This window comes from Streptomyces sp. NPDC002276, from assembly GCF_053891435.1.
The window spans coordinates 1-48886 of sequence record NZ_JBSFCQ010000036.1; the positions used below are offsets into that span (position 1 = coordinate 1).

General features: G+C 67.8%; 62 protein-coding genes. 46 read left to right on the forward strand and 16 right to left on the reverse strand.

Annotated features, from left to right (window positions below; all coding sequences use genetic code 11):
- Positions 1–241: 241 nt before the first annotated feature.
- From ACWIHT_RS45415 to ACWIHT_RS45430, 4 genes are all read left to right on the forward strand, one after another.
- Entirely contained in the window at positions 242–1111 is an 870-nt protein-coding gene (locus ACWIHT_RS45415) for a helix-turn-helix domain-containing protein (RefSeq protein ID WP_456174537.1), read from the forward strand.
- Positions 1108–1305 (forward strand): DUF397 domain-containing protein, encoded by a 198-nt coding sequence (locus tag ACWIHT_RS45420; RefSeq protein WP_456174538.1) that lies wholly within the window; start codon positions 1108–1110, stop codon positions 1303–1305. The genes ACWIHT_RS45415 and ACWIHT_RS45420 overlap by 4 nt, the downstream gene beginning before the upstream one ends.
- An 82-nt stretch (positions 1306–1387) precedes the next feature.
- Positions 1388–1591: a DUF397 domain-containing protein gene (locus tag ACWIHT_RS45425; protein ID WP_456174539.1), complete on the forward strand. Its 204-nt coding sequence runs from the start codon at positions 1388–1390 to the stop codon at positions 1589–1591.
- Between the two features lie 43 nt (positions 1592–1634).
- Positions 1635–2111, forward strand: coding sequence for a hypothetical protein (locus tag ACWIHT_RS45430; protein WP_456174540.1), 477 nt, complete (start codon positions 1635–1637; stop codon positions 2109–2111).
- Positions 2112–2179: 68 nt separating this feature from the next.
- On the opposite strand, the gene ACWIHT_RS45435 is transcribed toward ACWIHT_RS45430, so the two are convergent.
- Positions 2180–3334: a right-handed parallel beta-helix repeat-containing protein gene (locus tag ACWIHT_RS45435; protein WP_456174541.1), complete on the reverse strand. Its 1155-nt coding sequence runs from the start codon at positions 3332–3334 to the stop codon at positions 2180–2182.
- A 625-nt stretch (positions 3335–3959) separates the two neighbouring features.
- On the opposite strand from ACWIHT_RS45435, the gene rpsJ reads away from it, so the two are divergent.
- The 31 genes from rpsJ (at position 3960) to truA (ending at position 21251) form a co-directional block, all read left to right on the forward strand.
- Positions 3960–4268, forward strand: a complete 309-nt coding sequence (rpsJ, locus tag ACWIHT_RS45440; RefSeq protein ID WP_003948644.1) for a 30S ribosomal protein S10 — start codon at positions 3960–3962, stop codon at positions 4266–4268.
- A gap of 17 nt (positions 4269–4285) precedes the next feature.
- A complete protein-coding gene (rplC, locus tag ACWIHT_RS45445; protein WP_262064200.1) occupies positions 4286–4930 on the forward strand; it encodes a 50S ribosomal protein L3 in 645 nt (214 codons plus the stop codon).
- Positions 4931–4937: 7 nt separating this feature from the next.
- A complete protein-coding gene (gene rplD, locus ACWIHT_RS45450; protein ID WP_201051518.1) occupies positions 4938–5594 on the forward strand; it encodes a 50S ribosomal protein L4 in 657 nt (218 codons plus the stop codon).
- Positions 5594–6013, forward strand: coding sequence for a 50S ribosomal protein L23 (rplW, locus tag ACWIHT_RS45455; RefSeq protein WP_200681734.1), 420 nt, complete (start codon positions 5594–5596; stop codon positions 6011–6013). Before rplD ends, rplW begins: the two co-directional genes overlap by 1 nt.
- 38 nt (positions 6014–6051) lie before the next feature.
- Positions 6052–6888 carry a 50S ribosomal protein L2 gene (gene rplB, locus ACWIHT_RS45460; RefSeq protein ID WP_403976572.1) on the forward strand — a complete coding sequence of 279 codons (837 nt, stop codon included), beginning with the start codon at positions 6052–6054 and terminating at the stop codon, positions 6886–6888.
- 12 nt (positions 6889–6900) lie between these two features.
- Positions 6901–7182: a 30S ribosomal protein S19 gene (rpsS, locus tag ACWIHT_RS45465; protein WP_019055518.1), complete on the forward strand. Its 282-nt coding sequence runs from the start codon at positions 6901–6903 to the stop codon at positions 7180–7182.
- Positions 7183–7222: 40 nt separating this feature from the next.
- Entirely contained in the window at positions 7223–7570 is a 348-nt protein-coding gene (rplV, locus tag ACWIHT_RS45470; RefSeq protein ID WP_006604878.1) for a 50S ribosomal protein L22, read from the forward strand.
- The gene (gene rpsC / locus ACWIHT_RS45475; RefSeq protein ID WP_093627312.1) at positions 7570–8421 is read left to right on the forward strand and encodes a 30S ribosomal protein S3; all 852 of its coding nucleotides are present in this window, start codon (positions 7570–7572) and stop codon (positions 8419–8421) included. The genes rplV and rpsC overlap by 1 nt, the downstream gene beginning before the upstream one ends.
- A gap of 5 nt (positions 8422–8426) precedes the next feature.
- Positions 8427–8846 carry a 50S ribosomal protein L16 gene (gene rplP, locus ACWIHT_RS45480; RefSeq protein ID WP_010986348.1) on the forward strand — a complete coding sequence of 140 codons (420 nt, stop codon included), beginning with the start codon at positions 8427–8429 and terminating at the stop codon, positions 8844–8846.
- On the forward strand, positions 8846–9070 hold the full coding sequence (rpmC, locus tag ACWIHT_RS45485; protein WP_003998824.1) for a 50S ribosomal protein L29: 225 nt from the start codon (positions 8846–8848) through the stop codon (positions 9068–9070). The genes rplP and rpmC overlap by 1 nt, the downstream gene beginning before the upstream one ends.
- Complete coding sequence (gene rpsQ, locus ACWIHT_RS45490; protein ID WP_019072282.1) at positions 9070–9357, forward strand: 30S ribosomal protein S17; 288 nt, start codon at positions 9070–9072, stop codon at positions 9355–9357. The genes rpmC and rpsQ overlap by 1 nt, the downstream gene beginning before the upstream one ends.
- Positions 9358–9457: 100 nt before the next feature.
- Positions 9458–9826: a 50S ribosomal protein L14 gene (gene rplN, locus ACWIHT_RS45495; RefSeq protein ID WP_003998823.1), complete on the forward strand. Its 369-nt coding sequence runs from the start codon at positions 9458–9460 to the stop codon at positions 9824–9826.
- A gap of 2 nt (positions 9827–9828) precedes the next feature.
- A complete protein-coding gene (rplX, locus tag ACWIHT_RS45500; RefSeq protein ID WP_019072281.1) occupies positions 9829–10152 on the forward strand; it encodes a 50S ribosomal protein L24 in 324 nt (107 codons plus the stop codon).
- Entirely contained in the window at positions 10152–10709 is a 558-nt protein-coding gene (rplE, locus tag ACWIHT_RS45505) for a 50S ribosomal protein L5 (RefSeq protein ID WP_019072280.1), read from the forward strand. Before rplX ends, rplE begins: the two co-directional genes overlap by 1 nt.
- A gap of 5 nt (positions 10710–10714) precedes the next feature.
- On the forward strand, positions 10715–10900 hold the full coding sequence (locus ACWIHT_RS45510; protein ID WP_003948630.1) for a type Z 30S ribosomal protein S14: 186 nt from the start codon (positions 10715–10717) through the stop codon (positions 10898–10900).
- Between the two features lie 213 nt (positions 10901–11113).
- Positions 11114–11512, forward strand: a complete 399-nt coding sequence (gene rpsH, locus ACWIHT_RS45515) for a 30S ribosomal protein S8 (RefSeq protein ID WP_013001411.1) — start codon at positions 11114–11116, stop codon at positions 11510–11512.
- A gap of 22 nt (positions 11513–11534) precedes the next feature.
- Positions 11535–12074: a 50S ribosomal protein L6 gene (gene rplF, locus ACWIHT_RS45520; protein WP_262064198.1), complete on the forward strand. Its 540-nt coding sequence runs from the start codon at positions 11535–11537 to the stop codon at positions 12072–12074.
- A gap of 3 nt (positions 12075–12077) precedes the next feature.
- On the forward strand, positions 12078–12461 hold the full coding sequence (rplR, locus tag ACWIHT_RS45525; protein ID WP_019055526.1) for a 50S ribosomal protein L18: 384 nt from the start codon (positions 12078–12080) through the stop codon (positions 12459–12461).
- A gap of 37 nt (positions 12462–12498) precedes the next feature.
- On the forward strand, positions 12499–13104 hold the full coding sequence (gene rpsE, locus ACWIHT_RS45530; protein WP_006376045.1) for a 30S ribosomal protein S5: 606 nt from the start codon (positions 12499–12501) through the stop codon (positions 13102–13104).
- Entirely contained in the window at positions 13104–13286 is a 183-nt protein-coding gene (gene rpmD / locus ACWIHT_RS45535) for a 50S ribosomal protein L30 (protein ID WP_006376032.1), read from the forward strand. The genes rpsE and rpmD overlap by 1 nt, the downstream gene beginning before the upstream one ends.
- 2 nt (positions 13287–13288) lie before the next feature.
- Positions 13289–13744 (forward strand): 50S ribosomal protein L15, encoded by a 456-nt coding sequence (rplO, locus tag ACWIHT_RS45540; RefSeq protein WP_043676833.1) that lies wholly within the window; start codon positions 13289–13291, stop codon positions 13742–13744.
- Positions 13745–13912: 168 nt separating this feature from the next.
- Positions 13913–15226 (forward strand): preprotein translocase subunit SecY, encoded by a 1314-nt coding sequence (gene secY / locus ACWIHT_RS45545; RefSeq protein ID WP_456174542.1) that lies wholly within the window; start codon positions 13913–13915, stop codon positions 15224–15226.
- On the forward strand, positions 15226–15897 hold the full coding sequence (locus ACWIHT_RS45550) for an adenylate kinase (protein WP_456174543.1): 672 nt from the start codon (positions 15226–15228) through the stop codon (positions 15895–15897). Before secY ends, ACWIHT_RS45550 begins: the two co-directional genes overlap by 1 nt.
- A gap of 103 nt (positions 15898–16000) precedes the next feature.
- A complete protein-coding gene (map, locus tag ACWIHT_RS45555) occupies positions 16001–16837 on the forward strand; it encodes a type I methionyl aminopeptidase (RefSeq protein WP_456174544.1) in 837 nt (278 codons plus the stop codon).
- Positions 16838–17064: 227 nt separating this feature from the next.
- Complete coding sequence (gene infA / locus ACWIHT_RS45560; RefSeq protein WP_003948620.1) at positions 17065–17286, forward strand: translation initiation factor IF-1; 222 nt, start codon at positions 17065–17067, stop codon at positions 17284–17286.
- A 59-nt stretch (positions 17287–17345) separates the two neighbouring features.
- A complete protein-coding gene (gene rpmJ / locus ACWIHT_RS45565; protein WP_003998809.1) occupies positions 17346–17459 on the forward strand; it encodes a 50S ribosomal protein L36 in 114 nt (37 codons plus the stop codon).
- A 207-nt stretch (positions 17460–17666) separates the two neighbouring features.
- Positions 17667–18047 carry a 30S ribosomal protein S13 gene (gene rpsM / locus ACWIHT_RS45570; protein ID WP_019055531.1) on the forward strand — a complete coding sequence of 127 codons (381 nt, stop codon included), beginning with the start codon at positions 17667–17669 and terminating at the stop codon, positions 18045–18047.
- A 69-nt stretch (positions 18048–18116) separates the two neighbouring features.
- Positions 18117–18521, forward strand: a complete 405-nt coding sequence (gene rpsK / locus ACWIHT_RS45575) for a 30S ribosomal protein S11 (RefSeq protein WP_003956432.1) — start codon at positions 18117–18119, stop codon at positions 18519–18521.
- A gap of 116 nt (positions 18522–18637) precedes the next feature.
- Complete coding sequence (locus ACWIHT_RS45580; protein WP_403657139.1) at positions 18638–19660, forward strand: DNA-directed RNA polymerase subunit alpha; 1023 nt, start codon at positions 18638–18640, stop codon at positions 19658–19660.
- Positions 19661–19743: 83 nt separating this feature from the next.
- Positions 19744–20250 (forward strand): 50S ribosomal protein L17, encoded by a 507-nt coding sequence (gene rplQ / locus ACWIHT_RS45585; RefSeq protein WP_200713280.1) that lies wholly within the window; start codon positions 19744–19746, stop codon positions 20248–20250.
- Positions 20251–20405: 155 nt separating this feature from the next.
- Positions 20406–21251, forward strand: coding sequence for a tRNA pseudouridine(38-40) synthase TruA (gene truA, locus ACWIHT_RS45590; RefSeq protein WP_456174545.1), 846 nt, complete (start codon positions 20406–20408; stop codon positions 21249–21251).
- Between the two features lie 15 nt (positions 21252–21266).
- On the opposite strand, the gene ACWIHT_RS45595 is transcribed toward truA, so the two are convergent.
- From ACWIHT_RS45595 to ACWIHT_RS45620, 6 genes are all read right to left on the reverse strand, one after another.
- Positions 21267–23303, reverse strand: coding sequence for an acyltransferase family protein (locus ACWIHT_RS45595; protein WP_456174546.1), 2037 nt, complete (start codon positions 23301–23303; stop codon positions 21267–21269).
- A 49-nt stretch (positions 23304–23352) separates the two neighbouring features.
- Positions 23353–24453 (reverse strand): mannose-1-phosphate guanylyltransferase, encoded by a 1101-nt coding sequence (manB, locus tag ACWIHT_RS45600; RefSeq protein ID WP_456174547.1) that lies wholly within the window; start codon positions 24451–24453, stop codon positions 23353–23355.
- A 16-nt stretch (positions 24454–24469) separates the two neighbouring features.
- Complete coding sequence (locus tag ACWIHT_RS45605; protein ID WP_456174548.1) at positions 24470–25696, reverse strand: glycoside hydrolase family 113; 1227 nt, start codon at positions 25694–25696, stop codon at positions 24470–24472.
- A gap of 65 nt (positions 25697–25761) precedes the next feature.
- Positions 25762–27213 carry a glycosyltransferase family 2 protein gene (locus ACWIHT_RS45610; RefSeq protein WP_456174549.1) on the reverse strand — a complete coding sequence of 484 codons (1452 nt, stop codon included), beginning with the start codon at positions 27211–27213 and terminating at the stop codon, positions 25762–25764.
- Between the two features lie 233 nt (positions 27214–27446).
- Positions 27447–28820: a glycoside hydrolase family 26 protein gene (locus tag ACWIHT_RS45615; RefSeq protein WP_456174550.1), complete on the reverse strand. Its 1374-nt coding sequence runs from the start codon at positions 28818–28820 to the stop codon at positions 27447–27449.
- Between the two features lie 85 nt (positions 28821–28905).
- The gene (locus tag ACWIHT_RS45620) at positions 28906–29784 is read right to left on the reverse strand and encodes a hypothetical protein (RefSeq protein ID WP_456174551.1); all 879 of its coding nucleotides are present in this window, start codon (positions 29782–29784) and stop codon (positions 28906–28908) included.
- A 346-nt stretch (positions 29785–30130) separates the two neighbouring features.
- Here ACWIHT_RS45620 and rplM point away from each other — a divergent pair, with 346 nt between their 5' ends.
- The 3 genes from rplM (at position 30131) to glmM (ending at position 32697) form a co-directional block, all read left to right on the forward strand.
- Positions 30131–30574 (forward strand): 50S ribosomal protein L13, encoded by a 444-nt coding sequence (rplM, locus tag ACWIHT_RS45625; RefSeq protein ID WP_013001400.1) that lies wholly within the window; start codon positions 30131–30133, stop codon positions 30572–30574.
- A 42-nt stretch (positions 30575–30616) separates the two neighbouring features.
- Complete coding sequence (rpsI, locus tag ACWIHT_RS45630; RefSeq protein WP_019072263.1) at positions 30617–31144, forward strand: 30S ribosomal protein S9; 528 nt, start codon at positions 30617–30619, stop codon at positions 31142–31144.
- Positions 31145–31338: 194 nt separating this feature from the next.
- Positions 31339–32697: a phosphoglucosamine mutase gene (gene glmM / locus ACWIHT_RS45635; RefSeq protein ID WP_456174552.1), complete on the forward strand. Its 1359-nt coding sequence runs from the start codon at positions 31339–31341 to the stop codon at positions 32695–32697.
- Positions 32698–32792: 95 nt separating this feature from the next.
- Here the strand turns inward: glmM and coaA are convergent, their stop codons facing one another.
- The 5 genes from coaA to ACWIHT_RS45660 form a co-directional block, all read right to left on the reverse strand.
- Positions 32793–33761 (reverse strand): type I pantothenate kinase, encoded by a 969-nt coding sequence (gene coaA / locus ACWIHT_RS45640; RefSeq protein WP_456174568.1) that lies wholly within the window; start codon positions 33759–33761, stop codon positions 32793–32795.
- Positions 33762–33828: 67 nt separating this feature from the next.
- On the reverse strand, positions 33829–34308 hold the full coding sequence (locus ACWIHT_RS45645) for an SMI1/KNR4 family protein (RefSeq protein ID WP_456174553.1): 480 nt from the start codon (positions 34306–34308) through the stop codon (positions 33829–33831).
- A complete protein-coding gene (locus ACWIHT_RS45650; protein ID WP_456174554.1) occupies positions 34305–34754 on the reverse strand; it encodes a hypothetical protein in 450 nt (149 codons plus the stop codon). Before ACWIHT_RS45650 ends, ACWIHT_RS45645 begins: the two co-directional genes overlap by 4 nt.
- The gene (locus ACWIHT_RS45655; RefSeq protein ID WP_456174555.1) at positions 34751–35221 is read right to left on the reverse strand and encodes a hypothetical protein; all 471 of its coding nucleotides are present in this window, start codon (positions 35219–35221) and stop codon (positions 34751–34753) included. Before ACWIHT_RS45655 ends, ACWIHT_RS45650 begins: the two co-directional genes overlap by 4 nt.
- Before the next feature lie 19 nt (positions 35222–35240).
- Complete coding sequence (locus ACWIHT_RS45660) at positions 35241–36533, reverse strand: hypothetical protein (protein WP_456174556.1); 1293 nt, start codon at positions 36531–36533, stop codon at positions 35241–35243.
- Between the two features lie 105 nt (positions 36534–36638).
- On the opposite strand from ACWIHT_RS45660, the gene glmS reads away from it, so the two are divergent.
- A complete protein-coding gene (gene glmS / locus ACWIHT_RS45665; protein WP_456174557.1) occupies positions 36639–38486 on the forward strand; it encodes a glutamine--fructose-6-phosphate transaminase (isomerizing) in 1848 nt (615 codons plus the stop codon).
- Positions 38487–38496: 10 nt separating this feature from the next.
- On the opposite strand, the gene ACWIHT_RS45670 is transcribed toward glmS, so the two are convergent.
- Positions 38497–38928, reverse strand: coding sequence for a hypothetical protein (locus ACWIHT_RS45670; RefSeq protein WP_456174558.1), 432 nt, complete (start codon positions 38926–38928; stop codon positions 38497–38499).
- Positions 38929–39186: 258 nt separating this feature from the next.
- Between ACWIHT_RS45670 and ACWIHT_RS45675 the strand changes: the two genes are divergently transcribed.
- Together ACWIHT_RS45675 and ACWIHT_RS45680 are read left to right on the forward strand one after the other, a co-directional pair.
- Positions 39187–39525 (forward strand): hypothetical protein, encoded by a 339-nt coding sequence (locus tag ACWIHT_RS45675; RefSeq protein ID WP_456174559.1) that lies wholly within the window; start codon positions 39187–39189, stop codon positions 39523–39525.
- 102 nt (positions 39526–39627) lie between these two features.
- A complete protein-coding gene (locus tag ACWIHT_RS45680) occupies positions 39628–40548 on the forward strand; it encodes a CehA/McbA family metallohydrolase (RefSeq protein WP_456174560.1) in 921 nt (306 codons plus the stop codon).
- Here ACWIHT_RS45680 and ACWIHT_RS45685 read toward each other — a convergent pair.
- From ACWIHT_RS45685 to ACWIHT_RS45695, 3 genes are all read right to left on the reverse strand, one after another.
- Positions 40535–41314 carry a DUF5995 family protein gene (locus ACWIHT_RS45685; protein ID WP_456174561.1) on the reverse strand — a complete coding sequence of 260 codons (780 nt, stop codon included), beginning with the start codon at positions 41312–41314 and terminating at the stop codon, positions 40535–40537. The genes ACWIHT_RS45680 and ACWIHT_RS45685 overlap by 14 nt on opposite strands.
- Before the next feature lie 91 nt (positions 41315–41405).
- Positions 41406–42896 carry a ricin-type beta-trefoil lectin domain protein gene (locus tag ACWIHT_RS45690; RefSeq protein WP_456174562.1) on the reverse strand — a complete coding sequence of 497 codons (1491 nt, stop codon included), beginning with the start codon at positions 42894–42896 and terminating at the stop codon, positions 41406–41408.
- Between the two features lie 198 nt (positions 42897–43094).
- Entirely contained in the window at positions 43095–43979 is an 885-nt protein-coding gene (locus ACWIHT_RS45695; protein WP_456174569.1) for an RNA polymerase sigma factor SigF, read from the reverse strand.
- A gap of 306 nt (positions 43980–44285) precedes the next feature.
- Between ACWIHT_RS45695 and ACWIHT_RS45700 the strand changes: the two genes are divergently transcribed.
- The 5 genes from ACWIHT_RS45700 to ACWIHT_RS45720 all read left to right on the forward strand — a co-directional run bounded on the left by ACWIHT_RS45700 (position 44286) and on the right by ACWIHT_RS45720 (position 48749).
- Complete coding sequence (locus tag ACWIHT_RS45700; protein ID WP_456174563.1) at positions 44286–44657, forward strand: STAS domain-containing protein; 372 nt, start codon at positions 44286–44288, stop codon at positions 44655–44657.
- Positions 44658–44826: 169 nt separating this feature from the next.
- Positions 44827–45354, forward strand: a complete 528-nt coding sequence (locus tag ACWIHT_RS45705) for an ATP-binding protein (protein WP_456174564.1) — start codon at positions 44827–44829, stop codon at positions 45352–45354.
- 150 nt (positions 45355–45504) lie between these two features.
- Positions 45505–46206, forward strand: a complete 702-nt coding sequence (locus ACWIHT_RS45710) for an LPXTG cell wall anchor domain-containing protein (protein WP_456174565.1) — start codon at positions 45505–45507, stop codon at positions 46204–46206.
- Between the two features lie 90 nt (positions 46207–46296).
- Positions 46297–47433 carry a hypothetical protein gene (locus tag ACWIHT_RS45715; RefSeq protein ID WP_456174566.1) on the forward strand — a complete coding sequence of 379 codons (1137 nt, stop codon included), beginning with the start codon at positions 46297–46299 and terminating at the stop codon, positions 47431–47433.
- Positions 47430–48749 (forward strand): hypothetical protein, encoded by a 1320-nt coding sequence (locus ACWIHT_RS45720; RefSeq protein WP_456174567.1) that lies wholly within the window; start codon positions 47430–47432, stop codon positions 48747–48749. The genes ACWIHT_RS45715 and ACWIHT_RS45720 overlap by 4 nt, the downstream gene beginning before the upstream one ends.
- The last annotated feature ends 137 nt before the right edge of the window (positions 48750–48886 follow it).

Genomic DNA, 48886 nt, shown 5'->3' on the forward strand with positions numbered 1-48886 from the left:
CGGGCCAGGCGGGCGCCTCGTGGGGTGGAGGACAGCTGCACGCTGAAGTTGCGCGTGGAGTAGGTGGGTTGGGTTTCGGGGGTGGAGGTTCCCTGGTTCATGTCACTCAGCGTGGCCGACCGTGTTTGCCTTGACGTGCGATGACGCCTGTACGTATCCGCCCTGTCCTGTCGTTGTCTCGCGTTGTCTCGGCTGTCTCCGACGACGTACGGGTACGGGTGCGCGTTGGAGGTGGGTGGCCATGAATGACGAAAGCGTGAGCAACGAGAACGAGGGTGTGGACGAGGCCGGCTGGGACCTCGAACCCGGTGACGAGAGCGCGCCGTTGGTGGAGGCGGTGGGGCGACTCGTCAGGTTCTGCCGGGAGCAGGCCGGGATGCGGGTGGCCGACTTCGCTCGCGTCATGGGGTACGGCGAGGACATGATCCGCAAGATCGAGCGCGGAGCGCGGATCCCTCGGGTGGAGTTCCTGGACCGGGCCGACGACGTCCTGAACGCGGATGGGCATCTCCGGGCGTTCCAGGAGGACGTGGAGAAGGCCCAGTATCCGAAGAAGGTGCGGGAGCTGAAGAAGCTGGAGGATCGGGCAGTTGAGGTGCTGCTCTACAGCAACCACAACATCCATGGGCTCTTGCAGACCCCGGAGTACGCGAGGGTGCTGTTCGAGATGACGCAGCCTGCGTATATGCCGGTAGTGGTGGAGCGGGACATCGCCGCGCGCATGGCACGGAAGTCGATCTTCGAGCGGGAACCTACTCCTACACTCAGTTTCGTCCAGGAGCAGGTGACGCTGGAACGCCCTTATGGGGGGCGGATGGTGTTGCGCCGACAACTTGAACACCTGCTGGAAGTGGGCCAGTTGCGAAACGTCACGTTTCAGGTCATGCCGACTGATCGTGAGGAGCACGCCGGGACACAGGGCCTGATCGAAGTTCTGAAGTTCGCCGACGGGACGGCGATCGGGCGCTCCGACGGTGCCTTCAATGCCCGCCCGGTCTCAAACCCCAGGGATCTTCGTATCCTTGAACTGCGCTATGGAATGATCCGGGCGCAGGCACTCCCACCGAGGGAGTCGCTGGCCTTCGTCGAGCAAGCGCTGGGAGCACTATGAGTGCCATGGAACTCCACTGGTTCAAGAGCAGCTACAGCAGCAGCGGTGAGTCCGGCGACTGCGTTGAGATAGCCACCACCTCCCACACCATCCACGTCCGCGACTCCAAGAACACCCAGGGTCCCCGCCTCGCCCTCGCCCCCACCGTCTGGGCCGACTTCGTGCCGTATGCATCGGGCCGTACCTGTCCCTGAGTGCGACTCCTGGCATCATCCGGGCCCAGGCTCTTACGCCAGAGGAGTCGCTGGCCTTTGTCGAGCAAGTGCTGGGAGAAACATGATCGGCAAGGCTACTGAGTTGCTGTGGCTCAAGAGCAGCTACAGCGACAGCAGCAATGGCAACGACTGCGTCGAGATAGCCACCACCCCGGACACCATCCACGTCCGCGACTCCAAGAACACCCAGGGTCCTCGACTCACGCTGACCCCCGGGACCTGGACCGACTTCGTGCCGTACGCATCGGGCCGTACCCGTCCCTGAGTATGACTCCTGTTCGCTCGGACACCAGGACGGAGGCTCAGCGATGGGGCGTCTTTGGGGCAGGCTGACCGGCACCAAGCGGCCCGAAAGCGACAGGGAGCCACTGGCCGCCACGGAGGTTCGGGTGGCGTTGCTTGCGCTCAACGGGCCGGACGTGGCGTATCGCGTGCGTAACGCTCTTTCCGACGAAAAAGCCGACCTGGTGGCGGAGTGCGAGGTGCGGAGAGTCGGCGTGCGGCTCAAGACGCGGATGCGCATCGTGCCCGAGCGGTACGAGGTGCGTTTCCTCGATGAGCGGTGGGAACAGCGGTCGGACGACAGCGCCAATGCGCGGTATGGCCGGGGTCATGCGCCTGCCGTCTATCGGCAGTGGGAGACGAAGGAAGGCCCCGACGGGCGTCGGCACAAGGTCGAGGTCGAGGTCGAGGCGTTCCGGTTCGACACGCGGGAGATGACGGACCCGCTGCGGAACGCGGTTCTCGGCGCCGGATGGGCCTGGCGCGGGGTGGTCAAGCTGTAATCGGCGAACCCCCGTACGACCGAAGCCGTAGGGGGTCGCAGGGGTCGTAGGCGGATTCCGTCACCCGTTCACGGATTCACCACCGTCCCCCCGAACGTCACCCTCAACGTCCCGCTCGTCGCGAACGACCAGCCCAGCGTGCCGCCGTACGACGCGCACCTCGCCCCGTTCGTCCCGGTCCAGAACTGGTTGGTGCTGTCCGCGTCGCCCACCGTCTTGTCGTTCGAGCCGCTGACCGCGAACCGGCACGACGTGTTCGTACGGAAGACCGAAGTCCCCGCGTCGAACGAGAAGTTGCGTTCCGCGTTGTCGATGCTGACGTTGTTCGAGATCGTCATCGTGCCCGGGTTGCTGTTGTAGGTGAACCCGTGATGGCCGTTGCCGTAGGCGATGTCGTGCTGGACGACGTGGTTGACCGCGATGTCGTCGCCGCCGAGCTTGTAGCCGTTGCGGTCGCCGTCGCCGCTCTGGCTGCCGTCCGTGAGGGTGCCGTTGCCGTAGGAGAGGCTGTATTCGATGGTCACCGGGCCGATCGCGCCCGTGTCCGTCTTGGTGTACAGGTCCCAGCCGTCGTCGATGTTGTTGTGGGAGACGTCGTAGCGGAAGACGTTCCCGGTGCCGGTCGTCAGTTTCGCGGCGAAGCCGTCCGCGTCCTCGCCGTCGGAGTCGGCGTTGTCGTGCGACTCCGAGCTGACGACCAGGTTGTTCGAGGGCCAGGACGAGCTCGGTGTGGTGGAGGAGATGCGGCCCAGCTGGAGGCCCGTGTCGCGGTTGTAGGAGGTTACGGTGCGCTCGATGACGTTGTTGCTGCCTCCTACGTAGATCCCGTTGTCGCCCGCGTGCGACACCGTGAGGCCGTAGACGTGCCAGTAGTTGGCGTACAGCTGTAGGCCTCGGTTCGATGAACTCTCGCTCTGGGAAGCGAAGTTGAGGACCGGGGTCTCGCCGTTGTACGCGGTGAGCGTGGTGCGGGCCGATGCTGTGCCGTCCGCGCCCGCCGGGATCGTGATCGTCGAGCCGTAGGCGTACGTCCCGCCGCGCAGGTAGATCGTGCCGCCGGACGCGATGCGGCTGATCGCGGTGGCGAGGGTGGTGGGGGCGGCGAGGGTGCCGGCCGCGCTCGCGGTGCCGGCCGGTGACACGTACTGCGTGGCGCTCGCGGCCTGTGCCGGGGTGCCGGAGAGTGCTACGAGTGTGCCGGCCACCAGGCCTACACATGCCATGACTGGTCTCACGTGCATCGTTCTGCCTCCAGGGTCGTCCCATGACCAGGAATCCAGGGTTCCGTGCAGGTGCTCCTTGCGGGGGAAAGCGCTTTCTCGTGTTCCAGTGAGGGAACGTAAGCGCTTGCTATGGACGCGTCAAGGTGTGCGTACTTGATTCCCGTTCAGGGGGATGAACTCGCCGGGAGTGCCTCCCTGGCGCGCGTGTTTGACCTGCGTCACGTCGGGGGTAATCTCTACGCCCCGATTGGCCAGCGCACTGCCCCATATGGCAGACTGTCCGAGTTGCTCGGTCGAGTGTTGATGCTGCGCGCCTCCCGTCGGGAGGACCGGAAGCGAGTCCCACGGTACTCGTCGTCCCAACTGCCTTAACGGCAGCGCTGGGGCGGACGTACGGGAATCTTTCGGGAAGTGTCAGTGCGGCGCCGGCCAGGCACCCGGTGGGCTTCTTCGCCCTCGGCTTGCGGTTCCGGAAGGGCCGTGCTTTCCCAGCTGGGAAGTTCCGTATATGGGACTTCTGTGTCGGTGAGAGCGCGACACACCCGACCGCGTGGGTCGGCGGAAGAGATCGAGAAGAGCCTGCCGGGGTGCAGAGCGTTACTAGAGACAGGACTACTGAGTAGCCATGGCGGGACAGAAGATCCGCATCCGGCTCAAGGCCTACGACCACGAGGTCATCGACAGCTCGGCGAAGAAGATCGTCGAGACGGTGACCCGCACTGGTGCGTCGGTCGCGGGCCCGGTGCCGCTGCCCACTGAGAAGAACGTGTACTGCGTCATCAAGTCGCCGCACAAGTACAAGGACTCTCGCGAGCACTTCGAGATGCGCACGCACAAGCGCCTGATCGACATCCTCGACCCCACCCCCAAGACCGTTGACTCCCTGATGCGACTCGACCTCCCGGCCGGTGTCGACATCGAGATCAAGCTCTAGGGGTCGGTGAGCTGAAGATGGCAAAGCAGATCAAGGGCATCCTGGGCGAGAAGCTCGGCATGACGCAGGTGTGGGACGAGAACAACCGTGTTGTTCCGGTCACCGTCGTCAAGGCCGGGCCCAACGTCGTGACCCAGGTCCGTACGAACGACAGTGACGGCTACGAGTCGGTCCAGATCGCCTTCGGCGAGATCGACCCGCGCAAGGTGAACAAGCCCCTCAAGGGTCACTTCGCCAAGGCCGATGTCACGCCGCGTCGCCACCTCGTCGAGATCCGCACCGCGGACGCCTCCGAGTACACGCTCGGCCAGGAGATCACCGCTGAGGTGTTCGAGGCCGGCGTCAAGGTCGACGTGACCGGCAAGAGCAAGGGCAAGGGCTTCGCCGGTGTCATGAAGCGCCACAACTTCCGTGGCCTCGGCGCCGGTCACGGTGTCCAGCGCAAGCACCGCTCTCCCGGCTCCATCGGTGGCTGCGCCACCCCGGGCCGTGTGTTCAAGGGCGTCCGCATGGCGGGCCGCATGGGCAACGAGCGGGTCACCACCCAGAACCTGACCGTTCACGCCGTTGACGCGGAGAAGGGACTGCTCCTCATCAAGGGAGCCATCCCGGGTCCGAACGGCGGCCTCGTCCTGGTCCGCACCGCGGCCAAGGGGGCCTGAGGACACTATGAGCACCATTGACATTCAGTCGCCCTCCGGCGACACCGCCGGGACTATCGAGCTCCCGGCCGAGATCTTCGACGTAGAGAAGATCAGCATCCCGCTGCTTCACCAGGTCGTCGTCGCACAGCTGGCCGCCGCCCGTCAGGGCACGCACAAGGTCAAGCGTCGTGGCGAGGTCCGCGGTGGTGGTAAGAAGCCGTACCGCCAGAAGGGCACCGGCCGCGCCCGTCAGGGTTCGACCCGCGCCCCGCAGTTCGCCGGCGGTGGTGTCGTGCACGGCCCGACGCCGCGCGACTACTCGCAGCGGACCCCGAAGAAGATGAAGGCCGCGGCCCTGCGCCACGCCCTCACCGACCGGGCCCGCAACGCTCGCATCCACGTCATCACCGGCGTGATCGAGGGCGAGACCCCCTCCACCAAGGCCGCCAAGAGCTTCCTCGGCAAGGTCAGCGAGCGCAAGAACGTGCTCCTGGTCATCGAGCGCTCCGACGAGGCCGCGCTGCTTTCCGCGCGCAACCTGCCCCAGGTCCACATCCTGGAGCCGGGCCAGCTCAACACGTACGACGTTCTCGTCTCGGACGACGTGGTCTTCACCCAGGCCGCTTTCGAGTCCTTCGTGTCTGGCCCCCAGGCCGCTGACACCGAAGGGAGCGAAGCCTGATGGCTACGCGTCACCCGAGCATCGCCTCGAAGGCCGCCAAGGCCAAGAAGGTCGCGCGCATCGCCAAGGCGAAGCGCCACGAGACCGAGGGCAAGAACACCGTCGAGACGCCGATCAGCAAGTCGTTCACGGACCCCCGTGACGTGCTGCTGAAGCCGGTCGTCTCGGAGAAGAGCTACGCGCTCCTCGACGAGGGCAAGTACACCTTCATCGTGGCCCCGGGCGCCAACAAGACCCAGATCAAGCAGGCCGTCCAGGCGGTCTTCTCGGTCAAGGTCACCGGGGTCAACACGATCAACCGCCAGGGCAAGCGCAAGCGCACCAAGACCGGTTTCGGTCAGCGCGCGGGCTCCAAGCGCGCCATCGTGACCCTCGCTGAGGGCGACCGTATCGACATCTTCGGCGGTCCGGCCGCGTAAGCGGGTCGGATCGTCCGATATCGGACGAGGACTGAGAAATGGGAATCCGCAAGTACAAGCCGACTACGCCGGGCCGTCGTGGCTCCAGCGTCGCCGACTTCGTCGAGGTCACGCGGTCCACGCCGGAGAAGTCGCTGGTTCGCCCCCTGCACAGCAAGGGCGGCCGTAACAATTCCGGTCGTGTGACCGTTCGCCACCAGGGTGGCGGACACAAGCGCGCCTACCGCGTCATCGACTTCCGTCGCCATGACAAGGACGGCGTGCCGGCGAAGGTCGCGCACATCGAGTACGACCCCAACCGCACCGCGCGCATCGCGCTGCTGCACTACGCGGACGGCGAGAAGCGCTACATCCTCGCCCCCCGCAACCTGTCGCAGGGCGACCGCGTCGAGAACGGTCCCGGGGCCGACATCAAGCCGGGCAACAACCTGGCGCTCCGCAACATCCCGGTCGGTACCACGATCCACGCGATCGAGCTCCGTCCCGGTGGCGGCGCCAAGTTCGCCCGCTCCGCCGGTGCCTCCGTGCAGCTGCTCGCGAAGGAGGGCACGATGGCCCACCTTCGTATGCCCTCCGGTGAGATCCGTCTGGTCGACCAGCGCTGCCGCGCCACGGTCGGCGAGGTCGGCAACGCCGAGCAGAGCAACATCAACTGGGGCAAGGCCGGCCGCAAGCGCTGGCTGGGCGTTCGCCCGTCCGTCCGCGGTGTCGCGATGAACCCGGTCGACCACCCGCACGGTGGTGGTGAGGGCAAGACCTCCGGTGGTCGCCACCCGGTCTCCCCGTGGGGTCAGAAGGAGGGTCGTACTCGTTCGCCGAAGAAGGCATCGAACAAGTACATCGTCCGCCGCCGCAAGACGAACAAGAAGCGCTAGGAGCGGGTTTAGATGCCGCGCAGTCTCAAGAAGGGGCCCTTCGTCGACGGACACCTCATCAAGAAGGTGGACGTACAGAACGAGGCCGGCTCCAAGAACGTCATCAAGACCTGGTCCCGCCGCTCGATGATCGTCCCGGCCATGCTCGGCCACACGATCGCGGTGCACAACGGCAAGACCCACATCCCGGTGTTTGTCACCGAGTCGATGGTCGGCCACAAGCTCGGCGAGTTCTCGCCGACGCGCACCTTCCGGGGTCACGTCAAGGACGACCGGAAGTCGAAGCGCCGCTAGCGCGGGGCGACCGACCATGACAAACACTGAAGGGACAACCATGGAAGCCAGGGCCCAGGCGCGGTACATCCGCGTCACGCCCATGAAGGCCCGCCGCGTGGTGGACCTCATCCGTGGCATGGACGCCACGGAGGCTCAGGCGGTCCTGCGTTTCGCCCCGCAGGCCGCGAGCGTGCCGGTCGGCAAGGTGCTGGACAGCGCCATTGCCAACGCCGCACACAACTACGACCACACCGACGCCGGCAGCCTCGTCATTTCCGAGGCGTACGTCGACGAGGGTCCGACCCTGAAGCGGTTCCGGCCGCGTGCCCAGGGCCGCGCCTACCGGATCCGCAAGCGGACCAGCCACATCACCGTGGTCGTCAGCAGCAAGGAAGGAACCCGGTAATGGGCCAGAAGGTTAACCCGCACGGGTTCCGGCTCGGCATCACCACGGACTTCAAGTCCCGGTGGTACGCCGACAAGCTGTACAAGGACTACGTCAAGGAAGACGTCGCCATCCGTCGGATGATGACGTCCGGCATGGAGCGCGCCGGCATCTCGAAGGTGGAGATCGAGCGCACCCGTGACCGCGTCCGTGTGGACATCCACACCGCGCGCCCGGGCATCGTCATCGGCCGCCGTGGCGCCGAGGCCGACCGCATCCGCGGTGACCTGGAGAAGCTGACCGGCAAGCAGGTCCAGCTCAACATCCTTGAGGTCAAGAACCCGGAGACGGACGCTCAGCTGGTGGCCCAGGCCGTCGCCGAGCAGCTGTCCTCCCGTGTCTCCTTCCGCCGTGCCATGCGCAAGAGCATGCAGTCGGCGATGAAGGCCGGCGCCAAGGGCATCAAGATCCAGTGCGGTGGCCGCCTCGGCGGCGCCGAGATGTCCCGCTCGGAGTTCTACCGCGAGGGCCGCGTGCCCCTGCACACGCTCCGCGCGAACGTCGACTACGGCTTCTTCGAGGCCAAGACGACCTTCGGCCGTATCGGTGTGAAGGTCTGGATCTACAAGGGCGACGTCAAGAACATCGCCGAGGTCCGCGCCGAGAACGCCGCTGCCCGTGCGGGTAACCGCCCGGCTCGCGGTGGCGGCCCGGGCGGCGACCGCCCGGCCCGTGGCGGTGGCCGCGGTGGCGAGCGTGGCGGCCGCGGCCGCAAGCCGCAGCAGCAGTCCGCGCCGGCTGCCGAGGCCCCCAAGGCCGACGCTCCCGCCGCCGCTGCCGCGCCGGCTGAGAGCACCGGAACGGAGGCCTGACCGACATGCTGATCCCCCGTAGGGTCAAGCACCGCAAGCAGCACCACCCCAAGCGTCGTGGTCAGGCCAAGGGCGGTACGCAGGTTTCGTTCGGCGAGTACGGCATTCAGGCCCTCACGCCGGCGTACGTGACGAACCGCCAGATCGAGGCCGCCCGTATCGCGATGACCCGCCACATCAAGCGTGGCGGCAAGGTCTGGATCAACATCTACCCGGACCGCCCGCTCACGAAGAAGCCCGCCGAGACCCGCATGGGTTCCGGTAAGGGTTCTCCCGAGTGGTGGATCGCGAACGTGCACCCGGGCCGGGTCATGTTCGAGCTGTCCTACCCCAACGAGAAGATCGCCCGTGAGGCCCTCACTCGCGCAGCCCACAAGCTGCCGATGAAGTGCCGGATCGTCAAGCGCGAGGCAGGTGAAGCGTGATGTCGGCCGGTACCAAGGCGTCCGAGCTGCGCGAACTGGGTGACGAGGAGCTTCTCGCGAAGCTCCGCGAAGCCAAGGAAGAGCTGTTCAACCTCCGCTTCCAGGCGGCGACCGGTCAGCTCGAAAACCACGGTCGGCTCAAGGCCGTCCGGAAGGACATCGCGCGGATCTACACCCTGATGCGTGAGCGCGAGCTGGGCATCGAAACGGTGGAGAGCGCCTGATGAGCGAGAGCAACGTGACTGAAGAGCAGACCGCTTCCCGCGGCTTCCGCAAGACCCGTGAGGGTCTCGTCGTCAGCGACAAGATGGACAAGACCGTCGTCGTCGCCGTCGAGGACCGCGTGAAGCACGCGCTGTACGGCAAGGTCATCCGCCGTACGAACAAGCTCAAGGCCCACGACGAGCAGAACGCCGCAGGCGTCGGCGACCGCGTCCTCCTCATGGAGACGCGTCCGCTGTCCGCGACGAAGCGCTGGCGCATCGTCGAGATCCTCGAAAAGGCCAAGTAATTTTCCTGCGGGGCTAACCCCGCAGGACAGTTCCGCCAGGCTCCAACAGGGCTGATTCATCAGCCCTGTTGGGGAACCGGCAGACGATCAGGAGATAGACGTGATCCAGCAGGAGTCGCGACTGCGCGTCGCCGACAACACTGGTGCGAAGGAAATCCTTTGCATCCGTGTGCTCGGTGGCTCCGGTCGCCGCTACGCGGGCATCGGTGACGTCATCGTCGCCACCGTCAAGGACGCGATCCCCGGTGGCAACGTGAAGAAGGGTGACGTCGTCAAGGCCGTCATCGTTCGCACCGTGAAGGAGCGCCGTCGTCCGGACGGCTCGTACATCCGCTTCGACGAGAACGCCGCCGTCATTCTGAAGAACGACGGCGACCCTCGCGGCACCCGCATCTTCGGCCCGGTCGGGCGCGAGCTGCGCGAGAAGAAGTTCATGAAGATCATCTCGCTGGCTCCGGAGGTGCTGTAAGCATGAAGATCAAGAAGGGTGACACGGTTCAGGTCATCACCGGCAAGGACAAGGGCAAGCAGGGCAAGGTCATTGCCGCTTACCCGCGCGACGAGCGCGTCCTGGTCGAGGGTGTCAACCGGGTCAAGAAGCACACCAAGGCCGGCCCCACCGCCAAGGGCTCGCAGGCCGGTGGCATCGTCACGACCGAGGCGCCGATCCACGTCTCCAACGTCCAGCTGGTCGTTGAGAAGGACGGCAACAAGGTCGTCACGCGTGTCGGCTACCGCTTCGACGACGAGGGCAACAAGGTTCGCGTTGCCAAGCGGACGGGTGAGGACATCTGATGACTACCACCACCACTCCGCGTCTCAAGACGAAGTACCGCGAGGAGATCGCGGGCAAGCTGCGTGAGGAGTTCTCCTACGAGAACGTCATGCAGATCCCCGGCCTCGTCAAGATCGTGGTCAACATGGGTGTCGGCGACGCCGCCCGTGACTCCAAGCTCATGGACGGTGCCGTCCGTGACCTGACCACGATCACCGGTCAGAAGCCGGCCATCACCAAGGCCCGCAAGTCCATCGCGCAGTTCAAGCTGCGCGAGGGTCAGCCGATCGGTGCCCACGTCACGCTCCGTGGCGACCGCATGTGGGAGTTCCTGGACCGCACCCTGTCGCTCGCGCTTCCGCGCATCCGCGACTTCCGCGGTCTGTCTCCCAAGCAGTTCGACGGTCGTGGCAACTACACCTTCGGTCTCACCGAGCAGGTCATGTTCCACGAGATCGACCAGGACAAGATCGACCGCGTCCGGGGTATGGACATCACCGTGGTGACCACGGCGACCAACGACGCCGAAGGCCGTGCCCTTCTCCGTCACCTCGGCTTCCCCTTCAAGGAGGCGTAAGCGAGATGGCGAAGAAGGCTCTGATTGCCAAGGCTGCTCGTAAGCCCAAGTTCGGTGTGCGTGGCTACACCCGCTGCCAGCGCTGCGGCCGCCCGCACTCCGTGTACCGCAAGTTCGGCCTCTGCCGCGTGTGCCTTCGTGAGATGGCTCACCGTGGCGAGCTGCCGGGCGTGACCAAGAGCTCCTGGTAGTCCGGTACTTCCGGACTCCCGAAGCTCTCGGTAAGCAGAGGGCACGGTCAGGTGCCCACCCCTTCATGGCTTAGGCTAGGAGGGTTGGGCGCCTGATTGCCGCCCATACGACTTACTACGCCGTAGGTCCACCGCACCGCACCCGCCTCGTCTCGGATCGAGGAGAGGGATGGGCACCTGGAAACCCCGGCGAGAGAGGCCGAAGGCCAATTCATGACCATGACTGATCCGATCGCAGACATGCTTACGCGTCTGCGGAACGCGAACTCGGCATACCACGACTCCGTGACGATGCCGGCGTCCAAGATCAAGTCTCACATCGCGGAGATCCTCCAGCAGGAGGGCTTCATCACGGGCTGGAAGGTCGAGGACGCCGAGGTCGGCAAGAACCTCGTCCTTGAGCTGAAGTTCGGCCCGAACCGTGAGCGCTCCATCGCGGGCATCAAGCGGATCTCCAAGCCCGGTCTCCGGGTTTACGCGAAGTCCACCTCCCTGCCCAAGGTGCTCGGTGGCCTCGGCGTGGCGATCATCTCCACGTCGCACGGTCTCCTCACCGACAAGCAGGCCGGCAAGAAGGGCGTAGGCGGAGAAGTCCTCGCCTACGTCTGGTAGCGGAAAGGAATCGGAAGAAGCTATGTCGCGTATTGGCAAGCTCCCCATCACGGTTCCCGCCGGCGTGGACGTCACCATCGACGGCCGTACGGTCTCGGTCAAGGGCCCCAAGGGCACCCTGACCCACACCGTCGCTTCGCCGATCGACATCGCCAAGGGTGAGGACGGCGTTCTCAACGTCACCCGCCCCAACGACGAGCGTCAGAACAAGGCCTTGCACGGCCTGTCCCGCACGCTGGTGGCGAACATGATCACCGGCGTGACCGAGGGTTACGTGAAGAAGCTCGAAATCAGTGGTGTCGGTTACCGCGTCGCGGCCAAGGGTTCCACCCTTGAGTTCGCGCTCGGCTACAGCCACTCGATCACGGTCGAGGCGCCCGAGGGCATCTCGTTCAAGGTCGAGAACCCGACCCACTTCTCGGTCGAGGGCATCGACAAGCAGAAGGTCGGCGAGGTTGCGGCCAACATCCGCAAGCTGCGCAAGCCCGACCCGTACAAGGCCAAGGGCGTCAAGTACGAGGGCGAAGTCATCCGGCGCAAGGTCGGAAAGGCGGGTAAGTAAGCCATGGCATACGGTACGAAGATCGCTAAGGGCGACGCTTACAAGCGTGCTGCCATCAAGCGTCGTCACATCCGCATCCGGAAGCACATTTCCGGTACGGCTGAGCGTCCGCGCCTGGTCGTGACCCGCTCCAACCGCCACATCGTGGCCCAGGTCATCGACGACATCAAGGGTCACACCCTGGCGTCGGCGTCGACCCTGGACACCTCGATCCGCGGCGGCGAGAGCGACAAGTCCGCGCAGGCCAAGTCGGTCGGCGCCCTGGTCGCCGAGCGCGCCAAGGCCGCCGGTGTCGAGGCTGTCGTATTCGACCGCGGTGGCAATCAGTACGCGGGGCGCATCGCCGCCCTGGCGGACGCCGCCCGCGAAGCCGGACTGAAGTTCTAGTCGCTTCCGTAGCTAGCGGAAAGAGAGAGGTAATCCAATGGCTGGACCCCAGCGCCGTGGAAGCGGTGCCGGTGGCGGCGAGCGGCGGGACCGGAAGGGCCGTGACGGCGGCGCTGCTGCCGCCGAGAAGACCGCGTACGTTGAGCGCGTAGTCGCGATCAACCGCGTCGCCAAGGTTGTCAAGGGTGGTCGTCGCTTCAGCTTCACCGCGCTCGTCGTGGTGGGCGACGGTGACGGCACCGTCGGTGTCGGTTACGGCAAGGCCAAGGAGGTGCCGGCCGCCATCGCCAAGGGTGTTGAGGAGGCCAAGAAGCACTTCTTCAAGGTCCCCCGTATCCAGGGCACCATCCCGCACCCGATCACGGGCGAGAAGGCCGCGGGCGTCGTCCTGCTCAAGCCTGCTTCCCCCGGTACCGGCGTTATCGCCGGTGGTCCGGTGCGAGCCGTCCTGGAGTGCGCCGGCGTGCACGACATCCTGTCGAAGTCGCTCGGCTCGTCCAACGCGATCAACATCGTGCACGCGACCGTGGCGGCCCTCAAGGGCCTGCAGCGTCCCGAGGAGATCGCGGCCCGCCGCGGTCTGCCCCTTGAGGACGTCGCCCCCGCGGCTCTCCTTCGTGCACGTGCCGGGGCGGGTGCGTAATGGCTCGCCTCAAGGTCACGCAGACGAAGTCGTACATCGGCAGCAAGCAGAACCACCGTGACACACTGCGGTCCCTTGGTCTCAAGGGGATCAACACCGTGGTCGTCAAGGAGGACCGCCCCGAGTTCCGCGGAATGGTGCACACCGTCCGCCACCTCGTGACGGTTGAGGAGGTCGACTGATCATGGCGGAGAACAACCCGCTCAAGATCCACAACCTCCGTCCCGCCCCGGGCGCCAAGACCGCCAAGACCCGTGTGGGTCGTGGTGAGGCGTCGAAGGGTAAGACGGCCGGTCGTGGAACCAAGGGTACGAAGGCCCGTTACCAGGTTCCGGAGCGCTTCGAGGGTGGCCAGATGCCCCTCCACATGCGTCTTCCGAAGCTGAAGGGCTTCCGCAACCCGTTCAAGACCGAGTACCAGGTCGTGAACCTCGACAAGCTGGCGTCCCTGTACCCGGAGGGTGGCGAGGTCACCGTAGAGGGTCTCGTCGCCAACGGCGCGGTGCGCAAGAACAGCCTCGTCAAGGTCCTCGGCCAGGGCGAGATCTCCGTGGCGCTGCAGGTGACGGTGGACGCCGTCTCCGGTTCCGCCAAGGAGAAGATCACCGCCGCCGGCGGTACCGTCACCGAGCTCGTCTGAGCGCGATGACATAAGCGATCCCGACCGGGGATACCCCATAACGGGGTATCCCCGGTTGGTCGTTCCACGGGGGCAGTGTCGCCGGTAAGGTGGCCTGCACTGTTCTTATTCGTCGAACCTCAAGACCGTCACCCTTGACGCACTGGCGCGGGGGTCGCAGGAGGCACCGTGCTCACCGCGTTCGCCCGGGCGTTCAGGACGCCCGACCTGCGCAAGAAGCTGCTCTTCACGCTGGGCATCATCGTGGTCTACCGGGTCGGTACCCACGTTCCGATCCCCGGCGTCAACTACACGGCCGTACAGCAGTGTGTGACCGAGGCCTCCGGCAACCAGGGTCTCTTCGGCCTGGTCAACATGTTCTCCGGCGGTGCGCTGCTACAGATCACGGTCTTCGCGCTCGGCATCATGCCGTACATCACGGCGAGCATCATTCTGCAGCTGCTGACCGTGGTGATCCCGCGTCTGGAAGCCCTCAAGAAGGAGGGCCAGGCCGGTACGGCGAAGATCACGCAGTACACGCGCTATCTGACCGTGGCGCTCGCCATTCTCCAGGGCACCGGCCTGGTGGCCACCGCCCGCAGTGGCGCCCTCTTCTCCGGCTGCACGGTCGCGACGAGCATCGTCCCGGACCGTGCCATTTTCACGACCATCACCATGGTCGTCACCATGACCGCCGGTACCGGAGTCGTGATGTGGCTCGGTGAGCTGATCACCGACCGCGGCATCGGCAACGGCATGTCGATCCTGATGTTCATCTCGATCGCGGCCACCTTCCCGTCCGCGCTGTGGGCCATCAAGAAGCAGGGCACGCTGGCCGACGGCTGGATCGAGTTCGGCACCGTCATCCTCGTCGGCCTGGTGATGGTCGGCCTGGTGGTCTTCGTCGAACAGGCCCAGCGCCGCATTCCCGTCCAGTACGCGAAGCGCATGATCGGCCGCCGTTCCTACGGCGGTACGTCGACCTACATCCCGCTGAAGGTCAATCAGGCGGGTGTGATTCCCGTCATCTTCGCGTCCTCGCTGCTCTACATCCCGGCTCTGGTCGCGCAGTTCTCCAGCGGAAACTCCGCCTGGAAGACCTGGGTGACGACGAACCTGACCAAGGGCGACCACCCGATTTACCTGATCAGCTACTTCCTCCTGATCGTTTTCTTCGCGTTCTTCTACGTGGCGATCTCGTTCAACCCCGAGGAAGTCGCGGACAACATGAAGAAGTATGGTGGCTTCATCCCGGGCATCCGGGCTGGCCGGCCCACCGCTGAGTACCTGAGCTACGTACTCAACCGGATCACCTGGCCGGGTTCGCTGTATCTGGGTCTGATCGCTCTCGTACCGACGATGGCGTTGGTCGGCTTCAACGCAAGCGGCAACTTCCCGTTCGGCGGGACCAGCATCCTCATCATCGTGGGTGTCGGTCTTGAGACGGTGAAGCAGATCGAGAGCCAGCTCCAGCAGCGCAATTACGAAGGGTTCCTCCGCTGATGCGAATCGTCCTCGTCGGGCCGCCGGGCGCCGGTAAGGGAACGCAGGCTGTGCGACTGGCCAAGACGCTGCACATCCCGCACATCTCCACCGGCGATCTCTTCCGTGCCAACATCAGTCAGGCCACGGAACTCGGCAAACTGGCGAAGTCCTACATGGACGCGGGCAACCTGGTCCCGGACGAGGTCACCATCGCGATGGCCAAGGACCGCATGGAGCAGCCGGACGCCGCGGGCGGCTTCCTGCTGGACGGTTTCCCGCGCAATGTGTCGCAGGCCGAGGCGCTGGACGAGCTGCTGAAGACCGAGGGCATCAAGCTGGACGCGGTGCTGGATCTGGAGGTCTCCGAGGAAGAGGTGGTCAAGCGCATCGCCGGCCGCCGCATCTGCCGGAAGGACTCCAGCCACGTCTTCCACGTGACGTACAGCCCGCCCCAGCAGGACGGTGTCTGTGACACCTGCGGCGGCGAGCTGTACCAGCGCGACGACGACTCCGAGGACACGGTCCGCACCCGGCTGGAGGTCTACCACACGCAGACCGAGCCGATCATCGACTACTACAAGCTCCAGGGCCTGGTGGTCACGATCTCCTCGCTCGGCCCGGTGGACGAGATCACCCAGCGCGCGCTGGACGCGCTGAAGCGCGACGACGAGGGCGACGACGACAAGTAGTCGCCCGGCAGAACCGGCCGCGGTGCCCCCAGGGGCGTCGCGGCCGTACTGTTGTGTACAGCCATATCCCATGTGACGCGGAAGACGGAGAGCGCAGGCCCCCATGGTGCAGATCAAGACCCCCGAGCAGATCGCCAAGATGCGCGAGGCGGGGCTGGTCGTCGCCGCGATCCACGCGGCCACGCGTGAAGCGGCCGTACCCGGCGCGAGCACGAAGGATCTGGACGAGGTCGCCCGCAAGGTCCTCGCCGACCACAACGCGAAGCCCAACTTCCTTGGCTACGGCGGCTTCCCGGCCACCATCTGCACCTCGGTGAACGAGGTCGTCGTCCACGGCATCCCCTCCGACGAGGTGGTCCTCAAGGACGGCGACATCATCTCCATCGACTGCGGCGCGATCATCGACGGCTGGCACGGCGACGCCGCGTACACGGCCTTCGTCGGCTCCGGCCACGCCCCGGAACTCATCGAGCTCTCCCGGGTGACCGAGGAGTCGATGTGGGCGGGCATCGCCGCGATGAAGCTCGGCAACCGGCTCGTCGACATCTCCCGCGCCATCGAGACGTACATCCGCCGCCAGCCGAAGCCGGGCGGCGGCAAGTACGGGATCGTCGAGGACTACGGCGGCCACGGCATCGGTACCGAGATGCACATGGATCCGCATCTGCTGAACTACGTGGAGAAGCGGCGGGGCAAGGGGCCGAAGCTGATTCCCGGGTTCTGCCTGGCGATCGAGCCGATGGTGTCGCTCGGTACGCCGAAGACCGAGGTGCTGTCCGACGACTGGACGGTCATTACGACCGACGGGACGTGGTCGTCGCACTGGGAGCACTCGGTTGCCTTGACCGAGGAGGGGCCGCTTGTGCTGACGTCTCCCGACGGGGGTAAGGCGAAGTTGGCCGAGTTCGGGATCGCGGCCGCGCCGGATCCGCTCGCGTAGTTGTTCGTCCGCGGCCCGGTGGGGGCTGGTCGCGCAGTTCCCCGCGCCCCTAAAAACACCCTCCCTGTGCTTAGTGATCTTCGCGCCGGGGCATCCTCCATCGATTCGTCTTTCCGAGGGCCCTGACGTAGACTGACTCGTCGGCTCTCGTGCAGCCGCATGTCCGCATGCACCCCGTAAGGGGAACGCACTGAGTCGATCAAGGTAGTCGATTCGAAGGGCGAAGCGTGGCCAAGAAGCAAGGTGCCATCGAGATCGAAGGCACTGTCGTCGAGTCTCTCCCGAACGCCATGTTCAAGGTGGAGCTCCAGAACGGCCACCAGGTCCTGGCACACATCAGCGGCAAGATGCGTATGCACTACATCCGCATCCTCCCTGACGACCGGGTCGTGGTGGAGCTGTCTCCGTACGACCTGACGCGTGGCCGGATCGTCTACCGCTACAAGTAGATCTTGCCCAGGTTCCGCGCAAGCGGCGCCGCAGGCAACTGACCCGGAGAACCTCACCAATGAAGGTCAAGCCGAGCGTCAAGAAGATCTGCGACAAGTGCAGGGTGATCCGCCGTCACGGTCGGGTCATGGTCATTTGCGAGAACCCGCGCCACAAGCAGCGCCAGGGCTGACGCAGGACCTTCCCTCTGCATCGACATCGCAGAGATTCGCGCGACGCGAGCAATACATGTTCATACGCAGGACCCGGGCGTAGTAGGCGTCCGACACCCCCGGCTCGGAGGCTGGGGACCCACGCCGTACCAAATCTTCCGACGAAGAGGCCGGCGGCTGGGATCCGGTTCTGCGGAAGACCTCCGAAGATCACCAGGAGCCATTGAATGGCACGCGTTTCCGGTGTCGACATCCCGCGCGAAAAGCGCGTGGAGGTCGCCCTCACCTACGTGTTCGGCATTGGTCGGACCCTTTCCCAGCTGACGCTGGCCGAGACCGGCATCGACCCCAACACCCGCGTTCGCGACCTCTCGGAAGAGCAGCTCGTCGCGATTCGTGAGTACGTCGACGCCAACATCAAGACCGAGGGTGACCTCCGTCGCGAGATCCAGGCCGACATCCGCCGCAAGGTGGAGATCGGCTGCTACCAGGGTCTCCGTCACCGTCGTGGTCTGCCCGTTCGCGGTCAGCGCACCAGCACGAACGCTCGTACCCGCAAGGGTCCGCGTCGCGCCATCGCCGGCAAGAAGAAGCCGGGCAAGAAGTAGTCCACAGCGGACAACGCTTCACCAGCGGTCTTCGCTGTAGGACCGACCACCTCCCCGTAGGAGTAATAGATGCCCCCCAAGGGTCGTCAGGGCGCTGCCAAGAAGGTGCGCCGCAAGGAAAAGAAGAACGTCGCTCACGGCCACGCGCACATCAAGAGCACGTTCAACAACACGATCGTCTCGATCACCGACCCCTCGGGCAACGTGATCTCCTGGGCCTCCGCCGGCCACGTCGGCTTCAAGGGCTCGCGCAAGTCCACCCCCTTCGCCGCGCAGATGGCCGCCGAGTCGGCCGCCCGTCGCGCGCAGGAGCACGGCATGCGCAAGGTCGACGTCTTCGTGAAGGGCCCGGGTTCGGGCCGCGAGACCGCCATCCGTTCGCTTCAGGCGACCGGTCTTGAGGTGGGCTCCATCCAGGACGTCACCCCCACCCCGCATAACGGCTGCCGTCCGCCGAAGCGCCGCCGCGTCTGACGCACGGCTGTCTTGAGGATGCGGGCGGTACGGCACTTCGGTGCCGTATCGCCCGTACCCTTGTAGGAACAGCAGGACATCAAATAGTGGGTGTCCATGACTGAAGGAATCACCTCATGCTGATCGCTCAGCGTCCGTCTCTGACCGAAGAGGTCGTTGACGAGTTCCGTTCGCGGTTCGTGATCGAGCCGCTGGAGCCCGGCTTCGGCTACACCCTCGGCAACTCCCTCCGCCGTACGCTCCTCTCCTCGATCCCCGGAGCCGCTGTCACCAGCATCCGGATCGACGGCGTCCTGCACGAGTTCACCACCGTGCCGGGCGTCAAGGAGGACGTCACCGACCTGATCCTCAACATCAAGCAGCTGGTCGTCTCCTCGGAGCACGACGAGCCCGTCGTGATGTACCTGCGCAAGCAGGGCCCGGGTCTGGTCACCGCCGCCGACATCGCGCCCCCGGCCGGTGTCGAGGTCCACAACCCCGACCTCGTCCTCGCCACGCTCAACGGCAAGGGCAAGCTGGAGATGGAGCTCACGGTCGAGCGTGGCCGCGGCTACGTCTCCGCGGTGCAGAACAAGCAGGTGGGTCAGGAGATCGGGCGCATCCCGGTCGACTCGATCTACTCGCCGGTGCTGAAGGTCACGTACAAGGTCGAGGCGACGCGTGTCGAGCAGCGCACAGACTTCGACAAGCTGATCGTCGATGTCGAGACCAAGCAGGCGATGCGTCCCCGTGACGCGATGGCGTCGGCCGGCAAGACCCTGGTGGAGCTGTTCGGTCTCGCGCGCGAGCTGAACATCGACGCCGAGGGCATCGACATGGGCCCGTCCCCCACGGACGCCGCCCTGGCCGCCGACCTCGCCCTGCCGATCGAGGAGCTGGAACTCACCGTCCGCTCCTACAACTGCCTCAAGCGCGAGGGCATCCACTCCGTGGGTGAGCTCGTGGCTCGTTCCGAGGCCGACCTCCTGGACATCCGCAACTTCGGTGCGAAGTCCATCGACGAGGTCAAGGCGAAGCTGGCCGGCATGGGCCTGGCCCTCAAGGACAGCCCGCCCGGATTCGACCCGACCGCAGCCGCCGACGCCTTTGGCGCCGACGACGACATGGACGCGGGTTTTGTGGAGACCGAGCAGTACTGATCGGTTGTTGCCGGTGAGCGTCCGCTCACCGGGTCCTGACTCCGGTACCTCATACGGCCGGGGCAGATACCAAGGAGAAAGAAATGCCGAAGCCCACCAAGGGTGCCCGTCTGGGCGGCAGTGCCGCGCACGAGAAGCTGCTCATCGCGAACCTCGCGAAGTCGCTCTTCGAGCACGGCCGTATCACCACCACCGAGGCGAAGGCCCGCAAGCTGCGGCCCTACGCCGAGCGGCTGGTCACCAAGGCGAAGAAGGGTGACCTTCACAACCGCCGTCAGGTGCTCCAGGTGATCACGGACAAGAGCGTCGTCCACACGCTCTTCACCGAGATCGGCCCGCGCTACGAGAACCGTCCCGGTGGCTACACCCGTATCACCAAGATCGGTAACCGTCGTGGCGACAACGCGCCCATGGCTGTCATCGAGCTGGTCGAGGCGCTGACTGTCGCTCAGGCTGCGACGGGTGAGGCCGAGGCCGCCACCAAGCGTGCCGCGAAGGACGCCGAGGCTGTTGTCGAGGCTCCGGTCGAGGTCGTTGAGGACGCCAAGCCGGCCGAGGTCGAGGCCGACGAAGAGTCCAAGGACGCGTAACACCGTTTTTGGCTGACCCGCCGTTGTGGCTGGTCGCGCCCACGCGGCGGTAGCCGCACATCAGCACAGCCCCGCGCCCCTGAAAACGGGCGTGTTGGCGGGTCCGTTCCTTTCGAGGGGCGGGCCCGCTTTTGTGTACCTGAAAGGATCTCGGTGTGAGTGACGACGTAGCGGTCGGGTTTGTTCGTGTGCGGCTCGATCTCTCCTACGACGGGACCTCGTTCTCCGGGTGGGCCAAGCAGGCCGGGGGGCGGCGGACCGTGCAGGGGGAGGTCGAGGACGCGTTGCGGACCGTGACGCGGTCGGGGGCGGCCGCGTACGACCTGACCGTGGCCGGGCGTACCGATGCCGGGGTGCATGCGCGGGGGCAGGTGGCGCATGTCGATCTGCCGGTCTCCCTCTGGGCCGAGCACCAGGACAAGCTGCTGAAGCGGCTTGCCGGGCGGCTGCCGAAGGATGTGCGGGTGTGGTCGCTGGCGGAGGCTCCCGTCGGGTTCAACGCGCGGTTCGCCGCGCTGTGGCGGCGTTACGTGTACCGGGTCGGGGACCGGCCGGGGGGAGTGGACCCCCTACTGCGGAACCATGTGCTGTGGCACGACTGGGAGTTGGACGTCGATGTGATGGATGCCGCCGCCAAGTCCCTTGTGGGGGAGCATGACTTCGCGGCGTACGCGAAGAAGCGTGAAGGCGCGACGACGATCCGGGAGATTCTCGACTTCGGGGTGCGGCGGCGGGGCGATGGTGTCGTCGAGATCGAAGTGCGGGCCGATGCCTTCTGTTACAACCAAGTGCGGTCCATGGTCGGCGCGTTGCTGTTCGTCGGTGACGGGCATCGGGGTGCCGAGTGGCCGCGGAAGGTGCTGGACGCGGGGGTGCGGGACAGCGCCGTGCATGTCGTACGGCCGCACGGGCTGACGCTGGAGGAGGTCGCGTACCCGGCGGACGAACTGCTGGCGGAGCGGCAGTTGCAGGCCCGCCGGGTGCGGGGTGACGTGCACTGACCGAAGGGCCTTCGGTCAGTCGGCCAGGACCTTTTTCAGGGTCGGCTTGAGGTACGGGATCAGGGTCTTGGCATAGCTCGACGTGATGTGGCTGGCGTCGTAGTAGACGACCTGGTCGCCGATGACCGCCGGGCAGACGTCCCGTGCGCAGAACAGGGGCACCGTGTCGATGATGTCGGCACCGTATTTCGTGGCCACGTTCTGTTCCATGGTCCGGAACTTGCTGAACTCCAGTGCTTCGCTCTTCTTCCGGTTGCAGGCGGTCACCTTGCTGCTGTGGATGGCGAGGCAGTCCGGGATGTTCTGGCCGGGTTCCGGGGTGTCCGTCAGGTAGACCAGCTTCGCGCCGCTCTTCGGCAGGGCCTTGTAGAGGGCTTCGGCGCCTTCCCTGGTCGCTTCCCGGCGGGCGCGGTCGGAGATGACGATGACGTCGGGCTTGATCTCGGAGAGTGCGGTGAAGGCGGACTGCCGCCAGCTGTTGCACTCCGTGTATTCACGGTTGAGTTCGGGGTTGGTGATGTCGTAGATCTGGGGGGAGCAGCCGCCCTTGGACACGATCACGATCTTCGTGTGCAGGTCCTTCCCGATCTCGTCGAAGGCGTCGCTCCACTGCCAGGCGTGCGAGTCGCCCATGAGGACGATGGTCCGCTTGCTGTTCTTCTCCCCGAAGACGCAGGCGTCCGCCACGCTGAATTTCTTGTCGGTGGTGCTGTCGATGCATTTCTTGCTGGCATGGTCGTCGGGGGACTTCTGTAGCGAGGCCTGGCCGGCCGCGGACAGGCGGGTCCGGAGCACGGCGTCCTCCACCGATGCCTGGTTGCTGTAGCCGGAGGCGACCGTGCTGCCGGAGGCCACGGTCTCCAGGTTCAGGGGGACGAAGAAGATCGCCAGGGCCATGGCTCCGGCCGCGCCGGCGGTGGCGGTACCGCCGAGCAGGATTCCCTTCCAGGGGCGCAGCACCAGTTCCACGTTGTCGCGGAACCGGCGTTCGAGCACGTAGTGCATGGCGACGGCCAGGATGAACGACGCGGAGGCGACCCGGAAGCGGTCGGAGAACGTGATCTCGCGGTCGGCCATGTACGGCCAGAGGATCAGGATCGGCCAGTGCCAGAGGTACCAGCCGTAGCTGACGTTGCCGATGAAGTTGAACACGGGGTTGTCGAGGAGCCGTTCCGCGCCGAGGCGGGGAGCGGCACACCCGCCGGCGATGATCATGACGGCGCCGAGGACGGGGCCCGCGACCGCGTACCCGGGCAGTGGGGTGTCGCTGGAGATCAGCATCGCCGTGACCAGGGTGATTCCGAGTCCCAGCCAGGAGACGACGGCCGCCACAGAGGTGTTCAGGCGGGCGACGGACGGTGCGACGAAGGCGAGGAGGACGCCGGCGGTGATCTCCCAGATGCGGGTGTGGGTGGCGAAGTAGGCGAGGGGCTGGTTGATCGGCGTCTCCTGGTAGCCCAGGTAGAACGACCCGGCGACGACCGTCACGAGGAACAGCCCGACCAGAGCCCGGTTGCGGAAGATCGAGCGGCTCAGCCAGGCGGTGACGACCAGGGCGACCGGGGCGACGACGTAGAACTGCTCCTCGATCCCCAGCGACCAGAAGTGCTGGTACGGGGACTGGCTGCCGTCGTTGGCGAAGTAGTCGGTGCCGGTCTCGACGAGACGCCAGTTCATGACGCTGAGCGCCGAGCTGAGGCCGTCGCGCATGGTGTCGCGGAACCTGAGCGGGCTGGCGAAGACCCACGCCAGGACCGCGGTGGCGACGATGACGACGGCCATGGCGGGGGCGAGCCGCCGCATCCGGCGGGCCCAGAACTTGCCGAACGACACCTTGCCCGTCTTGTCGATCTCGGCGAGGAGCTGACTGCCGATGAGGAAGCCGCTCAGCACGAAGCTCACGTCCACGCCGCCGTGGATGTCGAGGATGCCGCAGTGCATGGCGACCACCATCATGATGGCGACGGCACGCAGGCCCTGGATGTCCGGCCGGTACTTGCGAAGACGCTCGGTCTTCGGGGCCGTTGCTCGATGGCGGGTGAGGGTCGTCACGGTTCTCCAGTAACTGTCCGGACGGGCCGGTGGGGGCGGGCCGGTGAATTCAGTGGGCCGTCAGGCAGGCGGCGGCCGTGCCGCTGACGCGGACGCCTTGGGCGGGGATGCGGATGCCGCACGACAGCCGCAGCTGGGCGGGCAGTTCGTTCTCCGCGCCGATGTGCGCGTGGCAGCCGACCACGACCTCGCGCAGGAACGACTCCCTGCCGATCGAGGAGTCGTGGTCGACCACGGACTCGTGGATCCGGGCGCCCTCGGCCACGGTGACGCCACCGCCGACGATGGAGCGGTCGACGACCACGTGCGGGCCGATGACCGCGCCCGGGCCGATCGTCGAGCCGCCCGTGACGCGGGCGGTCGGGGCGATGGTGGCCGTGGGATGGATCAGGGCCTCGGCGTGCCGCTCCACGAGGGGGGAGGTCACCTTGCCGGTGACGAGGTCGGCGGAGCCGTGGACGAAGGCGAGCGGGGTGCCGAGGTCGCGCCAGTAGTCGTCCGTGGTGTGGCCGACGATGGGCCGGCCCTGGGCGACCAGCTGCGGGAACGTCTCCTGCTCGACGGAGACCTCGCGGCCGACCGGGATGGCGTCGAGGACGGACCGGCGGAAGACGTAGCAGCCCGCGTTGATCTGGTCGGTGACGCACTCCTCGGCGGTCTTCGGCTTCTCCAGGAAGGACAGCACCCGGCCTGCGCCGTCGGTGGGGACCAGGCCGAAGGCGCGCGGGTCGGCGACCCGGGTGAGGTGCAGGGTGACGTCCGCCTCGCGGGACTCGTGCACTGCCACGATGCCGTCCAGGTCGACGCCGGACAGGATGTCGCCGTTGAGGACGAGGACCGGGGCGTCGGGGTCGTCGCCGCGCAGCAGCCGGCCGGCGTTGCGGATCGCGCCGCCGGTGCCGAGCGGTACCTCCTCGACGGCGTAGGAGATCCGCAGGCCCTGGGCGAAGTTCTGGAACTCCTCCTCGAAGAGGCCCGCGAGATAGGAGGTGGCGAACACGACGTGCTCGACGCCGGCGTCCATCAGCTTGGCGATCTGGTGCCGGATGAAGGAGGAACCCGCCACGCTGAGCAGCGGTTTGGGGGTGTGGTTCGTCAGGGGGCGCAGCCGGGTTCCCTTGCCGCCCACCAGAATGATGGCTTCGCGCATGATTGCCTCGCTCTCGTCAGCCGGCGGTCGTGGTACCGGGACCCGCGTAGTCGGACGTGAAACAGGACGTGATGGCCTTCTCGGAGGCGGGGCGTCCGGCGAAGTCGAGCCGGGAGGCGACCTTGTCGTCGGGCTTGACGTTCGGGTCGGTGTCGAAGTAGATCGACCACCAATAGACGCCGCTCATCTTCCGTTCCTGGACGACCTTGCAGACGGCCGTGTACCAGTTGGCCTGCACCTGCGGGTTGACGGTCCGCTTGGCGTAGAAGTTGCCGGGGGAGTGGTAGGCGCCGTTCATGGCGCCGATGCCGGCCTCCGAGATGGTGATCTTCGGCAGCGGTCCGGTGGCCTTCTTGTCGAGCCAGTCGTTCCAGCCGGCGACGAGGGTGCTCACCGACGCGGTGTCGGCGACCTTCACCGGGAAGTACGCGTCGACGCCGAGGTGGCTGACGGGCATGGTGATCGGGCCCTCGACGTAGTTGTCCCAGTTCGCGTCGTAGGCGACCTCGCCGCTGAAGGTCTTCTCGGCACCGTCCACGAGCGCCTCCCAACGGGGGTCGCCCTCCATGGAGTTGAGCTCGGTGCCGATGACGAAGGTCGCCGCCCGCTCGCTGTGCGCCGCCTTCAGATAGGGCGTCATGAACGCCTTGTAGGAGGCGAACCAGGCGGTGCGGTCGGTGGGTTTGATGTTTCCGCGCCAGCCGCCGGCGGCCGTGTCGAGGGACTTCTCGTCCATGAGCGGCCGTACGGTCGTCCGCAGTCCGGCCTCGTGGAAGATCCGCAGGACCCGGGTGAGGCGCTCGGGGGTGGGGGTCTTGTCGCCGCCGCTGATCTCGTTGGACGTACGGGTGCCGGTGTAGAAGGGGAAGCTCACGCTGATCGAGTTGGCGTGCAGGCCGACCACGTAGTCGGCCTGGATCCTGGCCTGCTTCTCGATGTACTTGAGGGAGTGCTCGGGGTTGTCCTCCCAGTAGAGCTGGACGCCCCACTGCGGCATGCCCTTCTTCCACTCCTGGGTGACCTTGGCGGGGCTCGCGTCGGTCGAGGCCGAGGCGTCCGAGGCGGTGTTGCCGGTCGAGGGGGTCTTCTTCGTCGGCTCGTCGCCCTTGAGGACGAGGGTCGGCATGAGTGAGCCGGACTCCCAGCGCAGCGGATGGTCACCGGCGACGAAGGGCACCGCGAGCACGAAGGAGATGACGGATACGGGCAGCACGGCGAGCAGAGGCAGGCGGGCGCGCTTCATGAAGTGTCGATTCTTCTCTTCAGGTCTTCGCTTCAGGTCTTCTCTTCAGGTCTTCGCTTCGGGGGTCAGGCGGGCTTGGCGATGACGACGAACTTGTTCTCCTCGCGGCGCACGAACTTCCACAGTCCCTTGATGCCGCCGATCCCTTCGAGGAGGGAGAACAGGGGCAGCATCAGGAGCACCGCCATGGGTTCCCACCACTTGCGCCTGCCGTTCGCCGAGGCGATCGCGTTGAGCCGCAGCCCTTCCCAGTACGCCCAGATCACATAGGCGAAGCTGATCGACCACAGGATGACGACGGACTGGGTCACGGGCGAGGTGTTCATGTTGCCGATGAACCAGCCGACGAAGATGATCGTGCCGACGTGCTGCAACGGGCCCAGGATCCAGCTCGTCACACAGACGGTCAGGAACCAGCGGTAGCGGAGCGGGACCTTGCGGTTGCAGCAGAGGGCGACCAGGCCCCAGGCCCAGCGCTCGCGCTGCTTGATGAAGTCCTTGGCGTTGGCCGGGGAGGCGCCGTAGCAGCGGCCGTTGAACCAGTCGCTGCGGCCGGGATAGGTACGGCAGAACGTCAGCGCGAGGCGGGCGTCCTCGACGATCTCCTTCGGGCCGAAGTCCCAGCCGATCTCGGCCTCGATGGAGGCCCGCAGCACGAGCAGTTCGCCGTGCACGCCCGCGGCCGGGGTGCCGAGGCCGGTGAAGGCGCGGAACCGCGCGATGTCGTCGGCGGGGCGGATGGCGTCGGCGAACCAGGTGAGCTTGCTCACCGCGTTCTCGCGCGGGTACGTGAGGATGCCCTGCGCCATGTGCTTGACCTCTTCCGGGGTCGCACGGCGCTGGCGGTTGATGAACTGGGCGAGGGAGGCCGCCGTGTCGGGGCCCACACCGGTGTCGTCGTCCATGTGCAGCACCCAGACGTGTTCGAGGGCCTCGCCCTCCTCGATGCGCAGCTCATGGGCGTAGTTGTTGGCGCGGGCCTTGAAGCGGGTGCCGTTCTTCGTCTCGTAGACCTTCGGCACGGTGACCACCCGGATCAGGGGCGAGGTCGCCGCCAGCGCGTCGATCCGCTCGGCCGCCTCGCAGCCCTCCTCGGTGAGGACGTCCACGCGCATGTACGGGAACCACTCCGGGAGGTGCTCCACGTAGGAGAGGACGGACCGCTCCAGGGCCGGGTACGTGTCGTGCCGGCCGATGGTGGGCACGAGCGTGATCAGGAAGTCCTGGTCGACCGGGGCGGGCGGGGTCATCAGGTGCGCCTTGCGCAGCCGCCGGCGGATCAGCATGAAGCCCTGGAAGGAGACCAGGACACCGGGCACCGGAAGGGCCCAGCAGATGGTGATCACCCAGGCGAGCGGTGAGTCGCTCGGGGTGTACGACCACAGACTGAAGACGAGCAGGAACACCAGGGGCACGACGAACGGCAGGATCCCCGGCTTCCACGAGGCGGTGCGCTGAGCCAGTTTCGCGTTGTGCCGCGAATGCGGCATACCCCCGTCGACCAGTGTCGTTGTCACGACTGCGGAACTCCCATGAGATCGGTGGTGCGTCGAGGCAGCAGCAGATCTCGGCACGGCACGCTACGCGCGTCGCGCTCGTTTACTCAGGGTTCTGCCCCCAACGCCTTCATTGGCGCCTCGGCCACTCAGAAGCCCCCCCGGGCGCCCAAAAAACGCTGGCCGAACAGCTGCACGATCCTCGCACACTTGCTTCACGCAAGGAATGCGGGTGTGAAAGGTGTAGTCAAAAGTTAATCAAACTGGCTCTTGTGCAGTGATGTCCATATAGGGGCCGAAGCAGTGATCACCCGCGTGGAGGCGTACGTTCCCTTTACGTCGGCCAGCGTGTTCCTGCCCGTCGGCGAGGAGACGTTGTCGTACGACAGCGCCTGCCCCCACACGCTCCACAGCACCCACGGCGTCCGGCTCAGGGTGTGCGGCTGGGCCGCGTTCAGCGGGACGTGGAAGGACTCCGCCATGGCCCGGGGCCTGCGGTACCGCTCCAGACCCCGGTACCAGACCTCCGTCCAGGCGCCCGGACCGTACGGCTTCTCCGGGGAGCCGCTGTAGTCGTCGACACCGACCACGTCCACATAACGGCCGCCGGGGTAATAGGCGTGCGGCGACCGGCCGTAGGAGCCGTCCCAGGAGTTCGGCGACCAGACGAAGATCAGATGGTGCAGGCCGCGCCGGGTGACGAGGTGGTCGTATGTCGCACGCCACAGTTTTTGGTATACGGCCGGATCCTGCCCCGCCCACCAGAAGCCGTGGCCCGGTGTCGTGTTCATCTCGTGGTACGGCCGCAGCAGCACCGGCACCCCGCGGTCCGCGAGGTAGCCGAGGTGGTCCGCGAGATAGTCCAGGTCGTGCAGCAGGGCCCGGTGCTCGGCGGTGCCCTCGGTGACGACCCGGGCGAACCAGCCGGGGTCCTTCGCGGCGGGCGAGTTGCTGTGCAGGGTCTGGGGGAAGCCCTTGACCGGGCTGCCCGGGTACGGCTGGTGGAAGGAGAAGCCGACGATGCCGGCCGGTGCGCCCCCGTTGTGCGGCAGCGAGACCTGCGCGCCGCCCGCACCGCAGTCCGCGTGCGTGCCGGACGGCCGGTACGAACCGTCGGCGGCCCGGGGCAGCCCCGCCCACACCCCGACCGCGAGATCCACGGCGTCCTCGGCGTACCCCCACATGCGCCGGCAGCTCGGCCAGGCCCGCGAGTACGAGCGGGACTCGCCCACCGCCCAGCCCGGCTGGCCGTACCCCGGTCCCAGGTCCAGCTCCACGAAGCCGGGCAGGCGGCCCGTGATGTCCTGGGCCTTCTTGTAGTAGTAGCCCGGCTGCTTCAGGCCCCGGTAGTCGCCGTACGCCAGGTTGTACCGCTCGTTGTGCAGCTCCACGTGCTGGCCGATGACCGTCCGCGAGGCCTCGCCGCGCCGGGCCCTGTTCTCCAGGCCGGCCAGCAGCGCGTACACGTTCCGGGCGGCGGGCGTGGCTTTCGGGTCGCGGTCCCGCAGATCCACCGGGACCTCGTCCGGCCCCTGCCCGGCGGCCTCGCGCCGGGTCGCCCACCAGGCCAGCGGCGCGAGCGCGGCGGCGGACACCCCCGCCCCGATGAGCTGAACCCGCCCGCGCATCCGCATGATCCCCGACCCCTCCCCGACAAACCCTGGGGCGATTCTGCCCCGGAACGGGAGAAGGGGGTCGGCGCGGGCGCCGCGCCTAGTTCTGCGCGGCCGCCGAGGCCTGGGCCTCGCCGCGTCTGCCGATCTGGCGGAACGCGAACTCGGCCAGGTCGTCGCCGATGCTGAAGACCTTGGTGTCCTTCGTCGTCACGTCCGTGCCGTTGGTGAAACCGGCGATCGTGAAGTAGGCGTAGCGGCCGTAGGCGTTGGTGGTCGTGCGGCACACCGCGCCGTCGCAGAACGGCTTGACGCCCTTGCCGGACAGCGACTTGATGATGCTCTTCGTGTCCGCCTGCGCCTTGGCCTTCTCGGCCTGGGCCTCGCTGTCGAAGACGGCCACGCCGACCGTCACCGCGACATCGTCCTTGGTGTAGGTGACGCGCATCAGGCGGGTGCAGCCGTTGGCCGTGAGGACCTTCGGGAGGGTCGACTGGGCGGCCGAGGCGCAGTTCGTGGTGTCGGCCGTCGGACCCTTCTTGTACACGGTCGAGCCCATGGTCAACTGCGTGCCGGGGAACAGGAGTTCCGCGCTGAGCGGCGCGGTGTCCTTGGCCTTGCTGGAGATGAACTCCTTCGGGTCCAGCGGCGGCGGCGCACTGGTCGGCGCGAAGGACGGCGAGGTCGCGCCGGCGCTCGGCAGGGACCCGCTCGCGGGCAGGTTCGTCGGCTTCCCGGACGCGGTGTCGTCACCGTTCGCCGACATGACGGCCATGGCGACGGCCGTCCCGACGGCTATCGTCGCGACCGCGCCGCCGCCTATGAGCAGCAGTCTCTTGCGCCGGTTGCGCGTCTCCGCCCGGTCGGCGAGCGCGGCCCAGTCCGGGGTCTCGTCGTCGACGTTGCCGCCCCACGGCTGCTGCGATTGCGGTTTCCAGGGATCCCACTGGGACTGGGGTCCCCCCTGCCCGAAGCTCATGGGTCGCATCCTAGACGGGGGGACGGGGGTACCGGTGCGCCTCAACGAGGCCTGTGGGAACTGACGTTGGGATGTCGCGGTAAGTGTTTTCGCGGTCACTTTCCGCACGCGCTCCCGTCGGTCCCGCCGCGTTTTGACCCGTCCGGCCGGGCGCGGGTACTCTTACGGTTTGTTATGCGTATCGGCTTGGTCGTTCTCAGACGAGAAGCCCTTGCGTAGGTTCCCTGGAGCAGTTACCAGTGGGCGGCATACGGGCATCGTCCCCGGCCATTGTCGTCCCCAGCTGCACGATCGCTTCAGTGATGCCATGTGTCAGCACCCATCCACTGAAGAAGAAGGCTGCGAAGTGCGTACGTACAGCCCCAAGCCCGGCGACGTGACTCGCCAGTGGCACGTCATCGACGCCCAGGACATCGTCCTCGGCCGTCTGGCTACCACTGCCGCGAACCTCCTCCGTGGCAAGCACAAGCCGACCTATGCCCCGCACATGGACATGGGCGACTTCGTCATCATCATCAACGCCGACAAGGTTCACCTGTCCGGCAACAAGAAGACCCAGAAGCTGGCGTACCGCCACTCCGGCTACCCGGGTGGTCTGCGCTCCGTCCGCTACGACGAGCTGCTGGCGAAGAACCCCGAGAAGGCCGTCGAGAAGGCCATCAAGGGCATGATCCCCAAGAACACCCTGGGCCGTCAGATGATCAGCAAGCTGAAGGTCTACTCGGGCGACCAGCACCCGCACGCTGCCCAGCAGCCGGTGCCGTTCGAGATCACCCAGGTCGCGCAGTAGTTCCGGCCACACCCCCAAACAGAAAAGAATCTGAGGAGAACCGTGGCCGAGACCACCGTTGAGCAGCCGGTCGAAGAGACCGAGACCGAGCTCGTCGACATCGAGAGCTACACCACCGAGTCCGAGGTGCCCGTCGAGGGCGAGTACACCTCCGAGTCGCTCGCCGGCCGCTTCGGCGACCCGCAGCCCGCCGCCGGCCTGGGCCGCCGCAAGAACGCCATCGCGCGCGTTCGCATCGTGCCCGGCACCGGCAAGTGGAAGGTCAACGGGCGCACGCTTGAGGACTACTTCCCGAACAAGGTCCACCAGCAGGAAGTCAACGAGCCCTTCAAGGTGCTCGAACTCGACGGCCGCTACGACGTCATCGCCCGTATCTCGGGTGGCGGCGTCTCCGGTCAGGCCGGTGCCCTGCGCCTCGGCGTGGCCCGCGCGCTGAACGAGGCCGACGTGGACAACAACCGCGGCGCCCTCAAGAAGGCCGGTTACCTCCGTCGCGACGACCGTGCGGTCGAGCGCAAGAAGGCCGGTCTCAAGAAGGCCCGCAAGGCTCCGCAGTACAGCAAGCGCTAAATCGCGTCGGCTGTCTGTACTCCGAACGCCCCGGCGGCACGCCAGTCGTGTCGCCGGGGCGTTCGTTTATCACAGCGCGGGGCGTATAACGGCACAAGACGCTCAAAGGCTTGTGTGATCGGATGAACAGGCATCGTATGCCTGGAGCGCAGGACTTTCGCCTTGCATGATTTTCGCCTTCCTCAGGAGGACAAGTGGGACGACTCTTCGGTACGGACGGCGTGCGCGGTGTCGCCAACGCGGATCTGACGGCCGAACTGGCCCTCGGCCTCTCCGTCGCGGCGGCGCATGTACTCGCCGAGGCGGGCACGTTCGCCGGCCACCGGGCAACAGCCGTGGTCGGACGGGACCCGCGCGCGTCCGGGGAGTTCCTGGAGGCCGCGGTGGTCGCGGGCCTCGCCAGCTCGGGAGTGGACGTACTGCTCGTCGGTGTGCTGCCCACCCCCGCGGTGGCGTATCTCACCGGTGTGCTGGGCGCCGACCTCGGTGTGGTGCTCTCCGCGAGCCACAACGCCATGCCCGACAACGGCCTCAAGTTCCTCGCGCGCGGCGGGCACAAGCTCGACGACGAGCTGGAGGACCGGATCGAGAAGGTCTACGAGGAGCACCGCACCGGCGCCCCCTGGGACCGCCCGACCGGCTCGGGCGTCGGCCGGGTCCGGCACTACAACGAAGGCTTCGACCAGTACGTCGCCCATCTCATCGGCGTGCTCCCGAACCGGCTCGACGGCCTGCGGATCGTCCTCGACGAGGCGCACGGCGCCGCGGCCCGCGTCTCCCCCGAGGCCTTCTCCCGGGCCGGCGCCGAGATCATCACCATCGGCACCGACCCCGACGGCCTCAACATCAACGACGGCTGCGGCTCGACCCACCTGGGGCTGCTCAAGGCCGCCGTCGTCGAGCACGGCGCCGACTTCGGCATCGCGCACGACGGTGACGCCGACCGCTGCCTGGCCGTGGACCACACCGGTGAAGAGGTCGACGGGGATCAGATCATGGCCGTACTCGCGCTGGCGATGCGGGAGCGTTCCGCACTGCGCTCCGACACCGTCGTCGCGACCGTCATGTCGAACCTCGGCTTCAAACTGGCCATGGAGCGGGAGGGGTTGACGCTCGTCCAGACGGCGGTCGGCGACCGCTACGTCCTGGAGGAGATGAAGGAGCACGGCTACGCGCTGGGCGGCGAGCAGTCCGGGCACGTGATCATCCTGGACCACGCGACCACGGGCGACGGCACGTTGACCGGGCTGATGCTGGCGGCTCGCGTCGCCGACACGGGTCGTACCCTCAAGGACCTCGCGTCCGTGATGACGCGGTTGCCGCAGGTGCTCATCAACGTGCCTGATGTGGACCGGACTCGGGTGGGGACGTCCGCGGACCTTGCCGCCGCGGTTGCCGAGGCGGAGCGTGAACTCGGGGCTACGGGGCGGGTGTTGCTGCGGCCTTCGGGTACCGAGCCGTTGGTACGGGTGATGGTCGAGGCGGCTGACATCGACCAGGCGCGGTCTGTGGCCGGGCGGTTGGCGGATGCGGTGAAGTCGGCGCTGGGGTAGGCGCGTTGCCGGGTTCGGGGTGCCGGGGAGTGTGCGTTGCGGGCTGCGGGTTCGTCGCGGCTGGGCGCGCGGTTCCCCGCGCCCCTTTGGGGCGCTTACAGCTTGCGTAGGCTCAGACGCTTGACCTTGTGGTCCTGGCCCTTGCGGATGACCAGGGTGGCGCGGCCCCGCGTCGGGGCGATGTTCTCCACCAGGTTGGGCTTGTTGATGGTGCGCCAGAGGGTGCGGGCGTAGTCGACGGCCTCGTCCTCGGAGACCTGGGTGTACTTGCGGAAGTACGAGTCCGGGTTCTGGAACGCGGTGGCCCGCAGCTTGCGGAACCGGTTCAGGTACCAGCGCTCGATGTCCTCGGCGCTCGCGTCGACGTACACACTGAAGTCGAAGTAGTCCGCGAGACCGACCCGGGTACGGCCGTCCGTGCCGGGCAGCGCGGGCTGGAGCACGTTCAGCCCCTCCACGATCAGAATGTCGGGGCGCCGGACCGTGAGGCGCTGGTCGGGCACGATGTCGTAGATCAGGTGGGAGTAGACGGGCGCGGTGACCTCGTCCTTGCCCGCCTTGATGTCGGCGACGAAACGGGTCAGCGCGCGGCGGTCGTACGACTCCGGGAAGCCCTTGCGCGACATCAGCCCGCGCGCCTCCAACTCCCTTGTGGGGAGCAGGAACCCGTCGGTGGTGACCAGCTCGACGCGGGGATGCTCGGGCCAGCGGGAGAGCAACGCCTGGAGGAGCCGCGCGACGGTCGACTTCCCTACGGCCACCGACCCCGCGACGCCTATCACGAACGGGGTGCCGGACTGGGAGCCCTGTTCGCCCAGGAAGGTGTTCAGCGCGCTTCTGAGGCCGTCCGTGGCGCCGACGTAGAGGTTGAGGAGTCTGGACAGCGGGAGGTAGATGTCCCGCACCTCGTCGAGGTCGATGACATCGCCCAGGCCGCGCAGCTTCTCGACCTCGTCGGCGGTGAGCGGCAGCGGCGTCTTGTCGCGCAGCGCGCTCCACTCGGCTCGGGTGAGGTCGACGTAGGGAGTCGCCTCCGGCTTGTGCCGGTGGGCGCTCCGGGGCATCGGGGAGACCGGAGAGATCACCAGTCCATTGTTAACGGAGTTTGAACGGGCTGGTGGGTGGGGTGCGTCACGTGGGTGTGCCCAGCTTCTGCCGGCACTCGGCGAGCGCGAACTCTCCGTAGCTGTCCGCGATCCTCTCCATGAGCCCGCCGTCGGGGACTCCCGGGTTCCAGGCGAGGACGGGGTACTCGCCGTCCCGGTCGGGACGGGAGGTGTCGAGGACGGCGTACGTCCACACGTCGTCGAGCAGCACCACCATCAGCTCCGGCGGCAGACCGAGCTTCCGGGCGCCGAGGGTCTCGGCCGGGGAGCCCCGGAGTACGTCTCCGGCGCGTTCGTTCCGCCACACGCCGAGGAACTCGGTGGGCGGCACGTCCCAGCTGCCGAACTCCTCGATCAGGAGACGGTACGACGGCGGGAACACGAGGCCCGTCTCACGCTCGGCACGGGCGATCAGCTCGGGGGAGCAGCCGTGCAGGTGCTGTGCCTCGTCCGGGTGGGCGCGGACCAGGTCGACGACCTGGCGGCTCGCTTCGAGAGGCGTCATGGGCCCGTCACCAGGACCATGGATCCGGAGGTGTGCGGGTCCGGTTCCTCGACGTCGAATCCCGCCGAGGCGAGGATCTCCATGAGCGCGGTCCGCATCCGGTTGAGCACCGTGTTGAAGTGGCGGAGGACCGGGGGCGGGTTGTCGTAGTCGATCCCCTGCGCGAAGAGAGCGAGCGCCGGATCCCTCAGCTCCGCGTCCGTGCGCCAGTTCGCGTACACCCCGCCGTCGACGAACGGCGTGACGTACACACTGACCCCGGGCAGGACGTCCGGCTCGCCGGTCAGGTCAGGCCGGTGCACGGGGAAACCGGCGCGTCGCAGTTCCCGGCAGACTCGCTCGGCCAGCGCCTGGCGCTCCTCGACGACCTCCGGTGAGGCTTTCGGGGGCAGGTCGAATCCGGGCAGGTCGAATCCGGGCTGGTCGCTCATGGGCCGGCCGGTCATGGGCTCTCCGGAAGCGAGGGGGGTCTTGGTGCTGCGGCTGGCAGGGCGGACGTCGTGCCGAACACCAGGACGTGGTCGGGGTTCATGGTGTCGTTCTCCGGCGTCGCGACGAGTCCCGACGACAGCAGGATCTTGATGAGTGCCCCCTGCATGTGGAGGCCGATCGTTCCGGGGTAGCGGACGGCCGGCGCGGTGGGGTCGCCGGCCGTGAGGCTGTCGACGGCCGCTTCGATCATCGCGGGGTCGCATCTCCAGCCCACGGACAGCGGGGCCGACACCATCTCGGCGTCGGGTTCGACGCGGACCACGGCTCCTGACCGGTCGGCGGTCGCGGGGGCGCCCTCGCGGAAGGCGGGGAGGCCCGCCTGCCGGAGGGCCCGGAGCACCTGGTCGGCCAACTCGTTCCGGGCGGCGAGGACTTCGTCGGACGCGCGGGCGAAACCGTACTCGGGGACGGCGTTGCTCACTCTCCGGATCTCCTTCGGGTCAGTTCTCGGGGGCGAGGTGATCGACGGCCCACGGCACGTGGTCCTCGCCGTAGCCGAAGCGCTCGCCCAGTGCCCGGTAGCCGGCGTACTGGTGGGCGGTGACCGGTGCGGACAGCACCTTGAGCAGGCGGAGGAACAGACGGTATCCGAGGTCGGGGTCGGCGTGGACGACGGTCTCCTCCAGGGCGGCGACCACGGCCGGGCCCGGGATGCCCAGCCAGTGCGCGCTGACGGTCCGGGTCGCCAGGTACGGGCTCGCCTCGCGGATCACCTCCAGCACCGGGGGCGCCAGCTCGGTCCGTACCGGTCCTACGACGGGTGTGTAGGAAGGGGCGATGTTCCGCAGGTGTTCCCGGCTCACGTCCGCGATCAGGCGCAGCCAGTCCCGGCCGTCGATGCCGAGCAGGTCGATGTTGAGACCCCGGCCCGACGCGGCCAGCCACAGGGTGGTGACCGTGTCGGAGGTGAGAGGGGAGTCCAGGAGGCGGGTGGCGTCTTCGAGCAGCCGGGCGGCGGCGGTGCCCGGGGTCTCCGCGGTGTCGTCGGCCGCCGCCTCCCGCTCCACGCCCTCCCGGGCCGTGGGCTGCCACCAGTCACCGCCGAAGCGCTCCGAGAGCGCCGAGACGCCGAAGTCTCCCGAGCCGTCGCGCCGGGCCGGGTCGAGGGGCAGCCACTGGATGTCGAGGCCGTCATAGACCAGCGGTCCCGGCTGGTCGACATCCGAAGAGATCTCCATGAGACGGTCGTACTGGTCCTTGGCGACCGGTACGGTCCACGCCTTCAGGATGCGGAGCAGGAGGCGGAACCCGAGATCCGCGTCGGCCTTCCCCGCGATGTCCGCCAGCGCGTCCGGAAGCCCTGCGGGCAGGGCGGCGACCCGTATCTCCGCGACGACCGCCTCGCGGAGTTCCTCCTCCGGGAACTCGGGGTGCGGTCGCTCCGGCCAGTACGTCTGACGTCTCTTGCGGACCCGGGCCGGGTACAGGTCCGCGAGCCGGTTCAGCCAGCCGTGGAGGTCCATCCCGAAGTCCGCCGGGTCGAAGCGGTCGTGCGTGGCCGCGAGCCAGGCCGCGCGGAGAGTCTCGTCCGGCAGACCGGCGTCCAGCAGACAGCGGACGTCCACACCGAGTTCCACGGCGCCTTCGCCCTCGGCCACCTCCGCCACCTCCGCGGCGAGTTCCAGTGCCCGTACGACGTCGGGTGCGGTGTCCGTGGCCAGCTTCCCGGCGAGCGCGCTGAGCCCGAAGTCGTCCTCGTAGAACTCCGCGTACCGTTCGCGCTGTCGTGTCATGGGCTCCATCCTCTCCTGCTCGCCCTTCCCGACCATGGCCGGAATTTCCGGAATCGGGCACGAAGTGCCGTGTTCGGGAGGGCTTCGGCGCCTAGGCTGCCGCGCATGTGCGGAATCGTGGGATACGTGGGGTCGCAGTCGGCGCTCGATGTGGTGATGGCCGGACTGAAGCGGCTGGAGTACCGGGGGTACGACTCGTCGGGTGTGGCCGTGCTCGCGGACGGCGGGCTGGCGGCGGCGAAGCGGGCCGGGAAGCTCGTCAATCTGGAGAAGGAACTCGTCGACCGGCCGCTGCCGGCGGGCTCGACCGGCATCGGGCACACGCGCTGGGCCACGCACGGCGGTCCGACGGACGCCAACGCCCACCCGCATCTCGACAACGCGGGCCGGGTCGCCGTCGTCCACAACGGCATCATCGAGAACTTCGCCTGTCTGCGCGCCGAGTTGGCCGAGCGCGGGCACGATCTCGCCTCCGACACGGACACCGAGGTGGTCGCGCATCTGCTGGCCGAGGAGTTCTCGGCGTGCGCGGACCTCGCGGAGGCGATGCGGCAGGTGTGCCTGCGCCTGGAGGGCGCGTTCACCCTGGTCGCCGTACACGCGGACGAGCCGGACGTGGTCGTCGGCGCGCGCCGCAACTCGCCGCTGGTGGTGGGGGTGGGTGAGGGCGAGGCCTTCCTCGCCTCCGACGTCGCCGCGTTCATCGCCCACACGCGGTCCGCGATCGAGCTGGGTCAGGACCAGGTGGTCGAACTGCGCCGCGACGGCGTGACGGTCACCGGTTTCGACGGCGCCCCGGCCGAGGTCCGCTCCTACCACGTCGACTGGGACGCCTCCGCCGCCGAGAAGGGCGGCTACGACTACTTCATGCTCAAGGAGATCGCCGAGCAGCCGAAGGCGGTCGCGGACACCCTGCTCGGCCGGATCGACGTGGCGGGCCTGCTGACGCTGGACGAAGTCCGCATCCCCGTCCATGAGTTGAGGGAGATCGACAAGGTCGTCATCGTCGCCTGCGGTACGGCCTTCCACGCCGGGCTGATCGCCAAGTACGCCATCGAGCACTGGACGCGCATCCCGTGCGAGGTGGAGCTGGCGAGCGAGTTCCGCTACCGGGACCCGATCCTGGGAGCGCGGTCGCTGGTCATCGCCATCTCGCAGTCCGGCGAGACGATGGACACGCTGATGGCGCTGCGGCACGCCCGTGAGCAGGGTTCGAAGGTCCTCGCGATCTGCAACACCAACGGCTCGACGATTCCCCGTGAGTCGGACGCCGTGCTGTACACGCACGCCGGCCCCGAGGTCGCCGTGGCGTCCACGAAGGCGTTCCTGACGCAGCTGGTCGCGTGCTACCTGGTCGCCCTGTACCTCGGCCAGGTGCGGGGCACCAAGTGGGGCGACGAGATCCAGGCCGTCATCCGCGACCTCTCGCAGATCTCCGGCGAGGTCGAACGGGTGCTGGAAACCATGGAGCCCGTACGGGAGTTGGCGCGCTCGGTGGCGTCGAAGAACACGGTGCTGTTCCTGGGCCGGCATGTCGGCTATCCCGTCGCTCTCGAAGGCGCCCTGAAACTCAAGGAGTTGGCGTACATGCACGCCGAGGGCTTCGCGGCGGGGGAGTTGAAGCACGGGCCGATCGCGCTGATCGAGGAGGGCATGCCGGTCGTGGTCGTCGTACCGTCCCCGCGCGGCCGTTCCGTACTCCACGACAAGATCGTGTCCAACATCCAGGAGATCCGGGCGCGGGGGGCGATGACCATCGTGATCGCGGAGGAGGGCGACGAGACGGTCGTCCCGTACGCCGACCATCTCATCCGGATCCCCGCCACCCCGACGTTGCTGCAACCCCTCGTCGCCACCGTCCCGTTGCAGGTCTTCGCCTGCGAACTGGCCACGGCCCGCGGCAACGAGGTGGACCAGCCGCGGAACCTGGCGAAGTCGGTGACGGTGGAGTGAGCGGCCGTCTTCAGTCAACTGCCATGACTTCGGCGAGACTTACGGCGGGACAGCCGAGCATGCCGGTCAGCACGCGACGCTGACGAGGCGTCAGAGGAGTCACGAAGACCGCCGCTCCGGCGGCGGTCCTCTCGCAGAGCAGCGCGGCTTCCCGGACCTTCCCGTAGGTGAGAAGAGTCCGTGCGGAGAAGGGCAGCGCCATCTTCCGGACACCGCCGTCCGAGACACCACGCCGTTGCACGATCCGGCCGACGACTCGCGCACCGCGCGTCTCCAACTCCCGTGCCGCCGCGTCCATCAGCGCGGCGGATTCCCTCTGCTTGGCGGAGAAGAAGCCGACGATCACCACATCGGCCCCGGCGACCGCGAAGGCCGGAGCCCGGTCCGCCTCCGCTCCCGGGCGATGAACCGGACGCCGGTCGCGCCGTCGACCCTGATGCATGACCCACAGGCTAGGTGCACATCGACGGTGGCGACACGGGGTTTTGCGCGCTGGGTTTTGTGCGCTGAAAGCGGCGTGAGGGCGCGGTGAGGGCGTGGTGAAACCGGCCGGGCGCAGGCTCTGTTCCAGACGGAAGGTCCACCGACTCCAAGGAGCAGACCACCATGGCCATCACCCTCCCCCCCCACCCTCACCCCCGCCCTCACCGACCAGGACAAGGCCACCCTGCGGACCGCCGCGTACGGCGCCGTGTCGCTCATGGCGGCGGCCGGTGCGGCTGGTTCGCCGCACCGGATCGCCACCCGGGGCAGCATCGCGCTGTGCTCCGCGACGGGTCAGGTCGGCTACGTCCTCGCCGAGAAGTCGAAGATCGGCGGCCTGGACGGCAGGTCCGTGGCCGAACTCGCCGACCGCGTGCTGCCGGCCCTGACGGAGACCATGCGCCTGCTCGGCCGGCGGGACCCGTCCGAGGCGGACAACTTCCGCGCCACCGTCCTCGTCGCCGTGGAAGAGTCCGTACGGACCGTCAAGGGCGAGCCCGGGCCCGTCATGACCGAGATGGTCCGCAAGATCACGGGAGCACTGGACGCCGTGTGACCGGGCCGGGCAAGGAGAAGGAGAAGGATGCCGAGTGCGGTGCCGTGTAGTGCGGTGCGGGTGGCCGGTCGGGACGACGGCTGGTACCGAGGTGACTGTCATGTGCACTCGGTGTCCTCGAACGGCGGTGAGCTGACGCCGGAACGTCTTGCCGACGAGGCCCGTGCGGCCGGGCTGGATTTTCTGGCGGCCACCGAGCACAACAACGCGGACACGCACGGCACTTGGAGCCGGTGCGCCGGAGACGATCTGCTGGTGGTTCCGGGGCAGGAGGTCACCACCCGCACCGGGCACTGGCTCGCGCTGGGTCTCCGCCCGGGGCAGGTGGTCGACTGGCGGTACGGCGTGCGGGACGAGGTGGTCGACCGGCGGCTGGACGAAGTCCATCGGGGCGGTGGCCTGTGCGTGGTGGCCCATCCGCACGCGCCGTACGACTCGGGCACGTTCATGTATCCGCACCAGGGGTTCGACGTGGTGGAGGTGTGGAACGGGCCGTGGCGCTCGGACCTGCCCTGGCAGGCGGACAACGAGGCGGCTCTGACCGAGTGGGGCCGCGGTCTGGGCGGCGACATCCGGCAGGGCCGGTGGCGGCCGGCGATGGGCAACAGCGACACGCATCTGTCGGGCCAGATCGGTATTCCGCACACGGTCGTGCGGGCCGAGGAGCTGAGTACGGGCGCGGTGCTCGCCGGCCTTCGCGCCGGGCGGAGTTGGATCGCCGGATCGGCCGCCGTCGAGCTGTCGCTCACGGTGTCCGCCGGTGCCCGACGGGTGGGTGTCGGTGGGGAGTTGGAGAGCGGTGGGGGACCGGTGGTGGCTCGGGTGGGTGTGCGCGGTGTGCCTTCGGGGGTGGTCGGTCTTCACACCGAGCGGGGGGAGGTCCACGCTGCTTCGCTGCCTGCCGGGGGAGCGGGCGCGGTGGAGTGGCGGACCAGTGCGCGGGAGTCGCCGTTCGTCCGTGTCGAGGTGCGTCATCCCGGGGGGAGCATGGCGGCCCTGAGCAACCCGATCATCCTTCGCTGAGGGAGGCCCGCTCCATCGCGCCGTCCAGATGCGTGATGACCGCCGCCACGTCGTCGCTCTCCGTGTGGCGGATCAGTTCCAGGGCCGGGCGGACCAGGGCGCCCGGGCGGGCGATCAGGCGGGCGAGTACGGCGGCTCGGATGTCGAGGCGGTCGATGGTGGCCGCTTGTTCCGCTTCGGTCTGGCCGGCGAGGAGGACGGTGTTGTGCCAGGCCTCCGCGCGGGACTGGACGATGCTGAAGTCGAGGATCTGTTCGTCCGTGCGGCCTCCGACCCGGTCCAGGAGGGACAGGAGCGGGGACACGGCGTCCACCGAGTCCTGCACCGCCAGCACCACGCGCGCCAGGATGTCGTTGATCAGCAGGTAGTCGTGCTGGAGGGCGTGGATGTCCGTGCCGGGGCCGGTCCGGGCGGCGGCGACGGCCAGGTCCAGGTTGATGTGCGCGTTCACGCCCAGGATCAGGTGCTGGACGATGACGGTGTCGCGGTCGTCCAGCAGTCCGAACGTCTCGCGCCAGCAGCGCGGGCCGCCGCGGTCGCGGAGCCAGGCGTCGTGGGCCTCGAAGTAACGGTTGCCGAAGAGCGTGTCGAAACGGTCCATGCGGGGGCCGTCCTCGAACTGCCCCTCGTGGATGGCCTTCCGGATCTCGACGGTCACCTGTCGGTACAGGGCGGCGAAGTATCCGATGCGGTCACCAGCGCGGGTCGCCTCCCGCACGATGTCGGCGAGCCCGTCCACGACCTCGTCGATGTTCTGTGCCGTCATGCCCAACTCCCCTTTGCCGGAGCCACAGTTCGGACTGCCCAGTCTCACCGATACCGGCCGCCGCGGTACGGCTCACACGCACATGCGTGCTTCACCCCGCCCGCCACCGCTGCTCCGCGCCCCCGGTCAACGGCACCAGCGAAACCCCGTCACCGCCCTCCGGAGTCATCCCCGTCAGGATCGCGATCGCCGGGCGGATCACCCCGTCGCCGTCCACCGTGAACCTCAAGTTGTCGCCGTGACCCCCGTCCACCGAATCGCACTCCCAGATGCCGACCCCCTTGTCCACGGACCCCCGGCTGTCCAGGCACAGGTCGGAGTCGGCGGACGACTGCACCACCCCGCGGGTCGCGTCCACGCGCCACAGCTGGGTGCCGGACGAGGTGCAGGGGGCCGTGATCACATCCGTGCCCTCCGTCAGGTCGCCGTCCCGGATGTCCAGGCACCGGCCCGTGGAGACGTTCACGACCTGGGCGTACGTGCCGTTCGGCGCGTGGGCGGTGGGAGAGGGGGTGGGGCTCGCCGAGCGCGTCGGCTTCGAACTCCTCGTCGGGGACGGTGATTTGGAGGGAGGCGTGGATGACGGCGTCACCGGGACCGTCGCCGTCACCGTCACCTCCGACGGGGTCGACGGGATCGCCACCGTGCCTGCAGCCGCTCCCGCACGCGGCGTCGATCCACCCGGCCGCAGCAGGAAGAACAGCAGCGGCACCAACGCCACGCCCAGCGCCGCCGAGGCCAGCACCAGGCGGCGGGACGGTGCCCAAGTCGAGGGAGTCGTACTGGAGTTGCCCCTCACCTCCTCATGACCGCTCATCGCGTACGACGACCCCGCCCACGGCAGCAACCCCTCCGCCAGCGTCGCCCGCGGCGCGTCCCGCAGTGCCGTCAGTTCCTCGTACGCGCCCGTGCAGTGGGCGCAGTGCGCCATGTGGGCGTGCAGGTCGGCGCTGTCGCGGGGGGTGTCGGGGCGTACCGACTCCTCGATCAGGCGCCGGAAGTCACCGCAGCGCGGGTCGTCGGAGGCGGCCAGCCGGGACTTCAGGCAGGCCTGGGCCATGGCCCGCAGGGCCCGTTCGGTGCCGTGGACGACGTCCTCGCGGGTGAGGCCGAGGAAGGCGGCGGTCACGGCTTCCGGTTCCCGCTCGACAGTGCCGTACCAGACCAGGCCCTGGGTGCGGGCGGGGAGGGACTGGAAGGCCGGGAGCATGGTGGGCTTCGGGGCCGCCGTGTTCAGGAGCAGGAGGAGGCCGGAATCCAGGCCGGCCGAGCGGTCGTCCAGGGACCACGAGGTGGCCACCCGCCCGGTCAGCAGCAGGAGTTGGTGCCGCCAGGGGACTCCCGGGTCCACTCCGCGTGCCGTCTCGCGGGCCGCGAGGGTGAACGCCTGCGCCGCCAACTGCCGTGCCGCCGACTCGCTCGTGGTGCACAGGCGGGCGTAGGACAGCACGGACGGCTGGTGCCGGGCGCGGAGTTCCTGGAGCGCCGGATAGACCGTGGACGTGCCGGCGCGCAGCAGTTCCGTGAGCCGCGCGTCGGAAGCGTCGGCGTGTGCGCCGCCGTACTCCTCGGAGTGGACCATTCAGCCGTCTCCTCGCGCCCGTCCTGACGTACCAGCCAGTTTGTCGGGTGACCATAGTGGTGGAAGGAGACCGGTGGGGAAAGAGGTTTCTGTGGGTAACCCGGTCGTGCCGAGGTCAGGGCCGGGGCCGGGGCCGGGGTCGGGGAACGCCTGAGCGCGGCGCACGCACACGCGCGCCGCGCTCAACACGGGCAAGGGTCACTCCTCGACCGTGAGGCCCTTTCGCAGCTTGACCAGCGTGCGCGACAGCAGGCGCGACACATGCATCTGCGAGATGCCCAGTTCGTCGCCGATCTCCGACTGCGTCATGTTGGCGACGAAGCGCAGAGAGAGGATCTGCCGGTCCCGTTGCGGGAGTTCGGCGATCAGCGGCTTCAACGACTCCACGTACTCGATGCCTTCGAGCCCGTGGTCCTCGTAGCCGATGCGGTCCGCGAGCGCGCCCTCGGAGTCGTCCTCCTCGGGCTGGGCGTCGAGTGAGCTGGCGGTGTAGGCGTTCGACGCCGCCATCCCCTCGACGACCTCGTCGCGGGAGAGCTTCAGGCGCTCGGCGAGTTCGGCCACGGTGGGGGCGCGGTCGAGTTGCTGGGCCAGTTCGTCGCCGGCCTTGGCCAGGTCGAGCCGGAGTTCCTGAAGTCGGCGCGGGACGCGTACGGACCACGAGGTGTCGCGGAAGAAGCGCTTGATCTCACCGACGATGGTGGGCATCGCGAAGGTGGGGAACTCGACGCCGCGGCTGAGTTCGAAGCGGTCGATCGCCTTGATCAGGCCGATCGTGCCGACCTGGATGATGTCCTCCATCGGCTCGCTGCGCGAGCGGAACCGGGAGGCGGCGAACTTGACCAGCGCGAGGTTGAGTTCGACGAGCGTGTTGCGGACGTACGAGTAGGCGTGCGTCCCTTCTTCGAGGGACTCCAGCCGCTCGAAGAGAGTCTTGGAGAGGGCCCGTGCGTCCACGGCGCCGATCTCGTCGTACGGGGGGATCTCGGGGAGCCCCTCGATGATGGGACTGGGATCCAGTTGTGCCGGTGGGGGTGTCGACGTCGCTGTCGGGGTAGGCGATGCGTCGAGCCGGGGTGACATGGTGTCCTCCATCGTTCTCGGCATATGGCTGCCGAAGCCGGTGCGTGCACTGCGGAGTGCGGCGCCTCCAAAGCCGGTCGTGTCGGTCGCGTCGGTCGGTCGTATCGATAGCCGGTCTTGTCGGTCGTATCGAATGTCCAAACTGTTGTCCCTACTAGCCCTACCCGGTTTCCGGAGCCCGCCGCAAGTGCGCTGTGTACCTATATGTCCACTTGTGGGCGGTTGTTCGGGTGTCGGAGAGTGTGAGGAAGGCGTAGTGTTCCAGGGCGAACGTCAACAGCCACGACCTCGGGAGAGAGAGACGGCATGGACCGCGGCACGGTCGGCAGCGCACAGTCTGGCCGGCTTCTGGTCGAGGTGCGGAAACAGGGCCTCAGCGCCGTTGTGACACCGGCGGGTGAGTTGGATCACCACACCGCCGAGCTGTTGCGCGAACCGCTGGAGGACCTGCTCGCCCACGGGTACGCACGGCTCGTCGTGGACTGCTCACGACTGGAGTTCTGCGACTCCACGGGCCTGAACGTACTGCTCGGCGCACGCCTGAAGGCGGAGGCCGCAGACGGCGGAGTGCACCTCGTGGGGATGAAGCCCGCGGTGGCGCGCGTCTTCGAGATCACCGGGGCGGAAGCGGTCTTCACCGTCCACGACACCCTTGAGGCCGCGCTCGCCGACGAATAAGGGGTGTTTTGCCGGTTAGTCAGGGCAGGAGAACATCTGAACCTGTCGGCGACCGGAGCGACGAAAACACCCCTGGCCCACGTACTACTGACTGTTGAACCCGTACCACCCCTTGAACACGTACCGAGTCTTGAATCGTGAACCGGTGAATCGGTGAGGTGAAGCGCTGATGAGCACCACCCGGCCCTACCCGCCGGGCGACCGCCCGGAGCCCGGTGGCGCTACGGGGGCGCCCGCGGGGGGCGCTTCCGTGCCGTCCGCCGGGGACGACACCGAACCGGCCGCGGGCCGGCTCACCCGCAGACTCGGGTTCGCGGGGGAGAGCGGGGTCGTCCCCCTCGCCCGCGACTTCGCCCGCCAGGCCCTGTACGCCTGGGGCTGGCTGCCCGCCGAGAGCGCCGACCGGCGCGCCGCCGCCGAGGACGTCCTCCTCGTCGTCTCCGAGCTGGTAACCAACGCCTGCCTGCACGCCGAGGGACCGGATGAGATGTGGATCACCTGCGAGAACAAGGTGATCCGCGTCGAGGTCTCCGACCGCGGCAGCGGCCAGCCCGCCCCCAGAACCCCGCACCGCGCCGGCCGCCCCGGCGGCCACGGCATGTTCATCGTGCAGCGGCTGTGCCTGGACTGGGGAGTCGTACGGACTCCGGGAGTCACCGGAAAGACCGTGTGGGCGGAGCTGGGAGCACCGGCGTAACGCGGTCGCCGCGCCCATGAGGGAATCCCTTCCCCTCGCACTGACACACGTCGGATCGTCACAACTCCGACGTGCGCCTTGTCTTCCTTCCTCACGACCCCCGGCGTACCTTGACGGCCGATCTGATGTGCCGTCAGGAATGAGGGGACCGTGTCGTACCAGAAACGAACCGCAGCGCTCGCGTCCGTCGCGGCCCTGGCCGGCTCGGCGGTATTCATGGCCGCCCCCGCAGCCCGGGCCGACGTGGTCGACGTCAACTACAAGTGCCAGACACCCATCGGCGTCAAGACCGCCGTCTCGCCCATCGACATCAAGGGCGTCAAGAGCGGCAGCGGCTACAAGCTCACCATGTCCTGGCAGAAGGGCGTCTCCTCCAGCCCCGTCGAACTCGGCAAGGGCGCCATGAGCCCCAGCGCCACCATCAAGGTGGGCGGCGCCGACAGCGGCACCGTCTCCGTGTCGGGCCCCGCCAACGCCGCCGCGATCCCCGCCAACACCCCCATCAAAATCAACGACTTGACCGGCACGTACACCCCGAAGGCCAGCGGCAAGGTCACGTTCACGGCGGCCATTCTCACCATCAAGGCCCTCGGTACGACGACCACGTGCACCCCCACCAACAGCCCTGGCCCGTCCCTCACGCTGGACGTCACGGCGGCGGGCGGATCATCGGGATCCAGCGGCTCGACCGGGAGCGACACCGGTACGGACTCCGGCGGCACCCTCCCCAAGACCGGCCCCGACGACTCGGTCGTCGCGCTCGGCACGCTCGGCGGCACGGTACTGCTCGCGGGCGCGGCGGGCACCCTGTGGCTGACCCGGCGCAACCAGACGGCCCGCGCCCGCCGTTGACGGTCCCGCACGTCCGCCGCGGCGTAGGGATGACGACGGTCGGGTGGCCGAACCCCCGTGTGCGGAAGTCGAGTTGACGGGAGCGGTGATGTGAGCGGCAAGGTGCGGATCTCGGCGCTGGCGGCGGTGCTCGCACTGCTTCTGCTGCCGTTGGCGGGGGCGGGTGCGACGCCGGTCGCGGCGGCCGACGGACCGAAGGTGACGCTCTCCAAGTCGCAGGCGGGGACGGGCGGTTCGATCACCGTCTCCGGCAGCGGCTGGCGGGCGGACGCCCTGCTGACGGTGCTGATCTGCGGGCAGGCCACGCCCGCGCGCGGGGTGATCGGCGGCACCAACTCCTGTGCCAACGCGGACGGCCGGGCCGTCACCACCGACGCCAAGGGTGTCTTCAGCAAGAAACTCCCGGTGTCCGAACCGCCGGTGCCCTGCCCATGCGTGGTGCATGTGGCGACGGTGACCGGGGCGAGCGCGTCGGCGGACGCCGTCTTCCAGGTGGCGGGCCACGCGGTCGAACCACTGCCCGCGGAACCGTCGACCGGACGGCTGTCGGTCATCTCCGACACCCGCCTCGACGGTTCGAGCGGACTGCTGACCTGGTTCGGGGCACCGGCGTCCCGCACGCTCGTCTTCACCGTCGGCAACGCCGGCTCGTCCCCCGTCAAGAACCCGGTGTTCCAACTGGGCACCTCCCACGGGGTGTTCGCACCGCAGTGGGACGACCAGCAGTTCAGCGGCACGATCGCGCCCGGCGGCAAGGCGGAGATCAAACTCCCGGTCGAACTGTCGGCCGGGGCGCACGGCGACTACAGCGTCTCCCTGAAATACGGCGGCCGGGTACTCGCCGAGGAGCCGTGGGGCGTCGGCCGCCCCTGGGGCGTGACCCTGTTCTGGATCCTGCTCTGCGTGGTCGTACCGGCGGCGGTGTTCCGCGTCGGCATGGCCGTGGTGGACCGGCTACGGCCGCGCAAGCCGGGCCGCAGCACGGGCCCGCCCCGGCACCGGGACCCGCGACTACGGCTACCGCTGCGACTGCGACCGCGGCTGCCCGAACAACTCGCCCTGCGGCTGCCGAAGTCCGGCACGGCCGCACCGCACACGGCTCCCGCGACCTCGACCCTGCCGTGGTTCACCCCGGACTCCGACCCGGGCACGGCCGGTCGGCTCTCCGCACCGCACGACGACAGTCCGACGAGTCCAACGACTCCCACCAGGAAGGGACTTCAGTGAGCAAGCGAAGGAGAGTCATACCGGTCGGCGGACGGAGAGCGGGTGCGGCGGCCACGGCGTTGATCCTCGGCGGCGCGGGCATCCTGCTCGGCATGAGCGCCGGGTCCGCGCAGGCCGCCGAGGTGTCCTACGCCACCCACTGCGTGCCGCCCGCGGGTATCGACCCGGTCGACGGCACCACCAAGGTCGAGATCACCGCGCCCGCCACGGCGCGTGTCGGCGACACGGTCGACATCGTGTGGAAGTTCACGCAGGCCGCGTCCAAGAACCCCGACATCATCGACCTGCCCGCCAACTCCGTTCAGCCGTCCGGGACTTTGAAGGCGGGAGGCGCGCAGACCGCCGCCGTGGCGATGCTGGGCCCGCGCGTGAATCCGGCGATCCCCAAGGGCGGCGCGATGACGCTGTCCGACATGAAGGGCACCCTGAAGCTGACGACGGCCGGCGAGGTGACGCTGACACCGGACGCGTACAAGGTCAACGCGTTCGGGACGGACACCAAGTGTGCGCCGACCGTGACGGTTCCGACGTCGGCGACGATCGATGTGACGGCGGGGGGCGGCAGCTCGTCGAGCACGTCACCGACGCCGTCGGACTCGACATCCGTGTCGGCGTCGGAGTCGGAGTCCGCGTCGGAGTCCGCCTCCGAATCTGCCTCCGAATCCGCGTCGAGCAGCCCCAGCGACTCGGTGTCCGCGAGCGCGAGCGACGGCACCGGCCAGAGCGACTTCACCGGCAAAGAGGTCTCCGTCCCGTACGCGTGCAAGACGCCGCTCGGTGACAAGAGTGCGACCTCGCCCGTGCAGATCAACGCCAAGAAGGACGGCGGGAGTTACGACCTCACCGTGCAGTTCAACGGTTCCGTCATGGACAGCCCCGCCGACATCCCGGCGAACTCCGTCAGCCCCTCGATGGAAGTGGTCCTCGGCGGCGCGGACTCGGGCACCGTCCATGTCGAGGGACCGACGAACTCCGCTGCCATCAAGTCCGGCGACCCGATCAAGATCCCTGACCTGACGGGCACGTACAAGCCGGGCGCGAGCGGTACGTCGACGCTGGCTCCCGGAGTTCTGACGGTCAAGGCCCTCGGCACGACGACGACCTGCACGCCGACCAAGTCCGAGGTCTCCCTGACCCTGGACACCACGGAACAGGCGAGCGGGGCGTCGGGCAGTACGTCGTCCTCTGGTGGGCTTGCGGAGACGGGATCCGACAGCCATGGCGCTCTGAAGGCTCTGGGATTGGTCTCCGGTACGGCGATCCTGCTGGGTGTGGCGGTGTTCACGTTCCTGCCGGGGCGGAGGCGGCTGCGGTAGACAAGTGCTGGTTGGCCACTCGCTTCTTGTCAGTGTCGGGCCGGAACGGACCAAGTAAAGGGCGCTCCCTACGGTCGCGTCGCCTACGGCGATGACCCTCCGGGTCACCCTTGACTAGGTCCGCCCCAGCCCGGTTT

What these genes read in the sequence shown, in the direction of transcription:
- ACWIHT_RS45415 (WP_456174537.1), top strand. Translation starts at nt 242, where the DNA reads ATGAATGACGAAAGCGTGAGCAACGAGAACGAGGGTGTGGACGAGGCC.
- ACWIHT_RS45420 (WP_456174538.1), top strand. Translation starts at nt 1,108, where the DNA reads ATGAGTGCCATGGAACTCCACTGGTTCAAGAGCAGCTACAGCAGCAGC.
- ACWIHT_RS45425 (WP_456174539.1), top strand. Translation starts at nt 1,388, where the DNA reads ATGATCGGCAAGGCTACTGAGTTGCTGTGGCTCAAGAGCAGCTACAGC.
- ACWIHT_RS45430 (WP_456174540.1), top strand. Translation starts at nt 1,635, where the DNA reads ATGGGGCGTCTTTGGGGCAGGCTGACCGGCACCAAGCGGCCCGAAAGC.
- ACWIHT_RS45435 (WP_456174541.1), bottom strand. Translation starts at nt 3,334, where the DNA reads ATGGCATGTGTAGGCCTGGTGGCCGGCACACTCGTAGCACTCTCCGGC.
- rpsJ (WP_003948644.1), top strand. Translation starts at nt 3,960, where the DNA reads ATGGCGGGACAGAAGATCCGCATCCGGCTCAAGGCCTACGACCACGAG.
- rplC (WP_262064200.1), top strand. Translation starts at nt 4,286, where the DNA reads ATGGCAAAGCAGATCAAGGGCATCCTGGGCGAGAAGCTCGGCATGACG.
- rplD (WP_201051518.1), top strand. Translation starts at nt 4,938, where the DNA reads ATGAGCACCATTGACATTCAGTCGCCCTCCGGCGACACCGCCGGGACT.
- rplW (WP_200681734.1), top strand. Translation starts at nt 5,594, where the DNA reads ATGGCTACGCGTCACCCGAGCATCGCCTCGAAGGCCGCCAAGGCCAAG.
- rplB (WP_403976572.1), top strand. Translation starts at nt 6,052, where the DNA reads ATGGGAATCCGCAAGTACAAGCCGACTACGCCGGGCCGTCGTGGCTCC.
- rpsS (WP_019055518.1), top strand. Translation starts at nt 6,901, where the DNA reads ATGCCGCGCAGTCTCAAGAAGGGGCCCTTCGTCGACGGACACCTCATC.
- rplV (WP_006604878.1), top strand. Translation starts at nt 7,223, where the DNA reads ATGGAAGCCAGGGCCCAGGCGCGGTACATCCGCGTCACGCCCATGAAG.
- rpsC (WP_093627312.1), top strand. Translation starts at nt 7,570, where the DNA reads ATGGGCCAGAAGGTTAACCCGCACGGGTTCCGGCTCGGCATCACCACG.
- rplP (WP_010986348.1), top strand. Translation starts at nt 8,427, where the DNA reads ATGCTGATCCCCCGTAGGGTCAAGCACCGCAAGCAGCACCACCCCAAG.
- rpmC (WP_003998824.1), top strand. Translation starts at nt 8,846, where the DNA reads ATGTCGGCCGGTACCAAGGCGTCCGAGCTGCGCGAACTGGGTGACGAG.
- rpsQ (WP_019072282.1), top strand. Translation starts at nt 9,070, where the DNA reads ATGAGCGAGAGCAACGTGACTGAAGAGCAGACCGCTTCCCGCGGCTTC.
- rplX (WP_019072281.1), top strand. Translation starts at nt 9,829, where the DNA reads ATGAAGATCAAGAAGGGTGACACGGTTCAGGTCATCACCGGCAAGGAC.
- rplE (WP_019072280.1), top strand. Translation starts at nt 10,152, where the DNA reads ATGACTACCACCACCACTCCGCGTCTCAAGACGAAGTACCGCGAGGAG.
- ACWIHT_RS45510 (WP_003948630.1), top strand. Translation starts at nt 10,715, where the DNA reads ATGGCGAAGAAGGCTCTGATTGCCAAGGCTGCTCGTAAGCCCAAGTTC.
- rpsH (WP_013001411.1), top strand. Translation starts at nt 11,114, where the DNA reads ATGACCATGACTGATCCGATCGCAGACATGCTTACGCGTCTGCGGAAC.
- rplF (WP_262064198.1), top strand. Translation starts at nt 11,535, where the DNA reads ATGTCGCGTATTGGCAAGCTCCCCATCACGGTTCCCGCCGGCGTGGAC.
- rplR (WP_019055526.1), top strand. Translation starts at nt 12,078, where the DNA reads ATGGCATACGGTACGAAGATCGCTAAGGGCGACGCTTACAAGCGTGCT.
- rpsE (WP_006376045.1), top strand. Translation starts at nt 12,499, where the DNA reads ATGGCTGGACCCCAGCGCCGTGGAAGCGGTGCCGGTGGCGGCGAGCGG.
- rpmD (WP_006376032.1), top strand. Translation starts at nt 13,104, where the DNA reads ATGGCTCGCCTCAAGGTCACGCAGACGAAGTCGTACATCGGCAGCAAG.
- rplO (WP_043676833.1), top strand. Translation starts at nt 13,289, where the DNA reads ATGGCGGAGAACAACCCGCTCAAGATCCACAACCTCCGTCCCGCCCCG.
- ACWIHT_RS45550 (WP_456174543.1), top strand. Translation starts at nt 15,226, where the DNA reads ATGCGAATCGTCCTCGTCGGGCCGCCGGGCGCCGGTAAGGGAACGCAG.
- map (WP_456174544.1), top strand. Translation starts at nt 16,001, where the DNA reads ATGGTGCAGATCAAGACCCCCGAGCAGATCGCCAAGATGCGCGAGGCG.
- rpmJ (WP_003998809.1), top strand. Translation starts at nt 17,346, where the DNA reads ATGAAGGTCAAGCCGAGCGTCAAGAAGATCTGCGACAAGTGCAGGGTG.
- rpsM (WP_019055531.1), top strand. Translation starts at nt 17,667, where the DNA reads ATGGCACGCGTTTCCGGTGTCGACATCCCGCGCGAAAAGCGCGTGGAG.
- rpsK (WP_003956432.1), top strand. Translation starts at nt 18,117, where the DNA reads ATGCCCCCCAAGGGTCGTCAGGGCGCTGCCAAGAAGGTGCGCCGCAAG.
- ACWIHT_RS45580 (WP_403657139.1), top strand. Translation starts at nt 18,638, where the DNA reads ATGCTGATCGCTCAGCGTCCGTCTCTGACCGAAGAGGTCGTTGACGAG.
- rplQ (WP_200713280.1), top strand. Translation starts at nt 19,744, where the DNA reads ATGCCGAAGCCCACCAAGGGTGCCCGTCTGGGCGGCAGTGCCGCGCAC.
- manB (WP_456174547.1), bottom strand. Translation starts at nt 24,453, where the DNA reads ATGCGCGAAGCCATCATTCTGGTGGGCGGCAAGGGAACCCGGCTGCGC.
- ACWIHT_RS45605 (WP_456174548.1), bottom strand. Translation starts at nt 25,696, where the DNA reads ATGAAGCGCGCCCGCCTGCCTCTGCTCGCCGTGCTGCCCGTATCCGTC.
- ACWIHT_RS45615 (WP_456174550.1), bottom strand. Translation starts at nt 28,820, where the DNA reads ATGCGCGGGCGGGTTCAGCTCATCGGGGCGGGGGTGTCCGCCGCCGCG.
- ACWIHT_RS45620 (WP_456174551.1), bottom strand. Translation starts at nt 29,784, where the DNA reads ATGAGCTTCGGGCAGGGGGGACCCCAGTCCCAGTGGGATCCCTGGAAA.
- coaA (WP_456174568.1), bottom strand. Translation starts at nt 33,761, where the DNA reads ATGCCCCGGAGCGCCCACCGGCACAAGCCGGAGGCGACTCCCTACGTC.
- ACWIHT_RS45645 (WP_456174553.1), bottom strand. Translation starts at nt 34,308, where the DNA reads ATGACGCCTCTCGAAGCGAGCCGCCAGGTCGTCGACCTGGTCCGCGCC.
- ACWIHT_RS45650 (WP_456174554.1), bottom strand. Translation starts at nt 34,754, where the DNA reads ATGACCGGCCGGCCCATGAGCGACCAGCCCGGATTCGACCTGCCCGGA.
- ACWIHT_RS45660 (WP_456174556.1), bottom strand. Translation starts at nt 36,533, where the DNA reads ATGACACGACAGCGCGAACGGTACGCGGAGTTCTACGAGGACGACTTC.
- glmS (WP_456174557.1), top strand. Translation starts at nt 36,639, where the DNA reads ATGTGCGGAATCGTGGGATACGTGGGGTCGCAGTCGGCGCTCGATGTG.
- ACWIHT_RS45670 (WP_456174558.1), bottom strand. Translation starts at nt 38,928, where the DNA reads ATGCATCAGGGTCGACGGCGCGACCGGCGTCCGGTTCATCGCCCGGGA.
- ACWIHT_RS45675 (WP_456174559.1), top strand. Translation starts at nt 39,187, where the DNA reads ATGGCGGCGGCCGGTGCGGCTGGTTCGCCGCACCGGATCGCCACCCGG.
- ACWIHT_RS45685 (WP_456174561.1), bottom strand. Translation starts at nt 41,314, where the DNA reads ATGACGGCACAGAACATCGACGAGGTCGTGGACGGGCTCGCCGACATC.
- ACWIHT_RS45690 (WP_456174562.1), bottom strand. Translation starts at nt 42,896, where the DNA reads ATGGTCCACTCCGAGGAGTACGGCGGCGCACACGCCGACGCTTCCGAC.
- ACWIHT_RS45695 (WP_456174569.1), bottom strand. Translation starts at nt 43,979, where the DNA reads ATGTCACCCCGGCTCGACGCATCGCCTACCCCGACAGCGACGTCGACA.
- ACWIHT_RS45700 (WP_456174563.1), top strand. Translation starts at nt 44,286, where the DNA reads ATGGACCGCGGCACGGTCGGCAGCGCACAGTCTGGCCGGCTTCTGGTC.
- ACWIHT_RS45705 (WP_456174564.1), top strand. Translation starts at nt 44,827, where the DNA reads ATGAGCACCACCCGGCCCTACCCGCCGGGCGACCGCCCGGAGCCCGGT.